The 46,308-nt window shown below is 61.8% G+C and carries 38 protein-coding genes and 1 riboswitch (1 of these 39 running past the window's edge); of the genes, 8 read left to right on the top strand and 30 right to left on the bottom strand.

Translation table 11 applies throughout. The features are described 5' to 3' along the window. From KIT86_RS04625 to KIT86_RS04615, 3 genes are all read left to right on the top strand, one after another. Nucleotides 1-1,469: hypothetical protein (locus KIT86_RS04625; protein ID WP_297395439.1), on the top strand; the 1,469-nt coding region annotated here is incomplete at its 5' end. Further along, a complete protein-coding gene (locus tag KIT86_RS04620; protein ID WP_297395437.1) occupies nucleotides 1,466-2,635 on the top strand; it encodes a hypothetical protein in 1,170 nt (389 codons plus the stop codon). The genes KIT86_RS04625 and KIT86_RS04620, both read left to right, overlap by 4 nt. Nucleotides 2,636-2,668: 33 nt before the next feature. Further along, nucleotides 2,669-4,339, top strand: a complete 1,671-nt coding sequence (locus KIT86_RS04615) for an asparagine synthase-related protein (protein WP_297395435.1) — start codon at nucleotides 2,669-2,671, stop codon at nucleotides 4,337-4,339. 60 nt (nucleotides 4,340-4,399) lie between these two features. Here the strand turns inward: KIT86_RS04615 and KIT86_RS04610 are convergent, their stop codons facing one another. The 26 genes from KIT86_RS04610 to KIT86_RS04485 all read right to left on the bottom strand — a co-directional run bounded on the left by KIT86_RS04610 (nucleotide 4,400) and on the right by KIT86_RS04485 (nucleotide 37,607). Beyond that, entirely contained in the window at nucleotides 4,400-5,362 is a 963-nt protein-coding gene (locus KIT86_RS04610) for a polysaccharide deacetylase family protein (protein ID WP_297395433.1), read from the bottom strand. Further along, nucleotides 5,353-6,672, bottom strand: coding sequence for a putative O-glycosylation ligase, exosortase A system-associated (locus KIT86_RS04605; RefSeq protein WP_297395432.1), 1,320 nt, complete (start codon nucleotides 6,670-6,672; stop codon nucleotides 5,353-5,355). Before KIT86_RS04605 ends, KIT86_RS04610 begins: the two co-directional genes overlap by 10 nt. Continuing rightward, nucleotides 6,665-8,044 carry a phenylacetate--CoA ligase family protein gene (locus tag KIT86_RS04600; protein ID WP_297395430.1) on the bottom strand — a complete coding sequence of 460 codons (1,380 nt, stop codon included), beginning with the start codon at nucleotides 8,042-8,044 and terminating at the stop codon, nucleotides 6,665-6,667. Before KIT86_RS04600 ends, KIT86_RS04605 begins: the two co-directional genes overlap by 8 nt. After that, nucleotides 8,041-9,276, bottom strand: coding sequence for a glycosyltransferase family 4 protein (locus KIT86_RS04595; protein WP_297395428.1), 1,236 nt, complete (start codon nucleotides 9,274-9,276; stop codon nucleotides 8,041-8,043). Before KIT86_RS04595 ends, KIT86_RS04600 begins: the two co-directional genes overlap by 4 nt. Then, a complete protein-coding gene (locus KIT86_RS04590) occupies nucleotides 9,174-10,226 on the bottom strand; it encodes a transglutaminase domain-containing protein (RefSeq protein WP_297395426.1) in 1,053 nt (350 codons plus the stop codon). Before KIT86_RS04590 ends, KIT86_RS04595 begins: the two co-directional genes overlap by 103 nt. Continuing rightward, on the bottom strand, nucleotides 10,217-11,533 hold the full coding sequence (locus KIT86_RS04585) for a nucleotide sugar dehydrogenase (protein ID WP_297395424.1): 1,317 nt from the start codon (nucleotides 11,531-11,533) through the stop codon (nucleotides 10,217-10,219). Before KIT86_RS04585 ends, KIT86_RS04590 begins: the two co-directional genes overlap by 10 nt. Then, complete coding sequence (locus KIT86_RS04580; RefSeq protein WP_297395423.1) at nucleotides 11,530-12,744, bottom strand: TIGR03087 family PEP-CTERM/XrtA system glycosyltransferase; 1,215 nt, start codon at nucleotides 12,742-12,744, stop codon at nucleotides 11,530-11,532. The genes KIT86_RS04585 and KIT86_RS04580 overlap by 4 nt, the downstream gene beginning before the upstream one ends. After that, nucleotides 12,741-14,666 (bottom strand): asparagine synthase (glutamine-hydrolyzing), encoded by a 1,926-nt coding sequence (asnB, locus tag KIT86_RS04575; RefSeq protein WP_297395421.1) that lies wholly within the window; start codon nucleotides 14,664-14,666, stop codon nucleotides 12,741-12,743. Before asnB ends, KIT86_RS04580 begins: the two co-directional genes overlap by 4 nt. 9 nt (nucleotides 14,667-14,675) lie before the next feature. Beyond that, entirely contained in the window at nucleotides 14,676-15,887 is a 1,212-nt protein-coding gene (locus KIT86_RS04570) for a TIGR04063 family PEP-CTERM/XrtA system glycosyltransferase (RefSeq protein WP_297395451.1), read from the bottom strand. A 2-nt stretch (nucleotides 15,888-15,889) separates the two neighbouring features. Further along, nucleotides 15,890-17,839, bottom strand: coding sequence for an XrtA/PEP-CTERM system amidotransferase (locus tag KIT86_RS04565; protein ID WP_297395418.1), 1,950 nt, complete (start codon nucleotides 17,837-17,839; stop codon nucleotides 15,890-15,892). 16 nt (nucleotides 17,840-17,855) lie between these two features. After that, the gene (locus tag KIT86_RS04560) at nucleotides 17,856-19,016 is read right to left on the bottom strand and encodes a TIGR03088 family PEP-CTERM/XrtA system glycosyltransferase (RefSeq protein ID WP_297395416.1); all 1,161 of its coding nucleotides are present in this window, start codon (nucleotides 19,014-19,016) and stop codon (nucleotides 17,856-17,858) included. Nucleotides 19,017-19,106: 90 nt separating this feature from the next. Next, the gene (locus KIT86_RS04555) at nucleotides 19,107-20,387 is read right to left on the bottom strand and encodes a nucleotide sugar dehydrogenase (RefSeq protein ID WP_297395415.1); all 1,281 of its coding nucleotides are present in this window, start codon (nucleotides 20,385-20,387) and stop codon (nucleotides 19,107-19,109) included. A gap of 30 nt (nucleotides 20,388-20,417) precedes the next feature. After that, nucleotides 20,418-21,998, bottom strand: coding sequence for an exosortase A (xrtA, locus tag KIT86_RS04550; protein WP_297395414.1), 1,581 nt, complete (start codon nucleotides 21,996-21,998; stop codon nucleotides 20,418-20,420). 84 nt (nucleotides 21,999-22,082) lie between these two features. Further along, nucleotides 22,083-23,117 (bottom strand): FemAB family XrtA/PEP-CTERM system-associated protein, encoded by a 1,035-nt coding sequence (locus KIT86_RS04545; RefSeq protein ID WP_297395413.1) that lies wholly within the window; start codon nucleotides 23,115-23,117, stop codon nucleotides 22,083-22,085. Nucleotides 23,118-23,127: 10 nt separating this feature from the next. Beyond that, complete coding sequence (locus tag KIT86_RS04540) at nucleotides 23,128-24,009, bottom strand: XrtA system polysaccharide deacetylase (RefSeq protein WP_297395412.1); 882 nt, start codon at nucleotides 24,007-24,009, stop codon at nucleotides 23,128-23,130. Nucleotides 24,010-24,022: 13 nt separating this feature from the next. After that, a complete protein-coding gene (locus KIT86_RS04535) occupies nucleotides 24,023-25,108 on the bottom strand; it encodes an XrtA/PEP-CTERM system-associated ATPase (RefSeq protein WP_297395410.1) in 1,086 nt (361 codons plus the stop codon). 3 nt (nucleotides 25,109-25,111) lie between these two features. After that, on the bottom strand, nucleotides 25,112-26,680 hold the full coding sequence (locus KIT86_RS04530; protein ID WP_297395408.1) for a TIGR03016 family PEP-CTERM system-associated outer membrane protein: 1,569 nt from the start codon (nucleotides 26,678-26,680) through the stop codon (nucleotides 25,112-25,114). Then, entirely contained in the window at nucleotides 26,681-27,610 is a 930-nt protein-coding gene (locus KIT86_RS04525; RefSeq protein WP_297395407.1) for an XrtA-associated tyrosine autokinase, read from the bottom strand. It lies immediately after the preceding gene. 6 nt (nucleotides 27,611-27,616) lie between these two features. Continuing rightward, nucleotides 27,617-29,197 carry an XrtA system polysaccharide chain length determinant gene (locus KIT86_RS04520; RefSeq protein WP_297395405.1) on the bottom strand — a complete coding sequence of 527 codons (1,581 nt, stop codon included), beginning with the start codon at nucleotides 29,195-29,197 and terminating at the stop codon, nucleotides 27,617-27,619. An 81-nt stretch (nucleotides 29,198-29,278) separates the two neighbouring features. Next, entirely contained in the window at nucleotides 29,279-29,911 is a 633-nt protein-coding gene (locus KIT86_RS04515) for an XrtA/PEP-CTERM system exopolysaccharide export protein (RefSeq protein ID WP_297395403.1), read from the bottom strand. 738 nt (nucleotides 29,912-30,649) lie between these two features. Then, entirely contained in the window at nucleotides 30,650-31,510 is an 861-nt protein-coding gene (locus KIT86_RS04510) for a PEP-CTERM sorting domain-containing protein (RefSeq protein ID WP_297395401.1), read from the bottom strand. 638 nt (nucleotides 31,511-32,148) lie between these two features. After that, entirely contained in the window at nucleotides 32,149-33,294 is a 1,146-nt protein-coding gene (locus KIT86_RS04505; RefSeq protein WP_297395399.1) for a hypothetical protein, read from the bottom strand. 138 nt (nucleotides 33,295-33,432) lie between these two features. Further along, nucleotides 33,433-34,725, bottom strand: coding sequence for a hypothetical protein (locus tag KIT86_RS04500; protein WP_297395397.1), 1,293 nt, complete (start codon nucleotides 34,723-34,725; stop codon nucleotides 33,433-33,435). A 5-nt stretch (nucleotides 34,726-34,730) separates the two neighbouring features. Beyond that, on the bottom strand, nucleotides 34,731-35,501 hold the full coding sequence (locus KIT86_RS04495; RefSeq protein WP_297395449.1) for an outer membrane lipoprotein-sorting protein: 771 nt from the start codon (nucleotides 35,499-35,501) through the stop codon (nucleotides 34,731-34,733). A gap of 16 nt (nucleotides 35,502-35,517) precedes the next feature. Next, nucleotides 35,518-36,912: an FtsX-like permease family protein gene (locus KIT86_RS04490; protein ID WP_297395447.1), complete on the bottom strand. Its 1,395-nt coding sequence runs from the start codon at nucleotides 36,910-36,912 to the stop codon at nucleotides 35,518-35,520. Further along, nucleotides 36,912-37,607 carry an ABC transporter ATP-binding protein gene (locus tag KIT86_RS04485; RefSeq protein WP_297395445.1) on the bottom strand — a complete coding sequence of 232 codons (696 nt, stop codon included), beginning with the start codon at nucleotides 37,605-37,607 and terminating at the stop codon, nucleotides 36,912-36,914. Before KIT86_RS04485 ends, KIT86_RS04490 begins: the two co-directional genes overlap by 1 nt. Nucleotides 37,608-38,140: 533 nt before the next feature. Between KIT86_RS04485 and KIT86_RS04480 the strand changes: the two genes are divergently transcribed. Both KIT86_RS04480 and KIT86_RS04475 read left to right on the top strand, forming a co-directional pair. Then, entirely contained in the window at nucleotides 38,141-38,782 is a 642-nt protein-coding gene (locus tag KIT86_RS04480; RefSeq protein WP_297395395.1) for a cyclic nucleotide-binding domain-containing protein, read from the top strand. Nucleotides 38,783-38,865: 83 nt separating this feature from the next. After that, nucleotides 38,866-39,357 (top strand): low molecular weight protein-tyrosine-phosphatase, encoded by a 492-nt coding sequence (locus KIT86_RS04475; RefSeq protein ID WP_297395394.1) that lies wholly within the window; start codon nucleotides 38,866-38,868, stop codon nucleotides 39,355-39,357. Here KIT86_RS04475 and KIT86_RS04470 read toward each other — a convergent pair. From KIT86_RS04470 to ahcY, 4 genes are all read right to left on the bottom strand, one after another. Beyond that, a complete protein-coding gene (locus tag KIT86_RS04470) occupies nucleotides 39,345-40,352 on the bottom strand; it encodes an NAD-dependent epimerase (protein WP_297395392.1) in 1,008 nt (335 codons plus the stop codon). The genes KIT86_RS04475 and KIT86_RS04470 overlap by 13 nt on opposite strands. Nucleotides 40,353-40,451: 99 nt before the next feature. Next, nucleotides 40,452-41,288: a methylenetetrahydrofolate reductase [NAD(P)H] gene (metF, locus tag KIT86_RS04465; protein ID WP_297395391.1), complete on the bottom strand. Its 837-nt coding sequence runs from the start codon at nucleotides 41,286-41,288 to the stop codon at nucleotides 40,452-40,454. A gap of 5 nt (nucleotides 41,289-41,293) precedes the next feature. Further along, the gene (locus KIT86_RS04460; RefSeq protein ID WP_297395389.1) at nucleotides 41,294-42,073 is read right to left on the bottom strand and encodes a TlyA family RNA methyltransferase; all 780 of its coding nucleotides are present in this window, start codon (nucleotides 42,071-42,073) and stop codon (nucleotides 41,294-41,296) included. Between the two features lie 145 nt (nucleotides 42,074-42,218). Next, nucleotides 42,219-43,664 (bottom strand): adenosylhomocysteinase, encoded by a 1,446-nt coding sequence (ahcY, locus tag KIT86_RS04455; protein WP_297395387.1) that lies wholly within the window; start codon nucleotides 43,662-43,664, stop codon nucleotides 42,219-42,221. A gap of 67 nt (nucleotides 43,665-43,731) precedes the next feature. Continuing rightward, nucleotides 43,732-43,820: riboswitch (S-adenosyl-L-homocysteine riboswitch) on the bottom strand. Between the two features lie 102 nt (nucleotides 43,821-43,922). Here ahcY and KIT86_RS04450 point away from each other — a divergent pair. The 3 genes in view from KIT86_RS04450 to KIT86_RS04440 are tightly spaced (at most 35 nt apart) and all read left to right on the top strand, a layout consistent with a single transcriptional unit that may run on beyond the window. Further along, entirely contained in the window at nucleotides 43,923-44,723 is an 801-nt protein-coding gene (locus tag KIT86_RS04450; protein ID WP_297395386.1) for an HAD-IIB family hydrolase, read from the top strand. Continuing rightward, a complete protein-coding gene (locus KIT86_RS04445) occupies nucleotides 44,720-45,973 on the top strand; it encodes an MFS transporter (RefSeq protein WP_297395384.1) in 1,254 nt (417 codons plus the stop codon). The genes KIT86_RS04450 and KIT86_RS04445 overlap by 4 nt, the downstream gene beginning before the upstream one ends. A gap of 35 nt (nucleotides 45,974-46,008) precedes the next feature. Beyond that, nucleotides 46,009-46,308: the 5' portion of a hypothetical protein gene (locus KIT86_RS04440; protein ID WP_297395383.1), read on the top strand. The gene runs 81 nt beyond the window's last position; 300 of the gene's 381 nt are visible here — the first part of the coding sequence; its start codon is at nucleotides 46,009-46,011; the stop codon falls past the right edge of the window.

Below are 46,308 nucleotides of genomic sequence, written 5' to 3'. Positions count from 1 at the left end.
ACATCGCACTGCTCGACCAGGGCGGCGTCGACCGCCTGGAAAACGGCGACTTCCAGTCAGGCGCCGACCGCTGGCATTTCAGTTCGCCGTTCAATCACCTTCCCTGGCACATCAAGAACGTCTGGCTTGAAGTCCTGTTCAACCAGGGCTGGGTCGGGCTGTTGCTGTTCAGCGCGCTGATTGCGTCAACGACGATTCGGCTCTCCCGTCGCCTGCTGCACACAGATGTGACAGCCACCGCTCTGCTGACCTCCTTGCTCGGGCTGCTCGTGGTCGGCGCGTTCGACAGCATCCTCGACGCGCCCCGACTGGTCTTGATGGTGACGCTGGCCATGGCCACGTCCGTCATCGTCTGCCAGCGACCGACCCGGCATCGGTCCACCACCGCCACGCCACCAGGGGAAGTCGCCGCACCAGTGCCGCAAGCGACATACGTTGCAACGGCACCCAGCCGCCTGCGACCGGTCCATGTCCAGGCCCCGATCGCCGCCACCGGTTTCAAGGGCAAGTCATGGCGCGCGAGCGCACTGCACGTGCTCGTGCTGGCCGTGCTCGTCGCGGTGCTGACGCGCCTGCCCATCGTCCCGTACAACGTCCGCGAATTGCTCAATCCCTACCATCCTGTCGCGGCGCCGGTCTTGCTGGCGATTGCCGTGTTTTGGGTGTTCGGATTTCCCGCCTGGTCGGTACGCTGGCTGGCGGCAGGCAGATCCCGGTTTGTCGCGCTTCCGCCCGCGATCGTCCTGTACGGCCTGGTGGGATGGGTCAGCTTGCGTTATGCAGTCTTGCCGGAGTCCATCCATGATGTGGTCGGATCGCCGGTGCTCGGCTGGCCCTGGGATACCGAAATCATGGCCCGCCTGACCACTCTGCTGAGCACGATCGGCACGCCATTGATGGCCGGCGCCCTGTTGGTGACCGCGCTGAACGCGGAACGTGTCGGTAGCACGCCTGTGTGGCTGGCACTTTTTGTCGCGCTACTGTTCCCGGTCCAGTACGCGGTCATCGTCACCTGGGCAGGTACCGACAATCTGACGGAACTGATGGCATCGAACGCCAGCATCGGTGCCTTCGCCCTGCTTTTTCTTTACGTGCTGGTCGTGGCGACGGTTGGCTCCATGGTGGCCGCGCTGCGCCATCGCGGCGGTCGTACCCGCATTGCCATCGCGGCCGCGAGCCTTGCGTTGTCCTTGCCGCTGGGCTACCTGTTGCTGCGGTCCGGCACGGAGCCCGTCGTGATCAAGCAAGGCCAGGTATTTTCCGCCATGCAGTTCCTGTTCAGCACGGATCGCACGCAATATGCGTCCGGGGTCAACCTGTTGGCGCGCTTTGCGGTGTTTCACGTCCTGTTTGTCGGCATGGTGGCTTGGACACAGTCAGTCTTCTGGCTGCCGATGGCGGACAAGCGCCCCACCGGCAAGAAGGCCGACGACGGTCGCGCAAACCACCAGGAAAAGCCGGCATCATGATCAGCCGCAGAACCTTCACTGTCGCGCAGGCATGCCTGGTCAGCGGCGCGGCGCATGCCGCCAAGCCGTCACCCCCCGCCCCGCAGGAGACCGTGCTGCAAGTCGGCCCCCGGCGCCGTGTCAAGACGCTGAAACACGCCGCGCGCGTGGTGAAACCTGGCACCGTGGTCGAGGTCGACGCTGGCACCTACGCCGGAGACGTTGCGGTGTGGACACAACCCGACGTCTCGCTGCGCGCAGTAGGCGGTCGGGTGCGCCTGTTGGCCGACGGCGCTGCGGCCGAGGGCAAGGGCATCTGGGTGGTACGTGCGCCACGCATGCGCGTGACGGGCTTCGATTTCGAGGGAGCAAGAGTGCCCGACCGCAATGGCGCCGGCATCCGGTTGGACAGGGGATCATTGCGGGTCAACGACTGCCGGTTCCTGTACAACGAGATGGGTTTGTTGACCAACAACGATCCAACCACCAGGCTGGAGGTGGAGGGTTGCGAGTTCGGTTTCAACCAGCGTCCCGATGGCCACAACCACAATCTGTATGCCGGGCGGATCGCCAGCCTGTCGGTGACGGGCAGCTACTTTCATCACGCGCGCACCGGGCATCTGCTCAAGAGCCGTGCGGCCGTCAACACGATTCGCTACAACCGGTTGACCGACGAGGCCGGAGGTACCGCCAGCTACGAGCTCGAGTTTCCCGATGGCGGACTGGCCATCGTGCTCGGCAATGTCATCGGCCAATCCGCCGATACGGAGAACAGACACATGATCTCGTTCGGCGCAGAGTCCTACCACTGGACACGCAACGCGCTGTACCTGGCACACAACACCTTGATCGACCCGCTAGGCTGGGGAGGTATTTTTTTGCGGGTCGCGCGCGGCCCGACAACCGTGATGGCGGTCAACAACCTGCTGGTCGGGCGCGGCAACTTCGATACCTCGGGAGATGTCGAATTTCGCAACAACCTGCATGCAACGGCCGATGACTTCGTGGACATGTCCCGATACGATTGCCGACTTCGCAGCAGTTCGCGATTGATCGGCCGCGCAGCAGTGGTGGGCGAGGTCGCCGGCACGTCGTTGCAACCAACCGCTGAATACCGGCATCCGCGCATGGTGCAGGTACTCGAGAACGTCACGCATAATCCAGGGGCAACCCAAAGCATCGCCTAGGCCGCGCGGGCCCCATTTTGCCCATTCAATTGCATGCTGGAATCCACCCAACCGCTCATCTCCGGTCGTCCTACATTCTCCGATCAAGCCCTGCACGCCTTGGCCAAGTGCCAGGGCGATCTGGCCGCCTGGCGCGAAGCCATGCAAAGGAACCCCGCAAAGACCGCATCGGAAGCGGCTGGGGATTTCGCTGTCGGCATGCACAATCCGGACGGGACCGCGTTCATCGCCGTCGACCGGTTCGCCACCCACCCGCTGTGTTATCGAATCAAGGACGGACGACTTCACTTCGCCAGTCGCGCCGATGTGCTGGCCGATGATCAGCCGGAGATCGACCCGCAAGCCATCTTCGACTACCTGTACTTCCACATGATCCCGGCGCCGCGCACGATCTACAAGAACGTGTTGCGCCTGCCGCCAGGTCACTGCGGAACCTTTGCCAACGGCACGTTGACGATTACCCGGTATTGGCACCCGACATTCTCCGAAACGAAGAATCCGTCCTTCGACGAACTCAAAACGGAATTCAGGGACCTGCTGACAGTTGCGGTCGGCGAGCAGATTCACGGCGAAAAGGCTGCGTGTTTCCTCAGTGGCGGCACGGACAGCAGCACGGTGGCGGGCATGGTCAGCCTGGCAACGGGCCAGGTCGCGGCAACATACTCGATCGGATTCGATGCCCAGGGCTACGACGAGATGGAGTTCGCCCGGCTCGCATCGCGGCACTTCAAGACCGAGCACCACGAATATTATGTGACGCCGGACGACCTGGTGCGCGGTATTCCGTCGGTCGCCGCATCGTGCGACCAGCCCTTTGGCAACTCGTCTCTGCTGCCGGCGTATTACTGCGCCAAAATGGCACGTGACGATGGTGTCGACCGGATGCTGGCTGGCGATGGTGGCGACGAATTGTTCGGCGGCAATTCGCGCTACGCCAAGCAGCGCGTCTTCGGCTGGTACCAGTATGTACCGGGCTTGGTCCGGTCGACCGTGATGGAACCATTGCTCAAGACCCGCGCGGCCAACAGCTTCGTGCTGACACGCAAGGCGGGAAGCTACGTCGAGCAGGCCGGCTCGCCGATGCCCGACCGGCTGCAGTTGTACAACCTGGTCATGCGGCTCGGATTCGACGACGTCCTGACTCCGCAGATGCTGGCTCGCGTCGACACCACTGCCCCCCTGCAGCTGCAGCGCGAAATCTGGAACAGCGTCAGCGACTGCACGGACCTCAACAAGGAACTGGCGTTCGACTGGCGCTTCACGCTTGCGGACAGCGATCTTCCGAAGGTGCGGTATGCAACGGAACTTGCCGGCGTCTCGGTCGGTTTTCCGATGCTGGACAGCCGCTTGCTCGACTTTTCGCTCAAGCTTCCCACGGAATACAAGCTCAAGAATCTGACGCTGCGGTGGTTCTTCAAGGAAGCCCTGCGTGGTTTTCTGCCGGACGAGATCATCGCCAAGAAGAAACAAGGATTCGGACTGCCGTTCGGAGTCTGGGCCAACAACACGCCCAGCCTGCAGGCGATGGCCAAGACGTCCTTGCACAACCTGGCTGATCGCGGCATCGTGCGCCGTGCGTTCATCCAGACGCTGCTCACCGAGCGCCTGCCCGAACACCCCGGCTATTTCGGCGAAATGGTCTGGATCCTGATGATGCTGGAGCAATGGCTTGCCGCCAAGGCCCCGGCGTATCGCATCGGGTAACAGACACGCCGCAGAAGTGGTGCCGCAGGGCTGGCGCCTGGGGCGCCAGGTACGCACCGGTCAGACGACCTCGGAGCGCACATGACGCAAGTTGGCGAGCAGGCTGAGGCCGAATCGCGTGCGACTGCGGTTCCAGGGGGTGAAGCGTGGCAGCTGGTAGAGGTCGGATGCCGACGTAGAAACTCCATGCGCCGTGGACACAGCGGCGGAAAAACCGGCCTCCTTCACCATGCGGGTGTGCGCCGCCAGGTAGTCCTTGCTCGGTTTGCCATTGGGATAGGCGAACAAGCTGACCGGAGCCGCGACGATCGACTCCAACGCTGCCTTGCCGTCCAAGATCTCCTGCCGGGCTGCTGCGTCCGGCAAGCGAGCGAGAATGGGGTGATTGCATGTATGTGCACCAATCTGCATGCCCGCATCCCGCAGCTGCCGCACCTGCGTGTCGGTCATCATCAGATTGGTCGGCAGTCGCACCCCGGCCTGGCGTTCCACCCTGGCAACGGCATCCAGGCGCGCGTCAGCGTCGAGATACTTGATTTGCCCGATCAAGCTCTCGATTGCGGCCTGACGCTGCGCAATCGAACCCAGAGGGTGCAGGCCCAGGCCGGCATCTCGCAGGTCGAGACTCACCTTGTCGCACAGACGCACCGACTCGATGACGCTGTCATTCCACATGCGTCCGCCATTGAGAAACGACGTGGCGATGAAAAAGGTCGCGCTCATCCCATGGCGCTGCAACAGCGGAAGAGCCTGGGTCGCGTTGTCGGCATATCCATCGTCGAAGGTGATTGCGGCGGGTCGCGATGGCAATGTTCCGTCAGCGAGCCTCGCAACCGCTTCGTCCAGCGGCAACACACGAAACCAGCGTCCGACCCAACGCAACATCTCGTCGAAACGGCTCGCATATTGCTCGCCCGGAAACAGCGGGTCCAAGGCCGGCAATACGCGATGGAATATCAGTATGGACAACCGGGCTTGAGGCCCGGATGGCGCCAGCAGTCGAGCCACGCCTTTCAGGACCATCGGGGTATCCTCTTCTTGACTTCCTTGCGAATTTCGCTGTGCGGGTCGAGCGATCCGAACGCACCTTGCGTCTCGTTTTCCCATTGCTTGTCACGCAACCAGCGCTGGGCCACGACCAGTACGACCACGATGTTGTACGGGAGGTCGAAATAGGCAAGGCTCAGGAATGCGCCACCAACGGCAAAACCCACCAGGGACACCTGGCACATGCCTGCGAGATGGAACAGCCACTGCGTCTCCGCCCTCTTGGCCGATTCCTTGCGGATGTTGCCCGCAATGGCCAAAGCGCTGATGAAAACCCCCAGGTACAGGAACAGGCCAATCCATCCGTGTTCCCCCAGCACCTGGAAATAGATGCTGTGCGCAGCATGTATATCGAGCGGATCAGGCGCGTACATCGCGAAGATGGCCGGCGTATATATCAAGAAACCACCGCCAAAGACATGATCATTTGCCAGATTGAACGCCATGATCCACGCATTGATACGGCCCATAGCAGAGCCGTCCTGCTCGTAGTTCTGGATGGTATTCATCCTGTCCCACCAAGTCTCAGGCATGAAGCCGAGCAAGATCGTGGCAAAGATGGCGATCCCGATCGCGGAGACAAATTTGCCCTTCGATCGAAACCATAGCACGGTCATCATGGCAAAGATGGCCAGAAAGGCACCACGAGACTGCGTGCCCAGTGCGGCCGTGGCGCACAACATCATCGTCACCAGCAGTCCCAGCCTCAGCCACTTGCGGGTGGCGACCGTGCGTAGATAGTTGAGCAACGGGATGGTCATTACGATCGCCAAGCCGATTTCGTTGTTTCCACCGATAAAGCCACCTGGCCCCCAGACACGCGCCACGCCGCCACTCGTGATCGTGAAAATACCTCCCTTGAACCCGAAAAAGCCAATAGACAAGGCGTTCACCCACAAAAACAGCTCGATGTGCTTGCGCTCGCGCAATGCCGCAAACGCAACCAAAGTCATAGTCTGAATCTTGATTATTTTGACCAATTGCTCCCAGGAGCCGGGCACGTTGTATGCAAACGCAGTCGTCACGCACATCCACACCACGAAGACGATCAGAAACACGATGGGTGGCTCCCACCGTACCTGCAACCTGTGGCGGTTGATGATCAATGCAATCACGGCTGCAGCCACGGCCGCTTGGGCAAACGGCAAGGAATAGGCGAAACCATACGTCAATCGATGCGGATTCATGATGCTGAGCCAGGTCCACAACAGTACGGCGGCCCACAAATGCCGCATCGCGTACGGGAATACGCCGATCACGAACAGTGTCAGTGCAATGTCACGCACGCAATCCGCTCCCCGAAGTCGCGGCGGGCTTCACATGGCTCACCACGTATCGAAACTTGCCGGAGCGCTCGTTGGCAATCTGCGCAACACGCAGCACGTCGATACGGACGTCCCGACCGAGCCGCTCCTTGAAGTCCCGAACGATCTGGGACGCCTGCGCCTCGCCGAATGCGTCACCGGCCACGACATGCACGACCGTGTGGTCGAGCGTCATCTGCTCGACCTTGAACCGCTCCACACCGGGCATATCCCGCACGGAATAGATTAGGGCCAGTCCATGCATGATGGTGCCGTCGCGGGCAACCACGAAGTCCGTCGTGCGTCCCTGCACCTCCTGCAGGATCGGCAAGCCTCTCCCGCAATCGCAGGGCTTGTCGCTGAGCATCCCCACATCTCCGGTGCGGTATCGGACAAACGGGAAGTCGGTGGTCGCCATGTGCGTCACGACGATCTCACCAGCCTCGCCTTCCGACGTGGCCGATCCGTCCGGACGCACTGTCTCGACAACCAGGTCTTCGGCACAGATGTGCAGCTTGCCCGACGGGCATTCGTGGGCGATGAAACCGGCATCCCTTGCACCATATCCGTTGGCAACCGGACAGCCGAAGGCCTCCGTGATGGTGGCCCGTTGTTCGTCGTACAAGCGCTCGGATGTCACGAACGCCACCTTGATACCGAGATCGTCGAGCCTGACTCCGCGAGCATGCGCATGCTGCCCGATCAACGACAGGCTGGACGGGTATCCGAACAGCATCGTCGGGCGGATGTCGCGAATCGTTCGGACGAAATGGTCCAGGTTCTCGGGCGACATTTCGAACGCCGGCAACAAGTGGCTGCGCATGATGCCATCACGCAGACGCTTGATGCGATCCTGTGTGTTCAGTTCAACCGGGCTACCCCACACGACAAGCTCCTTGTCGCCGATATCCACCCCCCACCAACGCGTTGCACGCCACTTGGCCGCAACGTCATGGCTCTTGCGTGATTTCCCGATATAGAAGATCAGCGGTTCTCCCGAGGAGCCTCCTGTGTTGTAACGTGTCAACGGACCATGGTCACGGGCCATCAAGCCCTCGACGTTGTCTCGGATCGTGCTCTTCGTCAGCAGAGGAAGTTGCGCCAGATCGCGCGTGGATTGCACACCTGCCGCATCGAAGTGCAAACGCTGGAACAATGCCCGGTAATAGGGAACGCGATCGCCGATCTCGACCAGAAAGGCATTCAGGCGACGGGCCTGGGCTTCGCGCAAGGCTTCGGCACTCCACCACTGGCTGGACTCGAGACGGTGCATGCGACCGACCGAGTCGTGCCCCTTGATGCGCTCATGCACCGGAAACAGGACACGGGAACACAACGCGGTATACAGGCTCATGATGCCACCTCGTGCCTGGCCACCCTGCGATACGCAGCCAGCCATTGTTGCTTCACTTGCGGCCAATCGTATTTCCTGGCTTCGGCGAGACCCGCGTGTCGCAGGCTGTCGGCAAGATCAGGCTCCCGCAATACCCGCAGCAGGTGCTCTGTCATGGCCTTATCGTCGCCGACGGGGCTCAACAAGGCCGACACGCCGTGCTGCGCCATGTCGGGGATTCCGCCGGCATCCGTGCTGACCACCGGCACGCCACAGGCGAACGCCTCCAGAATGGAGTTGGGCATGTTGTCGACGCTGCTGGGATTGAGCATGCAATCGGCACCCGCATACAGGGCAGGCATGTCGGCGCTGTCAACGCGCCCGGTAAAGCGCACGGCATCGTCGATGGCCAGGTCCTTGACCATGGACTGCAGGGCTTCCCGTTCCGGCCCGGTTCCTGCGATGACGAGACTCGCGCCCGGAAACGCCTCACGCACACGGCGAAAGACACGGATAGCCAAGGGTATGTCGTAGATCTTCTCGAGGTTGCGCGTGACGACGATGCGCGGAGCGGCGCCATGGTCGCGATGTGGCGCGAATGCGAAGCGAGACAGGTCCACGATGTTCGGAATCACTTCTGCCGCAAGCCCGAACTTGCCAAAGACCCGCTGAAGATAGGTCGACGGGGTCACCCGCAATGCCGCACCCCTCAGCATGCGCAGGACCCAGCGTGGAGCCGTCGCAAAAAAACTGTCGGCAAGACCACCCCGGTAGTTGACGATTGCGGGGACACCTCGCAATTGCGCCACGGCCAGCGCAGGACTGGCAAACAGATGCCAAGCCCATCCGGAATTCGCAAACACATGCACAACATCCGCACGTCCGGTCGCCAACCAAAGTCTGACCAGATAGGGGCACAGGCGGAACACGGCACGGACCATCGGGATTGATCCAATCCAGGCGGGACGGCATGGCGCATTGGTCTGTACGAATTCGACCGGCACGCCTTCGGCTTTCAGAAGCGACGACAATTGCCTGGCCTGATTGGCCATCCCACCCGACGGCGGAGGCAGCGGCCCCACGATACATACGGCAGGTAACGCGGCCACGGTAGTTACAACCGCGGGATCGACACGGTCCACCAATTGATTCACGCCGTTCCCCGTGGCACACGACGAGACCACGGACGCCAGCACAGCAGCGACACGACGATGGTCGTCAAGGCCACCATCAATACCGAGATGGTCGACCATATCCGATGCTTGAGGCTCATCATCGCCTCCACCTGCGGCCGGTTCTCCGGCGTCAACAAGACCTGCAGCCGAGGCGACACATCCTGGATCACGCCGCCAAACTGCTCCAACGGGCGCGATACGCCGTCAAACAAACGAACGAGTCCAGCGCGATCATAGGTGAATACATCGTTACCCCACCACAGGTACCACTGCGGCAGACCACGGCGGTAGTAGGCCCAGGCCTTCTCCTCGTACTTCCAGCCGACCCGGGCTGCCGGATCCAATGGTGCAAGCTTGAGCGAATCCGCACCCTCCATCAACGCCTGCCGAAACTCCAGCGCCGACAAGGGCACGCCCGGGTCCTCAAAGAAATAGTAGTTGTTGAAAACACCCACCAATTGCCAGTCCTTCGTCTGACGGTTCCAGATCTCGGGCCAGATATGGCCGTGCCCCCCGAAGCCGTCGAATGAAAATGCCCAAGGCCTGACCTGCATGCCACCCGCAATGGCGATGGCCATGAATACCCGAACGAAATCCCCGCAATAACCGTCGCCGTTCCGTGTGATGCGCTCATAGGTACGCCGCAGGTCGGTCTTGATCGCACCGCCACGCAGCTTCTTGCCACTGCTGGTCAGCAGATGGCTGCTGATGGTTACCGCTCGCGACCAGTCGTCCGGCATCTCGGCCAGGCGAAGGCGTTCGGCGATCGCGACGAAATAGGGGTCGGCTGGCCCCTGTTCCCACTTGAAATCGACAGGCGCTTCGGCCGGAGTCCATTGGAAACGGACATCATCTGCGTCGCGCAGCAGCAAGGCATTGCGCAACTTGACGACGTTGGTCGTCTCGATCAGGAACGGAGCCAGGGAAAACACGGCCAGCAACGCCGCCAACAGGCCGACCCAGAACAGGTACTTCCAAACATTGCGCCGGCCATCGTCGACGACGATGAGCTGCGTCGCTACCAGCATAGTCCTTCGATCTTGCCGCTCAGGTTCATCGAATCCGGCAAATGGACCAGATCCAGCACAAGGTGATCGGCCGTGGAGTGCCGAGCCAGCGCATCAGCCACGTCGCCACCACTCAGCCCCACCACCAACACCTCCGCCCCCCCAATCACCTCCGCGATATCCGGCGACAACATCTCCCCGATATGCGGCAAATGTTTCTCCACAAAACTCCGATTCGCCCCCAACAACTTGGCGAGATGCACCTCCGGGTCGTAGATCGCCAGTTGCATGCCTTTTCCGATCAACTGCTCCGCCAGCGTCACCAGCGGGCTCTCCCGCAGGTCATCGGTGCCGGTCTTGAACGACAGCCCGATGAATCCGATCTTGCGCTTGCCCGACTCCAGGATCCTCTGGAATGCCAGGTCCAGATGCGCGCGATTGGATGGCAGGATGCTTGCCAGCATCGGGATCTCGACATCGTGCATCTTGGCCAGGTACGTGGTGGCGCGCAGGTCCTTCGGCAGGCAGGATCCGCCGAACGCAAATCCCGGTTTCAGGTACGCCTTCGAGATGTTGAGCTGCGTGTCCTGGCACACCAGGTCCATCACCTCGAACGGATCGACCCCCAGCGCATCACACAGGCGTGCGGTCTCGTTGGCGAACGTGATCTTGAGCGCGTGAAAGTTGTTGCACGTGTATTTCATCATCTCGGCCGATCGCACCGAGGTCTGGATGAACTTGCAAGGCAGGTGCCCGAACAGGCTGCGCAACTGCTCGACCGGATACGCGTGGTTGGCGCCGACGATCGTGAACGGCGGCTTGTCGTAGTCGCGAATCGACGATCCTTCGCGCAGGAACTCAGGCTGGAAGCACAGATGGAAATCGACGCCGTCCTTCTTGCCGGAATGCTCCTCCACGATGGGACGCAAGACGTCCTCGACCGTGCCCGGCACGAGCGTGGAACGGAACACGACCACGTGTTGCCCGGTCTTGCTGCGAATCGCCTTGCCGATCTCCTGGGCCAGGCGCAGGATGGCACCCTGGTCCTGGCTGCCGTTGGCCGCCGACGGCGTCCCGACGCAGACCAGCGAGATGTCGCTGTCCAGCACGGCCTTGCCGGCATCCGTGGTCACGGTCACCCTGCCACTGGAGGCGACCTGCTGCATCAGGTCGACCATGCCTTCTTCGACCACGGGCGTCTTGCCGGCCATGATCAAGTCCAGCTTGGTGCGGTCGATGTCCACCCCGATCACGTCATGGCCGTCGCGCGACAGACACGCGAGTGAAACCGCTCCGACGTACCCCAATCCGAAAATGCTGATCCTCATGCCACGGTTCCCGTTCTCTGTGAATAATTTGCGATGGCGCGCTCGATGATGCCGTCCAGGCGCTGCATGGACCCGGTCCATGCATGGTTGGTCAGCATGCGCTGACGGCCGGCCGCCGCCAGGCGGCTGCGCTCCTGCGGGTTGTCGACAATCCGCAAAACCGCTTGAGCATAATCTTGCGGCGTGTCGGCAACAAGGAAATGTTCCTCGGATTGCGCATCCACGCCACCAGCGGCAATGGTACTGGTGACCACGGGAACCCCCATGGCCATGGCTTCGAGGATCTTGTTCTGTGTTCCCCGGGCGATGTTCAGCGGCGCCACCATCAATGCAGACTTGCGAATGAACGGCCGCACGTCGGGCACCGACCCGGTGACCGTCACGCCGGGCAACTCCCCGAGCTTGCGCATGGCCGGCGACGGGTCCGCGCCGACGATGAGCAGTTGCATGGCCGGACGTTGCTGCCGCAGCAGCGGCCAGACCTGCTCGCAGAAGCGGGACATGCACTCCTGGTTCGGGTAATAGTCCATGCGCCCGATGAAACTGATCGTCTGCGCATCGTACGGTTCGTCCACCGGGCAGAAGAACTCGGCGTCGACGCCATTGGGAAACCAGTCCGTGTCGGCGCCGGTCCCATAGCCGTTGAGGGTCTCCCACTCGGCGCGGGTCGTGGCCGTGCACAGGTCGAACTGCCGCGCCAGCCGCTTTTCCGCGGCAAGCATCTTGGCGCCTTCGAGCCGGTAACCCATCGACAGCGGGAACGGCTTGTAGTTCGCGTACTCCAGCCATTTCTGCGAATCCATGTCACCGAAGTCGAGGATTTTGGGCACGCCGGTCACCGACGACACATATTGCGCGACCGAGGAACAATGCACGAAGACCAGGTCCCAGCGCTTCGACTGCAGATGCGCATCGATGCGCCGCGCCAGCTCCGGCGAATAGAAATACCCCATCGATGAGGGCGTCGGCACCGGCAGTCGCACCACCATGCGTGCCATCTGCGCCCATTCCCGGACCTGTCCGATCTCGAAGGCCTCGCAATGCGGGGCAATACCTTGCGCTTCCTCGGTCTCCTGGGGTGACCGCGACAGGGAACACACCGTCACCTTGTGACCACGGGCCGTCAGGTGGCGAATCATGTTGAACGGCCGGATCTTGCCGCCGCGCTTGGGCGGATACGGGAATCGGTGGCAGATGTACAGGATGTTCACGCCAGGTAACTCCTCAGTTCCGTTGCCACGTCGGCCGGATCGCGCCGGTCGAGATAGATCCGGCTCCAGATCTCGAGGTTCATCATCGCCAGCAAGGCGTCCGTGCCGTCGATCCGGTTGGCCGCATGGTCGGCCATCAGGCGGTCGACCACCGGCTGCCGATACAGGCCGCGGGCCTCGACCACGTCGGCCGCCAGCAGCCGGCCGAGCAGCGGCGCCAGTTCCTTCTTGAGCCATGCGCCCATGGGGGTGCCGAAGCCGCGCTTCTTGCGATCCAGGATGTCTGCCGGCAGCAGGTCGGACAGGGACTCCTTCAACACGTGTTTCAGCCGGCCACCCCGCACCTTGATGGCACTGGGCATGGCCGCCGCCAGTTCGACCAGTTCGTGATCGAGCAGCGGAACCCGGCATTCCAGCGAGACCGCCATGCTCATCTTGTCGGTCAGCATCAGCAGGTCGTCCGGCAACTGGGTCTGCGCGTCCACCGCGAACATGCGATTGAGCGCGTCCGCATCGTGCGCATCGGCAAATGCCGCCTCCAGCGGATCCGCCTGCGCGGCTCCCGGCTGCAGCAGCAGTTCGGCCACGGTTTGCCGGTCCAGCACCTGCAGGTAACTGCGGTACCGGTCGTCGGCCGGCATCTCGGCCGACGCCAGGAAACCCTTGGCCAGGCGCATGGTGTTGAGCAGGCCCGAATGCCGGTCGGCCGGCAGCCGGCCGGCCACGGCGGCAGCCGAACGGCGCAACCAGCCAGGCAGGCTGCGATACCGCTGCGCATAGTGTTCGCCCAGGTAACGCCGATAACCGCCGAACAACTCGTCGCCACCGACACCGGACAGGATGACCTTCACATCCTGCCGCGCGAATTGCGACACCAGGTAGGTGGTGATGAACGCGGTGTCGGACACCGGTTCGTCCATGTGCCACAGCAGCTTGGGCAGCAGGTCCACCACATCGGGCTTGACGACGATCTCGCGGTGCTGGGTACGGAACAGCTCCGCGACCCGTTTCGCATAAGGCAGTTCGTTGTACAACGCCTCGGCTTCGCCGCCCGTGAATCCGATGGCATAGGTGCGGATGGGATGATCCGAGTGCCGGGCCATGAAGCCGACGACCGCACTCGAATCGACGCCTCCGGACAGGAAGGCACCAATGGGCACATCGCTGACCATCTGCATGTGCACCGAGGCCTCCAACTGCGTGCGCACCTTGTCGATCCACTGCCGTTCGGTGTACTGGCTGTCGATATGCCCCGGCAGCCGCCAGTAGCGCCATTCGCGCACCTTGCCGTCCTCGACGGCCAGCAAGGTGGCGGGTGGCAACTTGCGCATACCCTTGAAGATGCAGCCGGGCGCCGCGACATAACCCAGGTGCAGATAACTGGCCACGACGGACCGGTCGAGTTCGGCCCGCGCGCCGGGCAGCGTCAGCAAGGCCTTGGCTTCGGTGGCGAACGCCAGCCGTTGCCCATCCTGCATCACGTACAGCGGCTTGACGCCGAGCCGGTCACGCCCGATCAGCAGCCGACGCCGGCGCACGTCCCACAACGCGAAGTCGAACATGCCGTTGAGCCGGTTGACGAAGGCATCGCCCTCGTCGGCATACAGGTGGATCAGCACCTCGCAGTCCGACCCGGTCTGGAACTGGTGCCCCTTGGCCTGGAGTTCGCTGCGCAATTCCCGGTAGTTGTAGATCTCGCCGTTGCAGACCAGCCACAGGGTCTTGTCGACGTTGCACAGCGGCTGGTGACCACCGGCCAGATCGATGATGGACAAGCGGCGCATCGCGATGCCGCAGGCCCCGTCGATGAACTGCCCCTCGTCGTCGGGTCCGCGGTGCGTGGTGACGTCGCCCATCGCACTGAGCGTGGCCGGCGCCACCGGCCGGCCGTCGAGTTGGATGATTCCGTGAATGCCGCACATGGTGTTGACTCAGACCGGCACGGCTGTGGACGGGACGCTGCGGCCCAGTGCACGTTCGTAGACGCTCTTGTAACGGGCAACGCTGACCGCCCAGGTCCGCTCGACCTCGACAAAACGCCGGGCGTTGGCCTGGATCGCCGGCCATGCCGACCGTTGGCCGAGCAGGGATTCGATCGCCTGCTCGAGCGCCGCGACATCGCCAGCCCGGAACAGGAAACCCGTTTCGCCGTCGCGAATCAGTTCGCGATGACCGCCGACATCGGAGGCGACGAACATCCGACCCTGGGCCATGGCCTCGAGCGGCTTGAGCGGCGTCACCAGTTCGGTCAGGCGAATCGGCAAACGGGGATAGGCCAGCACGTCGATGAGTTCGTAATACCGCTGCACCTGTTCATGGGGCACACGGCCGGTGAAGATCACCTGGTCCTGCATGCCCGCCGCGGCGACCTGCTGCTTGAGCTGGGTTTCCTGCGGCCCGCCGCCCACCAGCAGGACGCGCAACTCCGGATGCCGGGCACGCATGCGCCGGGCCGCTTCGATCAGCAGATCCAGGCCTTCGTAACCATAGAAGGATCCGGCGAATCCCAGCACGGTCGCGCCATCGAGACCCAGCCTGCGGCGCAGTTCGGGATCGGGCTGAACGCCGAAGCGAAACGTTTCGGCATTGACCGCATTGGGGATCACCGTGATGCGCTCGGACGGGATGCCGCGGCTGGCGATGTCGCCGCGCAGGCCTTCGCAAATGGTGGTGACCTGGTCCGCGCGGCGCAGCGCAAAACTCTCGAGCGCGCGCGACAGCTTGTAGCGCAGGCTGCCTTCCGTGGTGGTTCCATGGTCGACCGCGGCGTCTTCCCACGAGGCCCGCATTTCGTAGACCACGGGCAGTCGCAATTGCCGCCCGACCCACAGGCTGGGCAGCGCGTTGAGCACCGGCGAATGGGCATGGATGAGGTCGGGCTGCGTCAGCGCCACGACCTCGCGCAAACGCTGCGCTGTCAGACGCATCTGCGACACCAGGCCCTCGTCTCCCGCGTTCGGCGTGCGATAGAAATCCAGGCCATCGACAGACTCGGTGCCCGCCGTCGACGGGCCCTGCTTGGGCGTCGTCAGGTGGACCGTCTCCCACCCCAGCGCATGTTGCTCCCGCAGGATGGAAACGGTGCGAAACGTGTAGCCACTGTGCAGCGGCAGCGAATGATCGAGGACGTGCAGGATACGCACACTCATTGCGCGGCCACCAACAGGTCCCCGGCACGGGCGGTGCTGTCTGTCGCAACCGGCTCATCCACCACCTGACGCAGAAAGGCCTCGAACATCAACAAGGTCCAGATCGGCGCGCTGTAGTCGCGCGCGCCCGACTGGTGGGCCTGCACCAGGTGCTGCAGGTAGCCGGAGTCGAACCAGCCGGTACTGCGCAGCCGATCGCCGAGGATGGCGTCCTGCACGCGCTGGCGCAGCGGCCCGCGAAACCAGCGTGCCAGCGGAACCGAAAAGCCCATCTTCGGCCGGTACAACACGTCGTTGGGCAGATGCGGCTCCATGGACTTCTTGAACAGGTATTTGCCTTCCTGCCCGACGATCTTGTGGCTGGTTGGCAAGGTCGCCAGCCAGTCGATGAGTTCGTGGTCCATCAGCGGTTCGCGCACCTCCAGCGAATGCGCCATGCTGGCCCGGTCGACCTTGGTATTGATGTCGCCCACCAGGTAGGTCTTGTAGTCGAGGTACTGGATCAAGGCCAGCGGATCGTCCGTCCCGGCCTTGGCGGCATGGCGATCGAACACGGCATGTGCCGTGTAGTCCCCGAGTTCGGCCTTGAACCGCGGGCTGAACAACTGTGCCCGCATCGGGTCGCGCAGGATGGACACCGAATGGAAATAGGCTTGCACCGATGTCCGCGCAATGCCCTCGAACGTGGTCTTGGCGCGAAAAACGCGCGGCGCCCAGTCGGCCTTCGGATACAGGCGGCCGAGCGTGCCGAACACGGCCTTGCGCATGCCATACGGCATGGCCGAGCGCATGCGTTCTTCCATCAGGTGCAGGCGGTAACGCCGATAGCCGCCGAGGGATTCGTCCCCGCCATCGCCCGACAAGGCCACCGTCACGTGTTTGCGTGCCAACTCGCAAACCCGGTAGGTCGGTATCGCCGAGCTGTCGGCATAGGGCTCGTCATACAGCCGGGCCAAGGTGTCGATCAGGTCGAAGTCGTCGCTCTTGACGATCTCCAGGCGGTGGTCGGTCTTGTAGCGGTCGGCCACCATCTGGGCGAACGCCGACTCGTTGAACGCCGGATCGTCGAAACCGATCGAGCAGGTATTGACCGGGCCGGACGAGATGCCCGCCATCATGGCCACGACGGCGCTGCTGTCGACGCCGCCGGACAGGAACGCACCCAATGGCACCTCGGCGATCATGCGCAGCCGGACCGACTCGCGCAGCCGCTCGACCAGCTCGGCCTGCGCATCGGCTGGTGATATCGGGTTGTCCAGCGTGAATTGCACGTCCCAATACTCGATCGGCTCCCGCACCGGCTCTCCGCGGCGGATGGACAGGCAATGGCCCGGCGGCAACTTGCGCGCCTGCTTGAAGATCGTGCGAGGTTCGGCCACATAACCCAAGGCGAAATATTCCTCGACCGCCAGTGGATCGATGTCGCGCCGCAGCCTGCCGTGCGCCAGTACCGACTTGAGTTCGGAGCCGAACAGCAGCATGCCGTCGTCGAGCAACGCGTAATACATCGGCTTGACGCCCAGGCGGTCCCGCGCCATGAAGAAGGTCTGGCGGTTGCGGTCCCACAAGGCAAACGCGAACATGCCGCGAAACCGCTTGACGCAGTCTTCTCCCCACGACTCCCAGGCGTGCACGATCACCTCGGTGTCGCTCTTGGTGTGGAACACATGGCCGAGCGCCTGCAATTCGGGAATCAGTTGCTGGTAGTTGTAGATCTCGCCGTTGAAGACGACCACGACGGACCCGTCTTCATTGAACAGGGGTTGCTGCCCGGTCGCGATGTCGATGATGGACAGTCGGCGGTGGCCCAGGCCGACACCGGGCTCGACATGCAGGCTGCCTTCGTCCGGCCCGCGATGCCATTGCGAGTCGTTCATGCGCTGCAAGGCTGCGCGGTCGATGTCACTTGCGCCGCGGGTGTCGAAGATTCCGGTGATTCCGCACATGGTTTGCCTTGTTCTGTCAGCGGCTACGGATACGCTGCAATTGCATGTCGTAGACGTACTGGTAATTCTGGACCATGGCCTGCATGCTGAACGACGCCTCGACCCGTTGCCGACCCGCTGCACCCATGACGCGCGCCCGATCGGGCGCCTGCGCAAGATACATGATTCTCTGCGCCATCGCCAAGGGGTCGGCCGCCGCGACGATGTCGCCGGTCTGGCCCTTGACGACCAGGTCCGCATTGCCGCCGACATCGGTGGCGATCACCGGCAAGCCACTGGCCATGGCCTCCAGGATGGTATTGGAGATGCCTTCGGCGAGCGACGGCAAAGCAAATGCGTGCATACCGCGCATGATGGCCGCAACATCGCTGCGTTCACCCGGCAACCAGGCCAGTTCGGTCAGGCCGGCGGCGTGCAGCACCGACATGACCTGCGCGCGCAGCGGCCCGTCTCCGACCATGACCAGGCGAAGCCGCTCGCGCAACGCCGGCGCCAACTCGACGGCATGTACGAAGGCCCGGGCCAGCATCACCTGGTCCTTGACCGCCTGCATGCGCCCGACGGTGCCGACGATCCAGTGGCGCGACGGGTCGAAGGGGCAACCGTCGATGACCTGTGGCCCGGTTGGCGACGGCCAGAAGGTATCGGTATCGACGCCGTTGTAGACCTGGGTGATGCGCTCGGACGGCACGCCGACCCGCTGGATCAGATAGTCGGCCAGATCACGCGAGAGCGCCAGGTAATGGTGCACGTATGGCTTGTAGAAGCGCCGCACGCGCTGATAGGTCTTGTTGCTTCCGTCCAGGTCGCCGACGTCGCGACCATGCTCGCCATGGATACGCACCGGCACCCGTGCAGCCCAGGCGGGCAGTTGGCACTCCAGCGCAGCCAGGTTGCGGGTATGCACGATGTCCGGCTGCATCTGGCGAAACAGACGATACCAGCGCGGATATTGCCACAGGCCCTGGCCGGCCGGCTTGTGCAGCGACACGAACTCCACGTCCGGGCGACGGATGCGATGACGGAATTCCGTCACCTCGGTCAATGCCACCACCGCATGACGGTACCGGTCCTCGGGCATGTGGTTGATCAGGTTGACGATGCCGTTCTCCAGCCCGCCGGTGTCGAACCGGTGCATCACATGCGCGACCAGCGGCCGCGGATCAGCGGCAGCCATTCCCACACCGGTCGAGGCACATCGTGCCGCCGTCAGCGGCCGTCGGATGCGGAATACCGGTTGCGCGCATCGGGAAAGGGTGGCTCGAGACTACAGGCGCCACAACTTGTAGCCGCATTCCTGAATGGCCTTGGCATCGAAGGCCGCCTTGACGTCGATGAAGGCCCCACCCTTGACCAGCTTCTTGCCGAAATCTTCCATCGACAAGCCGGCAAACTCCTGGTGCGCCACGGCGGCGACGATACCGTCTGCGCGCGGCAGGTCGTCCCATGCGATCAATTGGACGCCGTATTCGTGTTGTGCCTCCTCCGCCTCTGCCTGCGGATCGGTCACGTACACGTCCACGCCGTAGCTCCGCAGCTCCTGGATGATGTCGATCACCTTGGAATTGCGCAGGTCGCCGCAGTTCTCCTTGAAGGTCAGCCCCATGACGATGACCTTGGCCCCCTTGACATAACTGCCGCCGGCAATCATGTGCTTGATGGTCTGCTCGGCGATGAACTTGCCCATGCCGTCGTTGATGCGGCGGCCGGCCAGGATCACCTGCGGGTTGTACCCGAGCATCTCGGCCTTGTGCGTCAGGTAATACGGATCCACGCCGATGCAGTGACCACCGACCAGGCCCGGCTTGAACTTGAGGAAGTTCCACTTGGTACCGGCGGCCTCGAGAACTTCGGTGGTGTCGATGCCGAGCTTGTCGAAGATGATGGACAACTCGTTCATCAAGGCGATGTTCAGGTCGCGCTGGGTGTTCTCGATCACCTTGGCGGCCTCGGCGGCCTTGATGCTGGAGGCCCGGTGCACCCCTGGCACGATGATCTGCTCGTACAGCTTGGCCACCCGCTCCAGTGTTTCGGGCGTGTCGCCGGAGACGATCTTCAGGATCTTCGTCAGCGTGTGTTCCTTGTCGCCGGGATTGATGCGCTCGGGCGAATATCCGACGAAGAAATCTTTCTTCCAGGTCATGCCGGATTCACGCTCGAGCACCGGGATACACACCTCCTCGGTCGCGCCGGGGTAGACGGTGGACTCGTAGACGACGGTCACGCCCTTTTTCATGTGCCGCCCGACGCTGGTGCTCGAGCCAATCAGGGGCCGGAAGTCGGGAATGTGGGCTCCATCGACCGGTGTCGGAACCGCCACGATGATGATGTCGGCTTCGGCCAGCATGGCAGGATCCGACGTGTAGACCGCCTGCGTCGCCAAGGCCATGTCTTCGTCCGCGAGTTCGCGCGACGGGTCGACGCCACGCTGGCACGACGCCACCTTGGATTCGGCGATATCGAATCCGATGGTTCGCATGTGCTTGCCGAACTCCACGACCAAGGGAAGTCCGACGTATCCCAACCCGATCACTGCCGCCACTGTCATGATTCAAGCTCCTGAAATCTGTGTATTGCGTTACTTGCGACCACCGGCGGCCGCGGCCTCCAGCACCTCGTCGATCCGCCCATATTGGGACGCCACAAAGGAGGCCAGCGTGTCCCGCGCGTCCTCGCCTCCTCGGACCGGCGTGTAAAAGACCACGACCGCAGAGTCGTCCCCTCGTCCCAACAACTGATAGGCGGCACTATAAACTTTCGCCAGGTAGTCGCTGCTGGTGAGATGGCCATGGATCCAGTAGATCTGCCATGCCAGCAGCCGCTCTGGCGCTGTGGCGGGGGCCGCGCCCATCCGCCGCAATTCGGCAAAACGCACGGACCGCAGACCGCCTCCGATATCGACGGAAGCGGCACCATGCTCCACCTGGCTCCATGCCTTGTCACCGGAGGGGACCAGCACGTTGGTCGACGTCACCAGCTTGCGTTCGTAGTTCTGCCCGCGGTAGAAGGCCAGATAGACGCCTACGGCCTGGTCGCCATTGGCGTACAGGCGATTCGATTCCGCCGACGGGTTCAGGAAATGCGGCTTGAAGCCGATCGCACCTGCGTCGGCCGCTTGCCACGGCGGCAGGTTCGTATCGGGCAGGACCAGTTGCGGCGCATCATCGCCTGCCGCCGGATCGAGCATGTGTTTGGCGAGCATCGGCATGGCGGCCATGGCAGCGAACAGCAGCGCCATCAGCCAGAACCCGGCTGTCGACGACGGCCGGCCGCTGGCGTTCGATACGGGCCGCGCAGTGTCCGACGTCGCCAAGCCGTATTCCGGCTCCGACCAGCGCGCGCCGATCATGAACATCAGCAGGATCACGACGCCAAAGAAAACCCAGCCGTACAGGAGGTGGTCGGCTCCGACCGCAATGGTGTTCCCCGACAAATGCCCCAGCATCACGATCATGTAGGCACGCAGCCAGTTGGCAACCACGGGAACCAGGATCGACACCAGCACGAACAACAGCCTGCGCCGCGTGGATTGGTAGTTCAGGTAGGCGTACAAGGTGCCGACGGTCAGCGACGCGATCAGGTACCGGACACCACTGCAAGCCTCTACGACCGACCAGTTGCCGGTTGGAATCACGAAGTTCAGGCCTTCACGGTATACCGGGATACCGGACAGGCGCAATGCCAGGACCGTGAAGTCGGCCGTCCAGTCCATCAGCTGGGGCATGATGAACTCCCCGATGGGGACGGCAAAGAACATGAAGGCCAAAGGGAATGCAATGGCGGCCGCGACCGAAAAACCCAGGACCGCCGGAACCGAGGCGACCATCATCGCCACCATGGCAAGTTGCGTGACGGAATTGACGGCAACCAAGTCGCCCAGCAACCACATCAGCGCGAGGCCGGCGAACACCATCAGCAACCAGGGGCTGGGCGAAGGCGTCAAGCGCGCGACGAGCGCACGGCGGCGCCACACCAGCCACAGGACAATCGGCAACACGACAAAACCATGGGTGAAGGTCTCCGACCGATACCAGATCGTGACCATCGCCAACGCCGTCTCTCGATAGACGGTCAGGATGACTGCGAGCAATACCAGGAGCGCGAGCAAGGCGCTGCGCCAGGTCGACACGGTCGGTTGCGCAGTGGTCGTGGTGCTCATGAGGAATGCTTCAGCGCGTGAAGTGCAGCACGGAGACCCATGCTCGCATCGTCAGGTTGCGCTGGAATCCGGGCCATGGTTCCTTCACCCGAGACTGCGCACGATGAACGGCCCCAGCCAATTGGCAAGACCGATCGGCATGCGCCGCCAGGTGGCGATCAGCAGCTTGTATTTGGCGTTCGACGGATTGTTCTGCGGAATCGCATCGCGCTGGTACAGGCAATACTGGTAATGCAATGGCCGCGGCTCGAAGCCCCAGTTCTTCTTGAACGCAAACGAGCCCGTGCCCTGCTTGCTGCGGCCGTAATCGAACACCTTGATGCCACGGGCACAGGCGCGCCGCATCAGTTCCCAGTACTTGAAGTCGTTGGCGGCCAGTTCGCGTGCGGACGTGTCATCCCCGGCGTAATACGGAAGCACCTCGTCTCGAAAGTAGAAGCTCAGTACGCTGCTGAGCGGACGTCCGTTCGGCGCGCGCACGGTCAGCACTTCACAATCCGGACCAAAAACCTGTTGCAAGGTCCGGAAGTAGGACTTGGGCAGAGCGGGTGTTCCGTGGCGGTGCACATTGTCGGCGTACAACGCAAAAAAGGCGTCCACGGTGTCGTCGATCGCACTGGCGAGGCCGTTCTTGATGCCTTTGCGAACCATGGCCCGCTGCTTGCGCGGGATCGCCAGCATGTTGGCCTCCTCCTGCGGCAGCAAGTCCTTGCGAAAGGTCACGTACAAGTCCTGCGTCGGCCAGTCCGCGTGTCGGCGGTCCATGTTGCGCAACTCGAGATGTTGAACGCCCAGGCGCTGGGCCAGCACCTGGGCGTGTGACTCCAACGCATCCGCGGCCTCGACGCCATCCGCCGCAACACCACCGTAGACGGCAAACGGCAGACCCACCAGCGCGTTGCCGAACAGGCGGCTGTTGACATGGGCCAGGGGCAATACACCCTTGATGGTCTCGCCTTCACGTGCGAACAGGAAATAGGTGTGGTGCCGGAACACCTCCGCGATCACCTGCTGCCAGCCGGACCGATGAAAGAAGGTCGCTTGCGGGCACGTCTGGACGAATGCGTCCCACAGCCGCGCGTTCGCTGTGTCCCCCGGCATCAAACGCTGGACGTCCATCACCGCACACTCACGCAACGACCGTCGCGGCGGCTGGCTCGGGCGTGCGCGGGCTCCGGGACAGAAAGATCTCGTCCATGGGTCCCCAGGCGAAATCCCCCAGCAATCGGCCCAGACGTGATTCCATGCGATGGATGTTGACGTAGTGTCTGAACCGCGTCTTGGCACCGATGCCGGCAATCCGCGGTTGGTCCACGTCGATCTCCCACGGATGGAAATAGAACACACCGGCCTGCGCATCGTCGCGGTTGACGCGGGCAAGCATCCAGCGCGACAAGGGATACGGCAACAGGCGGAAATAACCACCGCCACTGGACGGCAGGTTTCGATTGAGCATGCGCAGCGTGGTGATCGGCACCTCGAGCAGCCCCGGCCGGACCTCATGGGCGAAACGGGGGGAATCCGGCATGCCGTAGTGATCGTGGCGGATCGGATAGATGCTGGAGCTGTAGCGGTACCCCGCGCGCAGCAGGCAGTCGAATGCCCACAGATTGCCCTCGCCGATGGAAAAACTCGGCGCCCGGTATCCCAGTACTTCGACGCCACACAGGTCTTCGAGCAAGGCCTTGGACCGGGTGATGTCCTGCGTGAATGCCGCCTCGCTCAGGTCGCTGGCCCGTTCGTGGCCATAACCATGACTGGCCAGTTCGTGACCCTCCTCGACGATGCGCCGGATCAATGCCGGGTACCGCTCGGCAATCCAGCCCAGGGTAAAGAACGTGGCGCGCGTCTTGCGCTCGGCCAGCAGGTCCAGGATACGCCCCACGTTGCGCTCCACACGGCACTCGCAACTGTCCCAGCTGGAGCGCGCGATATGCGGCGCGAATGCCGACACCTGGAAATAATCCTCGACGTCGATCGTCAGCGCATTGGTGATGGCAGAGGGCTTCATGGCGGCCACTCCTTCAACGACGCACTGCGGCGACCATCTTCTGCAACATCGACAGGATTTCGAGGTTGACGCGCTCGAGTCGCATCAGGCTGCGCTCGAGACGCTGCAGACGGTCACCCTGATGCTCTGCGCTGAGGTTGGACAACTGGCCGGACAGGCTGTCGGCAAACGGGGCAATGCCTTGCTGGAGCTTGGCCAGGTCGATGTCGACCAGCTCATCCGCCACACCCAGGTGCGATGCATGCTCCAAAGGCGCCCGGGACGAAACCAGGCGCGCGGCGCCCGCGCCGCCTTCCTCGTGCAACTCGTTGACGACCTCGTCGACATCTTCCAAGGTCAGTCGCTCCTTGTCGCCGAGGAATCCCAGCAGGAGAAGGCGGTCGCACACCGAATTGATGCGCCGGGGAATGCCGCCCGTGGCCTTGAAGATTGCCTCGAAGACCCCGTCGCCGAATTCCGGCTTGCCCGTGCCGCCGGCGCACTTGAGGCGGTGCTCGATGTAGCCCCGTGTTTCCTCGACATCCAGCGGGCCGATGTGACAGGTCGCCGTGACCCGCTGCCGCAACTGCTGCATGTTCGGGTGCTGCAGGATCTCGCGAAACTCGGGTTGGCCGACCAGGAAGGTCTGCAGCAACGCCTGCTTGCCGAACTGGAAATTCGACAGCATCCGGAGTTCCTCGACGGCCCGCGGCGTCAGGTTTTGCGCTTCGTCGACGATCAACAGGCTGCGCTTGCCTTCGCTGACCTGCGTCACGAGGAAGGCCTCGATGGTCATCAGCAGGTCGGCCTTGGATACGTCCTTGACACGCACGCCAAATGCGGCACCGACCATGCGCAAGGTGTCCTCGGCATCCAACTGGGTACTCACCAGGTTCGCGGCCGTGACCGTGTTGGGGTCCATGCTGTCGAGAAGACCGCGCACGATGGTGGTCTTGCCGGCGCCGATCTCGCCGGTGATGACGATGAAGCCTTCGTTGCGCAAAAGGCCATACTCCAGGTATGCCTTGGCACGTCGGTGCTGCTTGCTACCAAAGTAGAAGCTGGGATCAGGATTGAGTTGGAAAGGCTTGCTGGTCAGCCCATAGAAAGCTTCGTACATGAATCAGAACTGCACATTCAGGTTGCCCGTCAACGCAGTTTCCGTGTACGGATTGGTCGCACTGTCGAAGAACACCCGCCGCGCGCCGACGCTGGCACTCATGTTGCGGCCCAGTCGGCTGGACACGCTGAAGTCCAGCGCCCGCAGCGTGGTACCCGACGCGCCGCCATTGCCCGACGTGCTTTGACGAGAGACGAGGACGTTCATGGACATGTCCGGCGTCAAGCGATGCGCATACAACATGCTGAAGCCGCTCTGGTGCACAACGGTATTCGTCGACAGGTCGTCCACGGCCGTCACGAACGTACCCAGGGAACTGTTGGAGCCACGATTCATGATGAACGTGATGGTGTCGCGCACGCCCAGTAACGCGAACGACGCTTCCTGCCGCCGCTGCAGCGAAACGGTGGACGTCAGGAAGTTGCTGATCACCTGCGTGTCGGCGCTCAGACCGTTGTCCTGCATGAAACGGCTGACCAGTTCCGCGCGCTTCAGCGGATCGGGCTCCAGCGATGAAAACTGGCTGAACAGCAGATCGCTCAGCGATCCCAGCGTGGTGACACCGGACTGCGCCGGCGAATTCGCCACATCACGGACATCGCTGAAACGCCAGGCGGTCCGGGCCGTCCGGTGCGAAATGCTGATGTTGTGTGATTGGCCGAACGACCGGTTCTCGATCTGCGCCGCAATCGTGGTTCGATCCGACAAGCGCCAGTTCAGCCCCAGGCCGGCAGACCCATAGGTCTGCTTCGCAGCAGACGTGTAGTTGTTCGACTCGCGCGATACCAGCAAGGAGCCACTGACCTGCGGATTGAAGGCATAGGTCAATGCCCCGTTGAGTCGGTCGGACTGAATCGACCGACCCAGGCTGTACTTGACATCCTGGCTGCTCCATCCAGCGCTCCACCCGAGCGGCCCGCCACGCACCGCACCACTGAGATTGATCGACGCGTCGGTCGTCCGGATGTCCGAGGTGTTGGCAGCGTCCGAGTTGGAGTTTGTCCACCCGTAACGGACTTCATAATCGGCGATGCCGGCAAAGTTTCCCTTCAGGTACGGCGAGAGCCGGAAGGTGGAGGTTTCCGTGGAGTTGCCATTGAGTGAAGAGCCGTCTGTCGACTGTGTTCCGAAGGCGGAAACGGACTGCTGCGAAATGGTCCCGCTGAAATCGACGAAGGCAAAACCGTCCACAGCCTCCAGCGACAACGCCGAGTTCAACGCATTTTGCGACTGCCGCGCCGAACTGCCACGCGCGTACATGATCTGGTTCAGGGAATAGTCGAAATTGCCTTTCAGTCGGCCCGCGTTGCTGCGAATGCTGATGCCAGGCCTGACGGTGGTGACCAGTTCGGATTTCTTGCCCGTGCTGCTGAGGGAGACGTTATCCGTAAACCGCTCGGTCACCGATACGCGGGGCACCACCGACCAACGCGGCGCATTCGTTCCGGCCTCCTGGGCCACCGCTGTTGCAGGCGCCAAGGCGAGCCATGCAGCCACGCCCAGCATGCCGGTCGTCGCCTTCGGCAACAGCGGCTGCATCAATACGATGATCCGGGATTCGAACACAACCATTCAGACAGCCTTGTCACCATAACCATAGCCGTACCCGTACTTGTAGCCATAACCATATCCACCACCAGCACTGGTGCGGACCTGATTGAGCAGCAACAGCTTGACCGGGCACTGTTCGATGGTATGCAAGGCGTCCTCGACGTCGGAGCGGAGCGTCTTCTCGGCATGGATCACCATGACGATCTGGCCCATGTGGGTCGCCAGCACCCGGGCTTCCGTCGTCAGCAGCAGCGGCGGGGAATCGAACACGATGATCCGGTCCGGATATCGTTTGCCCATGTCCTCGACCAGGCGCGTCATCGCGTCACTGGCCAACATCTCGGTTGCGCGATCATGCGGCGTGCCGCTGGGCAGGATGCTCAGCGTGTCGATATTCGTCTTGAGCAACATCGTCGACAGGTCGGCGGTCTCGTCCTGCAGCAGGTCGAGCAAGCCGGGGCCGGAGGGAAGCCCCAATACACGCAGGATCGATGGGCGCGCGACGTCGGCGTCCACCAGCATCACGGTATTGTCCAGTTCCGCGGCAATACTGATCGCCAGGTTGATCGCGGTAAAGCTCTTTCCCTCACCCGGGACGGAACTCGTCACCATGATCAGGTTGCCATTCTCGATCGCGGTCGCGCCCTTGCCCATGGCATTGCCGATGAGTGGCCGCTTGATCACGCGGTATTGGTCGGCGATCTGCGAGCGGGGCGCATTCGGCGTCACGATGCCAACGGCCGCCAGCGCGTCCATATCCAGTTCGACGCGTCGCGACGTGGCCGCTCGCACCTTGGGTGGCGCCGGTGGGGCGGGCGGCTCAACGCCGTGAGCCGCCTCTCGTGACGGAGTGGACGCAGGAGGCGGCTTCGTGGCCGGCTCCGGCATGTCAACGCCGGCGCGACGCAACTGGGCCAGCCTTTGTGTCGCCTGTTCAATCAGATTGCTCATCAACGATCACCCTGCCCGGTTGGCGAGCACGGTCAGAACAACCACGGCCGCAATAAACATTCCCAGTAAACCACTGGACGCCAAACCGAACTTCTTCAGGCTACGGCTTTCACGCGCACGTGCTGCCTCCGACCGCACCAGTGTCACGACCCCGAGGATCGGCAGGCCGATGGTGTTGCGAACGGCACGTGCGTCGAAGAATACGGCCCGCAACTGGCTCAGCACGAACGCCAGGCCCAGACCCGCACCCAAGGCCGCGATCAAGGCCAACGGCAACAACAACAGACGATTCGGCGCCACCGGCTTCTGCGAGGCGCGTGGAGGGTCGATCAATCGGAAATCAACCGACCCAGACGACCCTTCCAACTCGCCGGACAAGGATGCCGATTCACGACGCGCAACCAGATCTTCGTAATTTTTCTTGTGGATTCCGTAGTCGCGATTCAGCTGCGCAAATTCAGCCTCAATCTGCGGCGCCGTTTTCAGCAACTCCTGGGCACGGCGCAACCGGGTTTCATATTCACCGACCCTGGCCCCCAACGCGGCAACCTGCACCTCAGAGGCAGCCAGCATGCGACCCAATTCCTGGGTGATCAGACTCTGGTTAGGGCCTGCGGGAGCAACGGGGTTGGCCATGGCGGTCTTGCGCAGCTCCGCCATCTCCTTCTTCTTCTGCTCTTCCAGGTCCTTGATCAGGCGACGGGCATTCACGACATCGGGATGGCGCTCGGTGAATCGCTGCAGCAAGGCATCGAGATTCTGCTTCAACGCCGAAATACGAGAGTCCAGTTCCGGCGTCGAGACATTGATCGCCGACTCCTGGAGAATGCTGCGGGACGTGATATTCGCCGACTGGGACTTCTGCTCTTCGATCTGACGCTTGGCTGAATCACGCGCCTTTTCCGCCTCGCGCAATTCCAGCTTGGCCTGACTCAGTTGCGCGGCGATCGCAGCGGCCTTGCCCGCCATGTCTTGCCCGTCGGCCCCCTGCAACTCCATGTTGCGCAAGCGAAACTCCTTCAGGCGCGACTCCGCCTCTTCGAGCTTGACGACATAACTCTTGATCTGTTCATCGATGAACTTCTTCGCGGCGTCGGAGTCCTTGCGCGTGGCACCGAGGCTGGACTCGACAAAGATCGAAACCAGGGATTGCACGACGCGTTTTGCGCGGTCCGGGTTGACGTCCTGATAGGCAAGCGTGTAGAGGTTGTCCCTGCCGGTATTGCGAATCTGCAAATCCTTGGTCAGTTTTTCAATCAGGTTTTCCTGAGCCGCTTTGGATGTGCTCGCCAGATCCAGATCCGCCATCCGGATGAGTTTTTCGATATTCGGCCTGCTGATCAACGTGCGGCTGAGCATGACTACTTGCTGCTCGACATTGGGCTGGACAGCCAGACCGGACATCAATGGCTTCAATATGGACTGTGTGTCCACGAAAATTCGGGCGGACGCCTCGTATCGGTCCGGCACGGCCAATACCACCACGATGCCAATGATGCCGATGAACCACGACACGGCGAGCGCCGGCCAGCGATGGCGCCACATGCCCTTCGCAACCGAGACAACTTGACCTAAAAGCTCTTCCATCAGTTTTGATCCATCAGGTCTAACCCACTAATACATCCGCCACAGCGAGCTAAACACAATACCAAGCCCGCCAGAAGGCGATCAGAACCAACCCTGAGGAATCACCAGAACGTCACCAGGCCGCATTTCGACGTTTGCAGAAAGGTCGCCGCGCTTGATCAGGTCCTTGATGCGCACGGCATAGCGCTTGTCACCCTCGGCCGCCCGCAGGATTGACGCGGCATTTCCATCGGCGAAATCCGTCAGGCCACCGACGGCGATCATCACGTCGAGCAAAGTCATCTTTTGCTTGTACGGCAGAAACTGTGGTTTGGCCGCTTCACCGACGACTCGGATCTGCTCGCTGTACGGACCAACGAAACTCGTGACGATCACCGTAACGATGGGATCGCGCACGTATTTGCTCAACGCCTTTTCGACATCGCGCGCAATTTCGCTGGAATTCTTGCCCTGGGCAACCAGTTCATCGACAAGAGGCGTCGTGACCTTGCCGTCGGGCCGAACAGGCACGGACATCGACAACTCCGGGTTGCGCCAAACGATGATGTTGAGACTATCGCCTGGCCCAACAATGTAGTTGTAGTCAGAGGCAGCCGCAGTTGTTGGCGCCGGCGGATACTTGGGGCCACTAGCGCACCCGACCAATACCACCGCGGCAACAAGCGCAATCAGTCCACGCAACATCTTCTGACCAGTTCCGTTGATCGACATCATCAGCAATTCCTTCACAAAACGAGCGCAAACCGTTATCAGACTTGCAGAATATAGCGCAATTGATCGGCTACACCCCGATTCTGGACGGCACAACTTCAGACTTGTACCAAACCTGCAACTAGTTCACGTCCCTCAATTGGGGTTCAGGCCTTTGCCCGAGCAGGAGATAGGCACCGCTCCCTTTGGACATAGCAGTCAACTAAGCTTGGGTGAGGAGGCGCGGCACCCAAGCCAAAAGGACAAAAGCACGGGATCGAACCGGCCATGACGGATTGAATAGCAGATGACATCCAAGCCCCAGCCACATTGGCGGCCGCATCTGCCAGATCGTGACGACTTCACCTGCTCGCAAGGTAGCATCTACCACCCAGGACTGTCACCGCCAGTTCGGTCGCTTGGCTACTCCGGCATCTGCGCGACGTGTGTTGCAACGGTGAAGGGCAACGAAAGCAATAGGCTCAGCCGACGAGCCACCAACCCAGCACCGAACAACGAATATCCTGAAGGTGAACCACTCGAGGAGTACCGCAAAGCCGACCGGAATGAGTTGACCAAACCCCTTAGCACCGCAAGACGATACCGCTTGAACTACGAAGCATAGTTGGCTTAAGAAGTGGCTTCCGCCAGGTAGCCCACTTATCAACCCAATTCGTGGCAATCCAAAACCAAAAATAGGAAAAGCCCTCGAACCGCATTCAATGCGGATCGAGGGCACCAAATGGTCTAGTTAAACGAAGGTCAGACTTTCCGCTTGCGGCTCACGGCACCAACGCCCAGCAGCCCGAGAGCAATCAAGGCCAACGAGCCCGGCTCCGGAACACGATTGGCCGTAAAGTCCACGTTGTCAAAAATGCCATACGGACTGTTCACTCCACCGGGCAATCCATTGCCAGAGGCGAGGATACCACCTTGACCACAAACATCCACGAACCCAACTACACCGGTCGTCGTATCAAGACAGGCGACCTTATTCCACATAAACCCAGAATTATTCGTAATGAAGTCCAGCCCCATACCAAAAGCACCAAGCGGCGAATTCAACGGAAGGAGTGAACCACTACCCGGATTTTCGTTCGCATTGGCAGCACTCCAGAAGCCATTGGGGCCCGCGCCGAGACCCAACTCAGCCCACAACGACCCATCAGTAGCGGTTGCCTCGCAGTTCGCCAAGGTACCGCAACCGATACGAGCAAAATTGTTACCCGCATCCTCATACAACCGACCAACAACACCCGTATTACCCACATCAAAAAGCGGATCTACGCCAAACGAATAGTTGTAGAAATTACCAGCCACAGTCGAGAAAATAAAGGTTCGGCTGGTAACGATGGTCTGAAAAATGCCCGTGAGCTCGTTGTAGCTCGACCCAGCCCCAATCGCGACCTGAGTCCCGGACGAACCCGTAATGTTGTCGATCTTGAAAATGCCACGCAGAGCATCTCCTTCATCAAGAACACCATTACCATTGTTGTCGAGCCAAGTTTCAGCACTATTGTCCGAGAAGAGAACAGGCCCTCCAGGTATTGCGCTGCCAACCGGCAACGCCATCGCAGCCGACACGCCGCCGGCCACGAGCGCCGCCGCAAGAATCTTTTTCATGAGAAATTTCATCATCTGCCCCTTAAGAAGTGGAATTTAACAGTCTCACCCGGCTTGGGCTTGAAAGCACCATCGTTGAAGCATGCTTCGTGCCAGAAAAAAAATATCAACTAATTCAATCACTTACATGTCCTCAGCCTGCCTCACAGCATTGACTTGTAAGCCATCCCGACAATCTCGGGTGCGCCTCCGGCTTTGTCTACGCCTGCTCCTCCCCCGCAACGGGGGGTCAGGCCCGCTTTCAGGAACTGTCGTGGCATCAAAATTTTTCGGCATTTCCAAGCTAAAGGACTTTTTTTGATCCCTCACAAGGACGCATAGACGCTGCTCAGATCAATTCAGTACACACCTTTGCTCCTGAGGCCATCGTTCTCCGTGGCCAGCATCAATCCTTTCAGATCACCGAGCCCCTTTTGGGATGCGCATCAAATTCAACTGAGTCCCCCACCGGCACGTTCGGCGCAATCAAACTTGTCAAGCGCTATAAGCACCGACCAATATGACCGTCACGTGCGAAAGACCAAACTCAAACCAGGTGCAAAACGTGACGCAGATTTTCCCGAGCCTTATCAAGTGCATGACTCTACCTTTGCGAACCTTGAACCGTCACCACATCGTGTGGAGAGATCCCATCAATATTAACCAGACCAAGAGTAGTCAGACAACGGACGTCGACTACTAATGACGGATGGCGGTTTGGCCCGGCCAATTCGAAAAACCATCAACGGCGTCGCATTGGGAACAATCGATGCCCACGAGTTGTTTGCATCCGACGTCGCCGGATCCACCGTCAAATCGGACGATTCAGACCGCAATGGCAATACAGCAGAAGCCGCAAGCGGTTGAATCGACAATCCGAGTTGCGTTGCGCTTAGCCAAATCCGCTGCATGCAAGCTCCAACCTCAATCGCGCCACCATCGACCGGAGCCCTAGTTGTTGCAATGACGCCGAGTCCCGGCGCTTGCCAAGCAGGCAGCAAACCAGCGCGCAGGCCAACTAGATGATGGACGCCAAGCCGATTTAACATTCGCATCATTGGCCAGCTTCTTAGTGCCTTAAAAAGTGGGCGCATCGGTAATTCAATCTCCAAAGCACCAGGAGGCAGAGCCCAGTCAGACGTTTTGTCCCACGAAAGGTCAAACCGAATCGATGAGAAAATCTCCTGATGCAGTTGTTGATCCAAGAAGCGAGCGCTTTCAGCACGCCAAATCAACTTCAGCAGACGTCGCCGTTCACGGCCTTGAGGCCATATCAATCTAACTGCGTCCGTGTCATTGACTTGCCTCTGCAGTGTTGCGATCTCCATTTGGGTCAAGGTGGGCCCAAAGTACATCTTGCGATTGGTGTGACGTTTTGGTATTACAGAGGCAAGGCCGGCAGTTTCAGACATCCCCGAAGCAGGCGTAAGAATCAACTTCGCCAATCGTCCATTGCCTTCACCCTCATTTGCACCGAAATACCACTTCACGCGTACAACAAACCCCAACTGACCAGCTCGCAACGTCATGTTCTGCACAACGGCACCTAGTGACAACTGACCGAGTACGCGCCTATGACGTTGTAACGTCGCTGAATATTCAGGACTAGGCCATAAGTCAATCGATTGCTCCGAAACAGAGAACCGGAAAACGTGCTCATTATCAGCCGAAGGGGCCAAAACACCGCTGCGAACAACGTCAAGCAATACCTGATCGGCAGTAGCATTTGGACGATGAGTTTCCATAGCGCATAAGACACCAGAATCGCTTTTTTTAACCCGCCACAATTTCGGAAACTCTGCCATCAAACAACAGCAACTGATTGGGCGTGAAATGCGAAAACGTTAACGAATCACCTTCTTTCACAGCTCGACATGACTAAAATCCGGCGATATCAAATTTGCATTGACGGAGATCGACACAGGATCTTCGGGGCCCAGGGTTCAGAAGTAATATGTCCCAAGGATCTGTAATACCCGCCGGTCAGGCAATAAGCCGAATTCACTGTTTGACTTGCCGATGGTCCGTTGATACTGGAAAGCCAAATCAAAACTTGGCCAATGATGACGCAGTTCTAGCCAAGCAAGTTTGCTCTCGTCGTCCGAATTAATACGTATATAAGCAGTCAATTCGAGGTCTTTGACGAACAACTCCTGTTGCGTCAAGTACAAAATAATAGCTTGACGGGATGCAATCTCCTGTCGCCGAAGTCCCTCCTGCAAGTAGGCTTGTTGCGCACCCGGCATATTTGCCAAATTGGCGAATGCCGTCTTACCCAAGGCAAATCCGTTGTACTGATATTCGGCCGTAATCGACGTCTTTCCTAATGTCGTATAGGTCGCACCAGCAACAAACCTGTTGCGGGTAACGGTGTTCGACGGCACTGTCAACGCACGGCTGAGCAGGTCTGGCTCTTTACCGCGTGTCCACTCCATGTGTGCTGTCGCGGCATCCGACAACAATGCAGTCATGTTGACGCCCACCGTCGGAGACAAGCCAGTTTCCTTGTACACCAGCAATTGGGTGTTGATGCTCTCCGAGATCTTGGTGCCCAGCGTCAATAGGCCACGGTCACGGTTGTTGGTCGACCCCAAGTCAAGACTCCATCCGTCGGCCCCCGGCCGTGTCGCCAATTTGGGCGAGAGCGCAAGTGATAGCGATCCACCCTCCCAAAGCCGCTGCCCGCGCAGCATCACAGTACCCATCCGGTTTTGTCGCAAAGCAAACGGATCCGCACTCGTGATGACTCGAAGACTTCCATCGCGAAAAAAGTCTGTCGGGTTGTAGCCGTAACCTGGGCCGCTTCGTTGGTTGATACGCCCAAAGTCGAATACGGTGTTACCGCCCTCGGGTTGCCAACTAAGGTAAGCCTCGCGCAGAGTGTTGACCGTTACTTCGTTGCCCAGAGCCGCCGGATGGATAACGTCGGTCCGATTAGAGAGCACCGCACGCAAACCAGGACTCAGATTACCTGAATACAAAATGTCGAACGATGCACGTTGCATGTCCTGGTACCCTTGGCCATATCGGCGGCTGCTGGTTCCGATCGAGCCTTCCAGAAACATCTTCAAGGAACCTGACGATTCGACTTTTTCTACAGGTGCACTTTCCAGTGCCAGCGGATCGAATCCTTCGGACTGAGCCAGAGTTTGGGCCAACGCCAACGAGCAAGGCCCAAAAATCATGCCTGCGATGACAAGGAGTTCACCTAACCTGGGACGAAAAAGACACTGCATTTGGTTCACTCCGGTTGAAAACGTGGCAGGTAGTCTCGCTGCATCCATGCCTCAGGAATATTGCGTGCGGAGTAGTCAGAGAACCGCATCAGAGTCACGGCCTGGGGATTCAGGCCGTCAATGATGACCGATTCGGTCGGTCGATCTGCTCCCAACTGCGGCTGAAACCGACGGTAATAAACAGTCTTGAGAAGACGTGCTGACTCTGCAAAAAACCGAGCTTTAAGCGGCCGATTGTTATCTGCATCGACCCACATCTCGATGCTTGCGTACGTCACGCCCGGCGAATCCGCAACCAAAGACAGCTTGTGCGCCCTCCTTTTTTTTCGTTCACCGTCAGTTATCTCCTCTTCACCAGCAAACGTCGCCTTGTAGTCCTTGGCCAGATTCACCGTGGTCACGTCACCGTTGGACGCTTGCCCCAGCAAGCGTTGCTGTGGCGACAGGCGTACGCTTGCCTTGCTTGTCGGATCGTAGAACCACATATCGTTGCCATTCTTAAGCATGAGTTTCCCGGCGTCCCGTGCAGGCAGGACAAACTGGATCAGGCTTGAAAACTGCCCTCCGTCCTGTTGGGTGCGCGAATAGCTCCTAAGAGTACTGGTATCCACTTGCTTGCCGTTTAGAAATTCGGTAAGAGTCACAGTCACGGCAAAGGGCCTGCCAGGATTGCGAATTGCATCGCTTGCAACCAGAATATCTTCAGCGCTAGGCGCAGCGTGCAACCATCCGTGCACCAGCAGCAGCGACGCGGCGAAGAGACGTAAATAGCCCATTACACATTTCCTTTTCTCAGACATGGCGTAGTGCGTCCACTACTTTCATTTGCGCCGCACGGTACGAGGGCCACCACGCAGACGCAATGGCGATACAAATCAAGCCCAAAGTTGTCCCGACGATCATCCGCGTTTCACCGGCAACAAGAATCGTCAGTGGCACCGGTTCGACAGTACTTGGTGGTACCCAAGGTATGTGCATACGATTAACCATCCACGACACCAAGAAGGCCAAGACTACACCGAGCAAAGCTCCAAAGACCCCTAGCAAAGTTCCTTCGGTAACAAACAGCCTCCGAATACCGGAGCGCCGCAAACCAATCGCCCTCAAGGTTCCAATCTCTACGGTCCGCTCCACCACGGCCGTATTCATGGTATTGCTGACAGTAAAAAGAACTATGGCACCTATCAGAATAAATACAAATCCGAAAATCGTGTCAAACATCTGCACTGTCTGAACAAAAAACGGGTTCAAATCACGAAAATCTTGTACGGCCAACGGCTGGCTAGTAGAAAACCGATCGAGAATTGGCTTCAATCGGGAGACAGCTTCGGGCACCTGGTCAGAATGCCGCAGTTGGAGAATGATTGACGTGACTTTCGGGGCCGACTTACCGTAGACAAGCTGCTGAATCTTCTCCAAGTGCATGGATACGGAAACCTCATCGAGTTCCTTGACGCCTTGGTCTTCGGCCCGAACCACCTCCAGCGACGTCACGTTGGGCGCGCCTTTGGAGTTCACAACCAGCACCTCGATCCGCCGCAAGTTACCTGCCGCACTGGCGGATGGGGTTTCCAACGCGCTCAATTGCGCGATGTCATCAGGTAGCGCCTTACCACCTCCCTCACTACGCTCGGTTTCCGGCTTGGGACATCGTTCGATCTTGAGTGCATCACACAACTGAAGTACCCGCGCCACACCAACCCCAACAACGGCCGCGTCTGGGCCTGTGCCTTCCAGTGCTGACACTGGGGCTTTGGAACGGAGAGCGAAGTCGTTCCAAAGGCGCATACGGTTAACGTCTCCAGCGACGAACCCGGTTCCGATGACTGTTCGGGAGACGCTGGCGGCGTAGTTCCCAGCAATTCCTCCAAATTGGAGCGACGGCGTAGCGACCGTGACCATCTTTCTCAATTCAGGGTCGGCGTCGATCGCATGGAGAATGGCACCATAGTCATCGATGCCATAGGCAGTGGGATTGCCGCTCCCGTACAGATAGAAGTCTCGGTGCTGAATCTGCAAGTGGCCACCGCGCTGGACGATGCGCGTATGCATTTCGTAATTGATATTTCCGCTGAACCCACCAAACAGCAGAATCGCTGCACAACCAATAGACATAGCCACCAACGTCGCCAACGACCTCCGCCGATTCCTCAACAGATTCCGCAACGCCAGATTGAATGTCATCATCATGACGACTCCCCAAACCCTTTGCGCTGGATCTTCTGTATCAAGCCGTCCTTCAGATAAATAATATCGTCGGCCGCCTTGATCACCTCCGGATCATGGGACGAGAACAGAAACGAAATCTCGTACCGCTCCACCAGCCGCCGCATCAGGTTCAGGATCGCCGCGCCCGTCTGGCTGTCCAGGTTTGCGGTGGGTTCATCGGCAATCACGAGTTTCGGCTTGCGCGCCAGCGCGCGGGCAATCGCCACGCGTTGCCGTTGACCGCCAGACAGTTGCCCGGGCAGGTTTTTTGCCCGGTCGCTCAGGCCCACGGCTTCGAGCAGGCGCGGGACGCGGGTGCCGCGCTTCTTGGCAGACGCGCCCGCCAGCAATAGCGGGTACTCGATGTTTTCGTACGCGCTGAGCACCGGCAACAGATTGAAGTTCTGGAAGATGAAGCCGATGTTCTTGGCCCGGAAATCCGACAACTCGTCGTCGTTGAGTTCCGCGACCTTGGTGTCGGCGACAACGATCTCGCCCTTGTCCGGGCGGTCGATGCAGCCGATCATGTTGAGCAGTGTCGTCTTGCCGCTACCGGACGGCCCGAGCAGGACAGTGAAGCAGGCGTGGCGCACCAGGATGTTCACGCCCTTGATCACGGGCACGCTGACGCTGTCGAGCTGGTAGGTCTTCTCGACCTGGGACAACACCGCCACCGGCCCGGTCTTGATCACCTCCTCGGCTGGCAGCTCGGAGTTGACTTCGGCTGACTCTTCCGCTACTTCATCCGCCATCTTCCACGCCTCCAGAGACCTTCCAAGTGCCGACCGACCGGCCCGTTGACCCGTCGCCGCGCCGGTCGAACGCCCATGCCAGCATCTTGACCCGGGCAACAAACAAACAAACAGACAAACAAAAAAATCGGCCACCGCGGCAATGATTATGGCGGCATAAGGCTCAGGGCCAAACCCCTTTGGCGTCGCCGAGGGCACAAGCGGCCAACAAATGCGCTGTTGTACCGCGACGATTGCGCGTTCCAGACACGCAGATCTTGGCCCGCTCGCCGGTGGCGCCGACATCGGGTTGCCGGTCGATCTGTACTCGCGCGGAGCATGTCGGGGGCGATTCCGCCGGCGCCCCTCTGAACCGGCTTCGGCGTACCGTGGCTGGCCTCGGGGCCGTCGCTGGAGTACCATGCGCAGCGAACAAGGTCGGTCAAGGGCACGGCGCGGCAAAGGCAGAAAAGGCAATGGCATCATCACGGCAAGACACGCTGGGCATGGGCAAAGGCAGTGACGATGAGCTTGCGCACCATGAACATGGCCGGGACGACACCCCCTTTGCCGCGACCGACCCACTGCCACTTCCTCGCCAGCCCCAGCTCAGCAGCCGCGACCGCGCAGCGCAACTGCTGATCGCACCCAGCGCCCTGATGACGCTGAGCCTGATCGAAGCCAAGATCGTCGTCAGCTACATGCACCCGGAGACGGTGCCCGCTGGCGAGACCTTCATCACCGAGGGTGATGCCGTGAACACCGGCTTCATGGTCCTGCTGCTCGACGGCGAGGTGCTGGTCGAAAACATCACGGTCAGCCGTACCAAGCCGGTCACGGTGACGGTGCTGGGCCCAGGCAGCCTGATCGGAGAGATGGGTCTGCTCGACACCGGGCCGCGATCGGCGTCATGCACGGCCAGCACCGACATCCAGTGCGCCGTGCTCACGCGCGATGCGCTCGAATCCCTGATCGAGGAGCAGCCGGCCATGGGAGCCAAGTTTCTGCTGGCGGTGTCGGCCCGTATTGCCGAGCGTTACCGCGAAACCCAGAAGAAGCTGGTGCTGTTTGCGCGCCTGGCCGCGACCATGCAGCAGGAACTCGATCGCCAGACCTGACGTCGACCGCCACCGGCTGATGGCGCACTGTGGCAAGCTTGCCGGATCGACAACGCACAACGCTCACGCGGCCAACCCATTCCATGACCCAGATTCTGATGGTATGCACCGCCAACATCTGCCGTTCCCCGATGGCCCAGATGGTGGGGGCACATCTGGCCAACCAGGCGGGTTTGGCCGGCCGGGTCACGTTCGAGTCCGCCGGTACGCGCGCCGGTCGTTTCAGCGAACCGCCCGATCCGCGCACCAAGGCCGCCTTGCTCAAACGCGACTACCCGGTCGGCAGAAAACGGTCCCGCCGGGTCAAGCCGGACGATTTCACGCGTTTTGACCTGATTCTCGCGATGGACCAGTCCAACCTGGATGACCTGCACAAGGTCTGTCCCGACGAGCACCGCGGGAAACTGCATCTGTTCCTGACGTTCGCACCGCAACTGGCCCTGCGCGAGGTGCCGGACCCGTATTTCGGCGGCCCGCAAGGCTTCGACCGGGTGCTGGAATTGTGCGAAGCCGCCGCGGCAGGACTGATCCTGCACCTGCGGCAAGGCGGCGTCTTGCCCGTTCAGACCTTGTAATAGTCCCGGTACCACTCGACAAACCGGCCGATGCCGGTCTTGACCGGCGTGGCCGGCACGAAACCGACCCAATACCGCAAGGCGTCGGTGTTCGCGTAGGTGGCCGGCACGTCGCCGTCCTGCAGCGGCAGCAGGTTCTTCTCGGCCTTGCGCCCCAGTGCTTCCTCGATGCAGCCGATGAAGTCGAGCAGCGGCACCGGGTTGTTGTTGCCGATGTTGAACACACGATACGGCACGTTGCTGGTGGCCGGGTCGGCCTGCAAGGGGTCGTACGACGCATTGGCCGTCGCCGGGCGGTCGAGCACACGCAGCACACCTTCGACGATATCGTCGATATAGGTGAAGTCCCGTTGCATGTTGCCCTCGTTGAAGACGTCGATCGCACGCCCCTCGAGAATCGCCTTGGTGAACAGGAACAGCGCCATGTCGGGCCGTCCCCAGGGCCCGTACACGGTGAAGAAGCGCAATCCCGTGGTCGGCAGTCCGAACAGATGGCTGTAGGTATGCGCCATCAGCTCGTTGGCCTTCTTGGTCGCCGCATACATGCTGACCGGGTGGTCGACGCTGTCGTGTTCGGAGAACGGCATGCGGGTGTTGCCGCCATACACGCTGGAGCTCGACGCATACACCAGATGCCCGACCTGGTTGTGCCGGCAGGCCTCCAGGATGTTCATGAACCCGACCACGTTGCTGTCGATGTACGCATGCGGGTTCTGCAGCGAATACCGCACGCCGGCCTGCGCCGCCAGGTGGATCACCCGATCGAACTTTTCGATGGAGAACAGCTTGGCGACGCCCTCGCGGTCGGCCACGTCTCCCTTGATGAAGCGGAAGTTCGGGTGCGGCGTGAGCCGGTCGAGCCGGCTCTGCTTGAGCGACACATCGTAATAGTCGTTGAGGTTGTCCAGTCCGACGACCTCGTCGCCACGCTCGAGCAGTCGGAGCGTGGCCGTCATGCCGATGAATCCGGCGGCGCCGGTCACAAGAATCTTCATGGTTGCGAGCCTGGTAGTCTGAATCGGTGCCTATCTTAGCCGCTCGCCATGGTGGTTCCCCGCGCCCGGCCGCACGCGCGACCGTCGGCGGGGCAGCCCTCAGAGCGCCAGTCGCCGGCAGATCTCCAGCGTCGGAGCACTTTGGTTCATGGTGTAGAAATGCAGCGCCGGCGCGCCACCGGCGCGCAGTTTTTCGCACAACCCGGTCACCACATCCAGGCCGAACGCCCGGATCGACGCGATATCGTCGCGGTAGGCCAGCAGCCGCAGCTTGATCCAGCGTGGTATCTCCGCGCCACACATGTCCGAGAAACGCATCAGCTGGCTGGCATTGGTGATCGGCATGATGCCCGGCACGATCGGCACGTTGACACCCATGTGCCGCGCATCGTCGACAAAACGGAAATACGCGTCCGGGTTGTAGAAATACTGGGTGATGGCCGAGTTGGCTCCGCTCTTGACCTTCATCGCGAAGGCATGCAGGTCATGCTCCGGGCTGCGCGCGCGCGGATGGGTCTCCGGATACGCCGCCACTTCCAGGAAGAAATGGTCGCCGGTTTCGTCCCGGATGAATTCGACCAGGTCCGACGCGTGGCGGAACTCGCCCTCGGTTCCATACGGGCTCGGCGCATCGCCGCGCAGCGCCACGATGCGCCGCACGCCCTTGGCCTGCAGCATCGCGATCTGCTCGCGCACGCTGGCCTTGGTTGCGCCCACGCAGGAAAAATGCGGCGCGGCCTCGACGCCCTCGGCCATGATCTCGGCAATGGCGCCGAACGTGCCTTCCTGCGTGGAGCCACCGGCGCCATAAGTCACCGAGCAGAACTCGGGTTTCAGTGCGTACAAGGCCTGTCGAACCGTACGGATCTTCTCCGCGCCTTCGGCCGTCTTGCCCGGAAAGAACTCCAGGCTGATCGGCAGTTGGGTTTCATGCATGGCGTTCACTCCTGTGCACGGGTTGAATGGATGAAAAATTCCTGGTTGCCGTCCCCCCCCTGGATGGACGACGAAAAATAGTCAACGACACACAGGCCCAACGCCTGGTGCGCCGCACGTACCCGTTGTTCGACCACCGCGTACAGGCTGTGGTCGGTCACGATGCCGCCCTTGCCGACCTGGCCCGGCTGCAACTCGAACTGCGGCTTGACCAGCATCAGCACGAAACCGCCCGGCTTGAGCAAGGGCACGGCCGCCGGCAACACCAAGGTCTGCGAGATGAAGGCCAGGTCGCCGACGATCAGGTCGAAGCCATCGAATGCGCCCTCCTGGTCCGCCGCCGGCAAGCCGGGCAACACGTCGGCGGCGGTCAGGTTCCGCGCGTTGATCTGCTCCAGGCAGCCCACCCGCGCATCGCCGCGCAGGCGCAGGTCGAGCTGGCCACGGCCCACGTCCACGCCGACGACATGCCGCGCTCCGGCCTGCAGCAGGCAATCGGTGAAACCACCGGTCGACTGGCCCAGGTCCAGGCACAAGGCATCGGCCACCGACACGCCGCAATGCGCCAGCGCCCCCGCGAGCTTGAGGCCCCCGCGCGACACGTACCGCGCCTGCGCATCGTCCAGCAGTTCGATCTCCGCATCGGGCGCGACGTCGTCGCCGTTCTTGCCCACGCGATGCCAGTCCTCGCCGAGCCGCCACCGCACGCCGTCGGCGATCAGCCGCTGCGCCTGCGAGCGCGTGCCCGCCAGGCCGCGTTGAACCAGCAGTTGGTCGATCCGCATAGGGCTCCGATCCGGTGACGAATAGTGATGCGCGCGCCGCAGACGGAACCCGCAGGGCCCCGACCAGGGAAACGTCGAATGCCTGGACGTCGGGGCAACCGCTTCCGGCCATCACGGGCCGGCGGCAGCACCGACGACAACAGGTTCAATAACGGTAGGTTGCCGACTTGTACGGGCCGGCCTTGTCCACGCCGATGTACTTGGCCTGCTCGTCGGTCAGTTCGCTGAGCATCGCGCCGACCTTCATCAGGTGCAGACGTGCGACCTTCTCGTCCAGGTGTTTCGGCAACACATAGACCTTGCCGGCCTTGTAGGCCTTGGGCTTGGTGAACAGTTCGATCTGCGCAATCGTCTGGTTCGCGAAGCTCGACGACATCACGAAGCTGGGGTGGCCGGTGCCGCAGCCCAGGTTCACCAGCCGGCCCTTGGCCAGCAGGATGATGCGCTTGGACGGCTTCTTGCCCTTGGCCGGGAAGATCACATGGTCGACCTGCGGCTTGATCTCTTCCCACTTGCACTTGGACAACGCAGACACGTCGATCTCGTTGTCGAAGTGGCCGATGTTGCAGACGATGGCCTGGTCCTTCATCGCCTCCATGTGCTTGTAGGTGATGACGTTCTTGTTGCCGGTCGCGGTCACGAAGATGTCGGCCTTGTCGGCGGCATATTCCATGGTCACGACCTTGTAACCCTCCATCGCCGCCTGCAAGGCATTGATCGGGTCGATCTCGGTCACCCAGACCTGGGCGCTGAGCGCGCGCAGCGCCTGCGCGCAGCCCTTGCCCACGTCACCATAACCGGCGACCACGGCGACCTTGCCGGCGATCATCACGTCGGTGGCGCGCTTGATGCCGTCCACCAGCGATTCGCGGCAGCCGTACAGGTTGTCGAACTTGCTCTTGGTCACCGAGTCGTTCACGTTGATGGCGCGGAACGGCAGCGTGCCCCGGGCAGCCATTTCCTTGAGGCGGTGCACGCCGGTGGTGGTTTCTTCGGTCACGCCGATGATCTGGCTGGCCTTGCGGGTGTACCAGGTCGGGTCCTGCGCGAGCTTGGCCTTGATGGCGGCGAACAGGCAGGTTTCCTCTTCGCTGGTGGGCTTGCTGATGACCGACAGGTCCTTCTCGGCCTTCTGGCCCAGGATCATCAGCAGCGTGGCGTCGCCGCCGTCGTCCAGGATCATGTTGGGGCCTTCGTTTTCGGTGCCGGCGGCGCCGAATTCAAAGATGCGGTGGGTGAAATCCCAGTACTCGGCCAAGGTCTCGCCCTTGTGGGCGAACACCGGCGTGCCCTGCGCGACCAGCGCGGCGGCGGCGTGGTCCTGCGTGGAGAAGATGTTGCACGAGGCCCAGCGCACGCTGGCACCCAGCGCCTGCAGGGTCTCGACCAGCACGGCGGTCTGGATCGTCATGTGGATGCTGCCGGTGATGCGCGCGCCCTTGAGCGGCTTGGCGGCGGCGAATTCCTCGCGGATGGCCATCAGGCCAGGCATTTCGGTTTCCGCAATGCGGATTTCCTTGCGGCCCCATTCGGCCAGGGAAAGGTCGGCGATCGCGCTGTCGGCGGTCGGGTTGTTCAGACGTGCATTCATGGTTCGCTCCGGAAAGGATGGACAAACCACATCTGGCATTGAGTCAAAAAGAACTCATCGCACGGGATGTGGATGAGCGTCGTTGCATGGATGGTCCGAGCCTCACGCCCCGCTGCTGAACTGCTCAGTGGGGGCGCTGCAACGCTCCTCGGATCGCGCGATTCTACCGCAGAGGCCCTGATCTGCCCCCTGCCGCGCGTCGCCGGTGGCACCTGCACCACCGGGAGCCCTGTGCGACACTGCCGGCCTTCCATGCGAATGAATCCCCTCCAACTCTGGCCCGCCGCGGACCGCGCCCGCATTCACGGCGTGCTGACCGACATCGACGACACGCTCACGACCGAGGGCGCCATCACCCCCGACGCCCTGGACGCGCTGCACCGTCTGCGCGCGGCGGGCCTGCCGGTGTTCGCCATCACCGGCCGGCCCGCCGGCTGGAGCGAAGCCTTTGCGCTGGCCTGGCCGGTGGACGCCATCGTGGCCGAGAACGGCGCCGTGGCCTTGTGGCGCGGCGCATCGGGCGAACTGCTGCGCGACTACCTCCAGGACGCGCCCACACGCGCGGCCCACTTTGCGAAGCTGCAGGCGACCGCACGGCGCGTGCTGGCCGAGCTGCCGCAGACCCGCCTGGCCACCGACAGCGCCGGGCGCGAGACCGACATCGCGATCGACCACAGCGAGTTCGCGCACCTGAGCGACGCCGACATCGCCGCCGTGGTGCAACTGATGAAAAGCGAAGGCCTCAACGCCACGGTGAGTTCCATCCACATCAACGGCTGGATCGGCGAGCACGACAAGCTCGCCGGCGCGCGCTGGATCGTGCGATCGCGCCTGGGCCGTGCGCTGGACGACGAGCTCGACCGCTGGGTCTACGTCGGCGACTCGACCAACGACGCGCGCATGTTCGGCCATTTCCCCCACAGCGTGGGCGTGGCCAACGTGGCGCGCTTCTGGGGCGCACTCACGCAGCACCCGCGCTACGTGGCGGCGGGCGAGCGCGGCGCGGGCTTCGCCGAGGTGGCCGATGCCGTGCTGGGCGCCCGGGCCGGGCTGGCATGAGCGAACACCCGCTGCCGCCCACCGGCCCCTTGCCGAACCACCCGCCCGCCCAGGCCCGCCTGGGCCTGTTCGCCATCTTCGGCTCCACTTTCTTTGAGCTGGTGGGCTATTTCATGCTCACGCCGCTGCTGCTGCTGCGCCTGAAGGGTGGCGGTGAATCGACCGCGCTGGCCGGCGTGTTTGCCGCCAGCGGCTGGCTCGGCGTGTTCCTCATGACGCCGTTCGCCTCGGCCATCACGCAACGCCTGGGCCGGCGCCCCACGCTGTGGCTGGCCGCGCTGATCCCGGTGATCGCCACCGCCGGTTTTGCCTTCACGCCGCTGCTCTGGCTGTGGTTCGTGTTCAAGATCGCCGCCGGCATGGCCTCGGGTCTGCGCTGGGTGCTGGCCGAGGCCGTGGTGGCGGAGTTCTCCCCGCCCGGTCAGCGAGGGCGGTACGTGGGCATCTTCGAGACCATGGTGGGCATCACCTTCGTGGTCGGCCCGCTCATGCTGGCCTGGGTGGGTGCCGACAGCGATGCGGCCTTGTGGATCGCGCTCGGCTTCATGGCCATCGGCCTGGTCTGGAGCCTGCTGATCCCGCGACTGCCCGATGCCGCCGACGCGCACAGCGCCAAGGTGGGCCTCTCGGGCGTGTGGCACGCGCTGCTGGCCCACCCGCTGATCATGACCGTGGGCTTCGTCGGCGGCTTCTTTGAAAGCGGCCTCACCGCCATCCTGCCGCTCTACGGCCTGGCGCTGGGCCTGGGCGCCACGGCGTCGGCGCTGCTGGTCTCGGCCAGCGGGCTGGGCAGCGCGCTCATGATGCTGCCCGCCGGCGTGGTGGCCGACCGCATGTCCCACCACCCCACGCAGCGCTGGGGCGATGGGCACCGCGCGCGCCTGGCGATCATGCGGGTCTGCGCCCTCATCACCCTGCTGGCCACGCTGGTCATCCCCTTCGTGGCCGGCACGCCCTGGCTGGCGGCGCCGGTGGCCTTTCTCTGGGGCGGCGCGGGCGGCTGCCTCTACACCCTGGCGATGATCGACATCGGCTCGCGCGAAGAAGGCATCACCCTGGTCAACAGCACCGCCGTGCTGGTGCTGTCCTACACCCTGGGCGGGGTGCTCGCGCCCGCGCTGGGCGCCGCCGCGCTGCAGTGGGCGCCCACGTTGGGCTTCCCGGCCTTGTTGCTGTCGGTGGCCGGTTTGGGCTGGTGGCTGTTGAGGCGGACCGTTTCGACCCCATCTGAAGGAACCCCGCGCAGCTGAGCGGCTCCCAACCTGACAAGCGAAAGGATCTCCCCATGGCCATTCCCTGGCTGGTTGCCCTGAAAGTGATCCCCTGGGGCGACGTGATCGAGCACGCACCCACGGTGCTCAACGCCGCGCGCAAGCTGATGGACCGCTCGAAGGCGCCCCCCGCCGGCACGGCCGCCCCCGCGCCGCTGGACCTGGGCGAGGCACCGCCCACCCTGGGTGAGCTCAAGAACCGCCTGGTCGAAGCGCGCCAGCTCATCGACCAGCAGGCCGCCGTGCAGGCCCAGATGGCACAGACCCTGAGCGAACTGGCCGAACAGAACGCTCGGCTTGTGGTCGCCGTGGAC

This window comes from Hydrogenophaga sp., from assembly GCF_026125825.1.
In the GTDB taxonomy this organism is placed as follows: domain Bacteria; phylum Pseudomonadota; class Gammaproteobacteria; order Burkholderiales; family Burkholderiaceae_C; genus Hydrogenophaga.
Note: the sequence above shows the minus strand (reverse complement) of the source record. Positions and strands in the feature narration are given on the sequence as shown.

Bases quoted from the DNA above. Each gene is read 5' to 3' on its own strand.
- KIT86_RS04585 (WP_297395424.1), bottom strand. From the start codon at position 11,533: ATGAGGATCAGCATTTTCGGATTGGGGTACGTCGGAGCGGTTTCACTC.
- ahcY (WP_297395387.1), bottom strand. From the start codon at position 43,664: ATGAATGCACGTCTGAACAACCCGACCGCCGACAGCGCGATCGCCGAC.
- KIT86_RS04460 (WP_297395389.1), bottom strand. From the start codon at position 42,073: ATGCGGATCGACCAACTGCTGGTTCAACGCGGCCTGGCGGGCACGCGC.
- KIT86_RS04555 (WP_297395415.1), bottom strand. From the start codon at position 20,387: ATGACAGTGGCGGCAGTGATCGGGTTGGGATACGTCGGACTTCCCTTG.
- KIT86_RS04495 (WP_297395449.1), bottom strand. From the start codon at position 35,501: ATGGGCTATTTACGTCTCTTCGCCGCGTCGCTGCTGCTGGTGCACGGA.
- xrtA (WP_297395414.1), bottom strand. From the start codon at position 21,998: ATGAGCACCACGACCACTGCGCAACCGACCGTGTCGACCTGGCGCAGC.
- KIT86_RS04535 (WP_297395410.1), bottom strand. From the start codon at position 25,108: ATGTACGAAGCTTTCTATGGGCTGACCAGCAAGCCTTTCCAACTCAAT.
- KIT86_RS04500 (WP_297395397.1), bottom strand. From the start codon at position 34,725: ATGCAGTGTCTTTTTCGTCCCAGGTTAGGTGAACTCCTTGTCATCGCA.
- KIT86_RS04545 (WP_297395413.1), bottom strand. From the start codon at position 23,117: ATGGACGTCCAGCGTTTGATGCCGGGGGACACAGCGAACGCGCGGCTG.
- KIT86_RS04480 (WP_297395395.1), top strand. From the start codon at position 38,141: ATGGCATCATCACGGCAAGACACGCTGGGCATGGGCAAAGGCAGTGAC.
- KIT86_RS04510 (WP_297395401.1), bottom strand. From the start codon at position 31,510: ATGAAAAAGATTCTTGCGGCGGCGCTCGTGGCCGGCGGCGTGTCGGCT.
- KIT86_RS04620 (WP_297395437.1), top strand. From the start codon at position 1,466: ATGATCAGCCGCAGAACCTTCACTGTCGCGCAGGCATGCCTGGTCAGC.
- KIT86_RS04615 (WP_297395435.1), top strand. From the start codon at position 2,669: ATGCTGGAATCCACCCAACCGCTCATCTCCGGTCGTCCTACATTCTCC.
- KIT86_RS04610 (WP_297395433.1), bottom strand. From the start codon at position 5,362: ATGGTCCTGAAAGGCGTGGCTCGACTGCTGGCGCCATCCGGGCCTCAA.
- asnB (WP_297395421.1), bottom strand. From the start codon at position 14,666: ATGTGCGGCATTCACGGAATCATCCAACTCGACGGCCGGCCGGTGGCG.
- KIT86_RS04470 (WP_297395392.1), bottom strand. From the start codon at position 40,352: ATGAAGATTCTTGTGACCGGCGCCGCCGGATTCATCGGCATGACGGCC.
- KIT86_RS04525 (WP_297395407.1), bottom strand. From the start codon at position 27,610: ATGAGCAATCTGATTGAACAGGCGACACAAAGGCTGGCCCAGTTGCGT.
- KIT86_RS04445 (WP_297395384.1), top strand. From the start codon at position 44,720: ATGAGCGAACACCCGCTGCCGCCCACCGGCCCCTTGCCGAACCACCCG.
- KIT86_RS04540 (WP_297395412.1), bottom strand. From the start codon at position 24,009: ATGAAGCCCTCTGCCATCACCAATGCGCTGACGATCGACGTCGAGGAT.
- KIT86_RS04520 (WP_297395405.1), bottom strand. From the start codon at position 29,197: ATGGAAGAGCTTTTAGGTCAAGTTGTCTCGGTTGCGAAGGGCATGTGG.
- KIT86_RS04505 (WP_297395399.1), bottom strand. From the start codon at position 33,294: ATGGCAGAGTTTCCGAAATTGTGGCGGGTTAAAAAAAGCGATTCTGGT.
- KIT86_RS04590 (WP_297395426.1), bottom strand. From the start codon at position 10,226: ATGCTGGTAGCGACGCAGCTCATCGTCGTCGACGATGGCCGGCGCAAT.
- metF (WP_297395391.1), bottom strand. From the start codon at position 41,288: ATGCATGAAACCCAACTGCCGATCAGCCTGGAGTTCTTTCCGGGCAAG.
- KIT86_RS04515 (WP_297395403.1), bottom strand. From the start codon at position 29,911: ATGATGTCGATCAACGGAACTGGTCAGAAGATGTTGCGTGGACTGATT.
- KIT86_RS04450 (WP_297395386.1), top strand. From the start codon at position 43,923: ATGAATCCCCTCCAACTCTGGCCCGCCGCGGACCGCGCCCGCATTCAC.
- KIT86_RS04565 (WP_297395418.1), bottom strand. From the start codon at position 17,839: ATGTGCGGAATCACCGGAATCTTCGACACCCGCGGCGCAAGTGACATC.
- KIT86_RS04595 (WP_297395428.1), bottom strand. From the start codon at position 9,276: ATGGTCGACCATCTCGGTATTGATGGTGGCCTTGACGACCATCGTCGT.
- KIT86_RS04530 (WP_297395408.1), bottom strand. From the start codon at position 26,680: ATGGTTGTGTTCGAATCCCGGATCATCGTATTGATGCAGCCGCTGTTG.
- KIT86_RS04490 (WP_297395447.1), bottom strand. From the start codon at position 36,912: ATGATGACATTCAATCTGGCGTTGCGGAATCTGTTGAGGAATCGGCGG.
- KIT86_RS04475 (WP_297395394.1), top strand. From the start codon at position 38,866: ATGACCCAGATTCTGATGGTATGCACCGCCAACATCTGCCGTTCCCCG.
- KIT86_RS04560 (WP_297395416.1), bottom strand. From the start codon at position 19,016: ATGGCTGCCGCTGATCCGCGGCCGCTGGTCGCGCATGTGATGCACCGG.
- KIT86_RS04600 (WP_297395430.1), bottom strand. From the start codon at position 8,044: ATGAGCCTGTATACCGCGTTGTGTTCCCGTGTCCTGTTTCCGGTGCAT.